Annotated in this window: 57 protein-coding genes (2 of these 57 cut by a window edge); 28 read left to right on the forward strand and 29 right to left on the reverse strand. The window is 73.2% G+C overall.

Going from position 1 to position 54,242, the window contains the following annotated elements:
* The 5 genes from ACZ6R6_RS22085 to ACZ6R6_RS22105 form a co-directional block, all read left to right on the forward strand.
* On the forward strand, positions 1 to 349 hold the 3' portion of the coding sequence (locus ACZ6R6_RS22085; RefSeq protein ID WP_470096022.1) for a hypothetical protein. Its footprint begins 212 nt before the window's first position; the window shows 349 of its 561 coding nt (coding positions 213–561); its start codon lies off the left edge, out of view; its stop codon occupies positions 347 to 349.
* Complete coding sequence (locus tag ACZ6R6_RS22090; RefSeq protein ID WP_470096024.1) at positions 346 to 1,497, forward strand: efflux RND transporter periplasmic adaptor subunit; 1,152 nt, start codon at positions 346 to 348, stop codon at positions 1,495 to 1,497. The genes ACZ6R6_RS22085 and ACZ6R6_RS22090 overlap by 4 nt, the downstream gene beginning before the upstream one ends.
* Positions 1,494 to 2,186, forward strand: a complete 693-nt coding sequence (locus tag ACZ6R6_RS22095) for an ABC transporter ATP-binding protein (protein ID WP_470096026.1) — start codon at positions 1,494 to 1,496, stop codon at positions 2,184 to 2,186. Before ACZ6R6_RS22090 ends, ACZ6R6_RS22095 begins: the two co-directional genes overlap by 4 nt.
* On the forward strand, positions 2,186 to 3,391 hold the full coding sequence (locus ACZ6R6_RS22100; protein WP_470096028.1) for an ABC transporter permease: 1,206 nt from the start codon (positions 2,186 to 2,188) through the stop codon (positions 3,389 to 3,391). Before ACZ6R6_RS22095 ends, ACZ6R6_RS22100 begins: the two co-directional genes overlap by 1 nt.
* A gap of 196 nt (positions 3,392 to 3,587) precedes the next feature.
* The gene (locus tag ACZ6R6_RS22105) at positions 3,588 to 4,046 is read left to right on the forward strand and encodes a cupin domain-containing protein (RefSeq protein ID WP_470096030.1); all 459 of its coding nucleotides are present in this window, start codon (positions 3,588 to 3,590) and stop codon (positions 4,044 to 4,046) included.
* A 130-nt stretch (positions 4,047 to 4,176) separates the two neighbouring features.
* On the opposite strand, the gene ACZ6R6_RS22110 is transcribed toward ACZ6R6_RS22105, so the two are convergent.
* Positions 4,177 to 4,698, reverse strand: a complete 522-nt coding sequence (locus ACZ6R6_RS22110) for an SRPBCC family protein (RefSeq protein WP_470096032.1) — start codon at positions 4,696 to 4,698, stop codon at positions 4,177 to 4,179.
* Positions 4,699 to 4,960: 262 nt separating this feature from the next.
* On the opposite strand from ACZ6R6_RS22110, the gene ACZ6R6_RS22115 reads away from it, so the two are divergent.
* The gene (locus ACZ6R6_RS22115; RefSeq protein WP_470096034.1) at positions 4,961 to 5,275 is read left to right on the forward strand and encodes a WD40 repeat domain-containing protein; all 315 of its coding nucleotides are present in this window, start codon (positions 4,961 to 4,963) and stop codon (positions 5,273 to 5,275) included.
* A gap of 41 nt (positions 5,276 to 5,316) precedes the next feature.
* Here the strand turns inward: ACZ6R6_RS22115 and ACZ6R6_RS22120 are convergent, their stop codons facing one another.
* The 5 genes from ACZ6R6_RS22120 to ACZ6R6_RS22140 form a co-directional block, all read right to left on the reverse strand.
* A complete protein-coding gene (locus tag ACZ6R6_RS22120) occupies positions 5,317 to 5,910 on the reverse strand; it encodes a histidine phosphatase family protein (protein WP_470096036.1) in 594 nt (197 codons plus the stop codon).
* Positions 5,911 to 5,974: 64 nt separating this feature from the next.
* Positions 5,975 to 8,329 carry a PEP/pyruvate-binding domain-containing protein gene (locus ACZ6R6_RS22125; protein ID WP_470096038.1) on the reverse strand — a complete coding sequence of 785 codons (2,355 nt, stop codon included), beginning with the start codon at positions 8,327 to 8,329 and terminating at the stop codon, positions 5,975 to 5,977.
* 24 nt (positions 8,330 to 8,353) lie between these two features.
* Positions 8,354 to 9,397: a hypothetical protein gene (locus ACZ6R6_RS22130; protein ID WP_470096040.1), complete on the reverse strand. Its 1,044-nt coding sequence runs from the start codon at positions 9,395 to 9,397 to the stop codon at positions 8,354 to 8,356.
* Positions 9,398 to 9,674: 277 nt separating this feature from the next.
* A complete protein-coding gene (locus ACZ6R6_RS22135) occupies positions 9,675 to 10,337 on the reverse strand; it encodes a response regulator (protein WP_470096042.1) in 663 nt (220 codons plus the stop codon).
* The gene (locus ACZ6R6_RS22140; protein ID WP_470096044.1) at positions 10,334 to 11,461 is read right to left on the reverse strand and encodes a sensor histidine kinase; all 1,128 of its coding nucleotides are present in this window, start codon (positions 11,459 to 11,461) and stop codon (positions 10,334 to 10,336) included. Before ACZ6R6_RS22140 ends, ACZ6R6_RS22135 begins: the two co-directional genes overlap by 4 nt.
* 176 nt (positions 11,462 to 11,637) lie before the next feature.
* On the opposite strand from ACZ6R6_RS22140, the gene ACZ6R6_RS22145 reads away from it, so the two are divergent.
* Together ACZ6R6_RS22145 and ACZ6R6_RS22150 are read left to right on the forward strand one after the other, a co-directional pair.
* Positions 11,638 to 12,036 carry a hypothetical protein gene (locus ACZ6R6_RS22145; protein WP_470096046.1) on the forward strand — a complete coding sequence of 133 codons (399 nt, stop codon included), beginning with the start codon at positions 11,638 to 11,640 and terminating at the stop codon, positions 12,034 to 12,036.
* Positions 12,033 to 13,559, forward strand: a complete 1,527-nt coding sequence (locus ACZ6R6_RS22150; protein WP_470096048.1) for a multicopper oxidase family protein — start codon at positions 12,033 to 12,035, stop codon at positions 13,557 to 13,559. The genes ACZ6R6_RS22145 and ACZ6R6_RS22150 overlap by 4 nt, the downstream gene beginning before the upstream one ends.
* A 129-nt stretch (positions 13,560 to 13,688) precedes the next feature.
* Here the strand turns inward: ACZ6R6_RS22150 and ACZ6R6_RS22155 are convergent, their stop codons facing one another.
* On the reverse strand, positions 13,689 to 15,062 hold the full coding sequence (locus ACZ6R6_RS22155) for an FAD-dependent oxidoreductase (RefSeq protein WP_470096050.1): 1,374 nt from the start codon (positions 15,060 to 15,062) through the stop codon (positions 13,689 to 13,691).
* Between the two features lie 116 nt (positions 15,063 to 15,178).
* Positions 15,179 to 16,135 (reverse strand): ornithine cyclodeaminase family protein, encoded by a 957-nt coding sequence (locus ACZ6R6_RS22160; protein ID WP_470096052.1) that lies wholly within the window; start codon positions 16,133 to 16,135, stop codon positions 15,179 to 15,181.
* 52 nt (positions 16,136 to 16,187) lie between these two features.
* On the opposite strand from ACZ6R6_RS22160, the gene ACZ6R6_RS22165 reads away from it, so the two are divergent.
* The 3 genes from ACZ6R6_RS22165 (at position 16,188) to ACZ6R6_RS22175 (ending at position 17,759) form a co-directional block, all read left to right on the forward strand.
* Complete coding sequence (locus tag ACZ6R6_RS22165; protein WP_470096054.1) at positions 16,188 to 16,682, forward strand: alpha/beta hydrolase family protein; 495 nt, start codon at positions 16,188 to 16,190, stop codon at positions 16,680 to 16,682.
* Between the two features lie 93 nt (positions 16,683 to 16,775).
* The gene (locus ACZ6R6_RS22170; RefSeq protein WP_470096056.1) at positions 16,776 to 17,474 is read left to right on the forward strand and encodes a winged helix-turn-helix transcriptional regulator; all 699 of its coding nucleotides are present in this window, start codon (positions 16,776 to 16,778) and stop codon (positions 17,472 to 17,474) included.
* A gap of 99 nt (positions 17,475 to 17,573) precedes the next feature.
* Positions 17,574 to 17,759: a LysR family transcriptional regulator gene (locus tag ACZ6R6_RS22175; RefSeq protein WP_470096058.1), complete on the forward strand. Its 186-nt coding sequence runs from the start codon at positions 17,574 to 17,576 to the stop codon at positions 17,757 to 17,759.
* Between the two features lie 41 nt (positions 17,760 to 17,800).
* On the opposite strand, the gene ACZ6R6_RS22180 is transcribed toward ACZ6R6_RS22175, so the two are convergent.
* The 6 genes from ACZ6R6_RS22180 to egtA all read right to left on the reverse strand — a co-directional run bounded on the left by ACZ6R6_RS22180 (position 17,801) and on the right by egtA (position 24,379).
* Positions 17,801 to 19,120, reverse strand: a complete 1,320-nt coding sequence (locus tag ACZ6R6_RS22180) for a sensor histidine kinase (protein WP_470096060.1) — start codon at positions 19,118 to 19,120, stop codon at positions 17,801 to 17,803.
* Complete coding sequence (locus ACZ6R6_RS22185) at positions 19,117 to 19,722, reverse strand: hypothetical protein (protein WP_470096062.1); 606 nt, start codon at positions 19,720 to 19,722, stop codon at positions 19,117 to 19,119. Before ACZ6R6_RS22185 ends, ACZ6R6_RS22180 begins: the two co-directional genes overlap by 4 nt.
* A gap of 271 nt (positions 19,723 to 19,993) precedes the next feature.
* Positions 19,994 to 20,953 carry an L-histidine N(alpha)-methyltransferase gene (egtD, locus tag ACZ6R6_RS22190; protein WP_470096064.1) on the reverse strand — a complete coding sequence of 320 codons (960 nt, stop codon included), beginning with the start codon at positions 20,951 to 20,953 and terminating at the stop codon, positions 19,994 to 19,996.
* Between the two features lie 196 nt (positions 20,954 to 21,149).
* Positions 21,150 to 21,854 (reverse strand): ergothioneine biosynthesis protein EgtC, encoded by a 705-nt coding sequence (gene egtC / locus ACZ6R6_RS22195; protein WP_470096066.1) that lies wholly within the window; start codon positions 21,852 to 21,854, stop codon positions 21,150 to 21,152.
* Positions 21,855 to 23,156: an ergothioneine biosynthesis protein EgtB gene (egtB, locus tag ACZ6R6_RS22200; RefSeq protein WP_470096068.1), complete on the reverse strand. Its 1,302-nt coding sequence runs from the start codon at positions 23,154 to 23,156 to the stop codon at positions 21,855 to 21,857.
* On the reverse strand, positions 23,153 to 24,379 hold the full coding sequence (gene egtA / locus ACZ6R6_RS22205) for an ergothioneine biosynthesis glutamate--cysteine ligase EgtA (protein ID WP_470096070.1): 1,227 nt from the start codon (positions 24,377 to 24,379) through the stop codon (positions 23,153 to 23,155). Before egtA ends, egtB begins: the two co-directional genes overlap by 4 nt.
* 123 nt (positions 24,380 to 24,502) lie before the next feature.
* Here egtA and ACZ6R6_RS22210 point away from each other — a divergent pair, with 123 nt between their 5' ends.
* Complete coding sequence (locus ACZ6R6_RS22210; protein ID WP_470096225.1) at positions 24,503 to 24,793, forward strand: zf-HC2 domain-containing protein; 291 nt, start codon at positions 24,503 to 24,505, stop codon at positions 24,791 to 24,793.
* Between the two features lie 87 nt (positions 24,794 to 24,880).
* On the opposite strand, the gene ACZ6R6_RS22215 is transcribed toward ACZ6R6_RS22210, so the two are convergent.
* The 6 genes from ACZ6R6_RS22215 to ACZ6R6_RS22240 form a co-directional block, all read right to left on the reverse strand.
* A complete protein-coding gene (locus ACZ6R6_RS22215) occupies positions 24,881 to 25,120 on the reverse strand; it encodes an anti-sigma factor family protein (protein WP_470096072.1) in 240 nt (79 codons plus the stop codon).
* A 41-nt stretch (positions 25,121 to 25,161) separates the two neighbouring features.
* The gene (locus ACZ6R6_RS22220) at positions 25,162 to 25,812 is read right to left on the reverse strand and encodes an RNA polymerase sigma factor (RefSeq protein ID WP_399961994.1); all 651 of its coding nucleotides are present in this window, start codon (positions 25,810 to 25,812) and stop codon (positions 25,162 to 25,164) included.
* A gap of 284 nt (positions 25,813 to 26,096) precedes the next feature.
* Positions 26,097 to 26,510: a YkvA family protein gene (locus tag ACZ6R6_RS22225; RefSeq protein WP_470096074.1), complete on the reverse strand. Its 414-nt coding sequence runs from the start codon at positions 26,508 to 26,510 to the stop codon at positions 26,097 to 26,099.
* Between the two features lie 72 nt (positions 26,511 to 26,582).
* The gene (locus tag ACZ6R6_RS22230) at positions 26,583 to 28,052 is read right to left on the reverse strand and encodes an MFS transporter (protein ID WP_470096076.1); all 1,470 of its coding nucleotides are present in this window, start codon (positions 28,050 to 28,052) and stop codon (positions 26,583 to 26,585) included.
* Positions 28,053 to 28,536: 484 nt separating this feature from the next.
* Positions 28,537 to 29,319: an SDR family NAD(P)-dependent oxidoreductase gene (locus ACZ6R6_RS22235; RefSeq protein WP_470096078.1), complete on the reverse strand. Its 783-nt coding sequence runs from the start codon at positions 29,317 to 29,319 to the stop codon at positions 28,537 to 28,539.
* Positions 29,320 to 29,488: 169 nt separating this feature from the next.
* Positions 29,489 to 29,896 carry a winged helix-turn-helix transcriptional regulator gene (locus ACZ6R6_RS22240; protein WP_470096080.1) on the reverse strand — a complete coding sequence of 136 codons (408 nt, stop codon included), beginning with the start codon at positions 29,894 to 29,896 and terminating at the stop codon, positions 29,489 to 29,491.
* 105 nt (positions 29,897 to 30,001) lie between these two features.
* Between ACZ6R6_RS22240 and ACZ6R6_RS22245 the strand changes: the two genes are divergently transcribed.
* Complete coding sequence (locus ACZ6R6_RS22245; RefSeq protein WP_470096082.1) at positions 30,002 to 30,934, forward strand: NADP-dependent oxidoreductase; 933 nt, start codon at positions 30,002 to 30,004, stop codon at positions 30,932 to 30,934.
* A 232-nt stretch (positions 30,935 to 31,166) separates the two neighbouring features.
* Positions 31,167 to 32,132 (forward strand): asparaginase, encoded by a 966-nt coding sequence (locus ACZ6R6_RS22250; RefSeq protein WP_470096084.1) that lies wholly within the window; start codon positions 31,167 to 31,169, stop codon positions 32,130 to 32,132.
* 72 nt (positions 32,133 to 32,204) lie between these two features.
* Here the strand turns inward: ACZ6R6_RS22250 and ACZ6R6_RS22255 are convergent, their stop codons facing one another.
* A complete protein-coding gene (locus ACZ6R6_RS22255; protein ID WP_470096086.1) occupies positions 32,205 to 33,440 on the reverse strand; it encodes an MFS transporter in 1,236 nt (411 codons plus the stop codon).
* A 70-nt stretch (positions 33,441 to 33,510) separates the two neighbouring features.
* Between ACZ6R6_RS22255 and ACZ6R6_RS22260 the strand changes: the two genes are divergently transcribed.
* Positions 33,511 to 34,554: a LysR family transcriptional regulator gene (locus tag ACZ6R6_RS22260; protein ID WP_470096088.1), complete on the forward strand. Its 1,044-nt coding sequence runs from the start codon at positions 33,511 to 33,513 to the stop codon at positions 34,552 to 34,554.
* 43 nt (positions 34,555 to 34,597) lie between these two features.
* Here ACZ6R6_RS22260 and ACZ6R6_RS22265 read toward each other — a convergent pair whose 3' ends face one another.
* Together ACZ6R6_RS22265 and ACZ6R6_RS22270 are read right to left on the reverse strand one after the other, a co-directional pair.
* On the reverse strand, positions 34,598 to 34,927 hold the full coding sequence (locus tag ACZ6R6_RS22265; RefSeq protein WP_470096090.1) for a DUF3140 domain-containing protein: 330 nt from the start codon (positions 34,925 to 34,927) through the stop codon (positions 34,598 to 34,600).
* A 217-nt stretch (positions 34,928 to 35,144) separates the two neighbouring features.
* Positions 35,145 to 36,161 (reverse strand): YihY/virulence factor BrkB family protein, encoded by a 1,017-nt coding sequence (locus ACZ6R6_RS22270; protein WP_470096092.1) that lies wholly within the window; start codon positions 36,159 to 36,161, stop codon positions 35,145 to 35,147.
* 336 nt (positions 36,162 to 36,497) lie between these two features.
* On the opposite strand from ACZ6R6_RS22270, the gene ACZ6R6_RS22275 reads away from it, so the two are divergent.
* The 3 genes from ACZ6R6_RS22275 (at position 36,498) to ACZ6R6_RS22285 (ending at position 39,005) form a co-directional block, all read left to right on the forward strand.
* A complete protein-coding gene (locus ACZ6R6_RS22275) occupies positions 36,498 to 37,400 on the forward strand; it encodes a DMT family transporter (RefSeq protein ID WP_470096094.1) in 903 nt (300 codons plus the stop codon).
* Between the two features lie 74 nt (positions 37,401 to 37,474).
* A complete protein-coding gene (locus tag ACZ6R6_RS22280) occupies positions 37,475 to 38,095 on the forward strand; it encodes a cyclodeaminase/cyclohydrolase family protein (protein ID WP_470096096.1) in 621 nt (206 codons plus the stop codon).
* 70 nt (positions 38,096 to 38,165) lie between these two features.
* Positions 38,166 to 39,005, forward strand: coding sequence for a bifunctional 5,10-methylenetetrahydrofolate dehydrogenase/5,10-methenyltetrahydrofolate cyclohydrolase (locus tag ACZ6R6_RS22285; protein WP_470096098.1), 840 nt, complete (start codon positions 38,166 to 38,168; stop codon positions 39,003 to 39,005).
* A gap of 87 nt (positions 39,006 to 39,092) precedes the next feature.
* On the opposite strand, the gene ACZ6R6_RS22290 is transcribed toward ACZ6R6_RS22285, so the two are convergent.
* Positions 39,093 to 39,602, reverse strand: a complete 510-nt coding sequence (locus ACZ6R6_RS22290) for a VOC family protein (RefSeq protein ID WP_470096100.1) — start codon at positions 39,600 to 39,602, stop codon at positions 39,093 to 39,095.
* Positions 39,603 to 39,675: 73 nt separating this feature from the next.
* Between ACZ6R6_RS22290 and ACZ6R6_RS22295 the strand changes: the two genes are divergently transcribed.
* Together ACZ6R6_RS22295 and ACZ6R6_RS22300 are read left to right on the forward strand one after the other, a co-directional pair.
* The gene (locus ACZ6R6_RS22295) at positions 39,676 to 40,125 is read left to right on the forward strand and encodes a MarR family winged helix-turn-helix transcriptional regulator (protein ID WP_470096102.1); all 450 of its coding nucleotides are present in this window, start codon (positions 39,676 to 39,678) and stop codon (positions 40,123 to 40,125) included.
* A gap of 76 nt (positions 40,126 to 40,201) precedes the next feature.
* Entirely contained in the window at positions 40,202 to 40,423 is a 222-nt protein-coding gene (locus tag ACZ6R6_RS22300) for a hypothetical protein (RefSeq protein ID WP_470096104.1), read from the forward strand.
* Positions 40,424 to 40,573: 150 nt separating this feature from the next.
* Here the strand turns inward: ACZ6R6_RS22300 and ACZ6R6_RS22305 are convergent, their stop codons facing one another.
* A complete protein-coding gene (locus ACZ6R6_RS22305; protein ID WP_470096106.1) occupies positions 40,574 to 41,743 on the reverse strand; it encodes an ROK family protein in 1,170 nt (389 codons plus the stop codon).
* 78 nt (positions 41,744 to 41,821) lie between these two features.
* Here ACZ6R6_RS22305 and xylA point away from each other — a divergent pair, with 78 nt between their 5' ends.
* The 6 genes from xylA (at position 41,822) to ACZ6R6_RS22335 (ending at position 48,412) form a co-directional block, all read left to right on the forward strand.
* Positions 41,822 to 42,973 (forward strand): xylose isomerase, encoded by a 1,152-nt coding sequence (gene xylA / locus ACZ6R6_RS22310; RefSeq protein ID WP_470096108.1) that lies wholly within the window; start codon positions 41,822 to 41,824, stop codon positions 42,971 to 42,973.
* Complete coding sequence (gene xylB, locus ACZ6R6_RS22315) at positions 42,970 to 44,349, forward strand: xylulokinase (RefSeq protein ID WP_470096110.1); 1,380 nt, start codon at positions 42,970 to 42,972, stop codon at positions 44,347 to 44,349. Before xylA ends, xylB begins: the two co-directional genes overlap by 4 nt.
* A gap of 176 nt (positions 44,350 to 44,525) precedes the next feature.
* Positions 44,526 to 45,203, forward strand: a complete 678-nt coding sequence (locus tag ACZ6R6_RS22320; protein WP_470096112.1) for a DUF998 domain-containing protein — start codon at positions 44,526 to 44,528, stop codon at positions 45,201 to 45,203.
* A 143-nt stretch (positions 45,204 to 45,346) separates the two neighbouring features.
* Complete coding sequence (locus tag ACZ6R6_RS22325) at positions 45,347 to 47,557, forward strand: sensor histidine kinase (protein ID WP_470096114.1); 2,211 nt, start codon at positions 45,347 to 45,349, stop codon at positions 47,555 to 47,557.
* Between the two features lie 97 nt (positions 47,558 to 47,654).
* The gene (locus ACZ6R6_RS22330; protein ID WP_306860927.1) at positions 47,655 to 48,044 is read left to right on the forward strand and encodes a roadblock/LC7 domain-containing protein; all 390 of its coding nucleotides are present in this window, start codon (positions 47,655 to 47,657) and stop codon (positions 48,042 to 48,044) included.
* Entirely contained in the window at positions 48,041 to 48,412 is a 372-nt protein-coding gene (locus ACZ6R6_RS22335) for a DUF742 domain-containing protein (protein WP_306860925.1), read from the forward strand. The genes ACZ6R6_RS22330 and ACZ6R6_RS22335 overlap by 4 nt, the downstream gene beginning before the upstream one ends.
* Before the next feature lie 72 nt (positions 48,413 to 48,484).
* Here the strand turns inward: ACZ6R6_RS22335 and ACZ6R6_RS22340 are convergent, their stop codons facing one another.
* From ACZ6R6_RS22340 to ACZ6R6_RS22355, 4 genes are all read right to left on the reverse strand, one after another.
* Positions 48,485 to 49,060, reverse strand: coding sequence for a GTP-binding protein (locus tag ACZ6R6_RS22340; RefSeq protein ID WP_306860924.1), 576 nt, complete (start codon positions 49,058 to 49,060; stop codon positions 48,485 to 48,487).
* Positions 49,041 to 49,388, reverse strand: coding sequence for a DUF742 domain-containing protein (locus ACZ6R6_RS22345; RefSeq protein ID WP_470096117.1), 348 nt, complete (start codon positions 49,386 to 49,388; stop codon positions 49,041 to 49,043). The genes ACZ6R6_RS22340 and ACZ6R6_RS22345 overlap by 20 nt, the downstream gene beginning before the upstream one ends.
* Before the next feature lie 64 nt (positions 49,389 to 49,452).
* Positions 49,453 to 49,860 (reverse strand): roadblock/LC7 domain-containing protein, encoded by a 408-nt coding sequence (locus ACZ6R6_RS22350; RefSeq protein ID WP_012887139.1) that lies wholly within the window; start codon positions 49,858 to 49,860, stop codon positions 49,453 to 49,455.
* The gene (locus ACZ6R6_RS22355) at positions 49,860 to 52,247 is read right to left on the reverse strand and encodes a sensor histidine kinase (RefSeq protein ID WP_470096119.1); all 2,388 of its coding nucleotides are present in this window, start codon (positions 52,245 to 52,247) and stop codon (positions 49,860 to 49,862) included. The genes ACZ6R6_RS22350 and ACZ6R6_RS22355 overlap by 1 nt, the downstream gene beginning before the upstream one ends.
* Positions 52,248 to 52,365: 118 nt before the next feature.
* Here ACZ6R6_RS22355 and ACZ6R6_RS22360 point away from each other — a divergent pair, with 118 nt between their 5' ends.
* Both ACZ6R6_RS22360 and ACZ6R6_RS22365 read left to right on the forward strand, forming a co-directional pair.
* On the forward strand, positions 52,366 to 53,187 hold the full coding sequence (locus ACZ6R6_RS22360) for an SDR family NAD(P)-dependent oxidoreductase (protein WP_470096121.1): 822 nt from the start codon (positions 52,366 to 52,368) through the stop codon (positions 53,185 to 53,187).
* A 159-nt stretch (positions 53,188 to 53,346) separates the two neighbouring features.
* Positions 53,347 to 54,242 carry the 5' portion of an acyltransferase family protein gene (locus ACZ6R6_RS22365; RefSeq protein WP_470096123.1) on the forward strand. The gene runs 133 nt beyond the window's last position, so the window shows 896 of its 1,029 coding nt (coding positions 1–896); it begins with the start codon at positions 53,347 to 53,349; its stop codon lies off the right edge, out of view.

Here is a 54,242-nt window from a genome sequence, read left to right on the forward strand (position 1 = left end):
CATGGAGGACCCGGTGCCGGGCAAGGGCATCATGCTCAAGGTGGGCAAGGACGTCGACAAGGCGACCATGGACAAGGCTATGGAGGCCTGCCGGCAGTACAGCCCGCAGGCGGACGGCTCCGCGCAGGCCGACCCCGAGATGGAGGAGAGAGGCCGCAAGTTCGCCGCGTGCATGCGCGAGAACGGCGTGGAGAAGTTCGCCGACCCGCCGGCGGGCCAGCGTGGGATCAGGATCGACAGAGAGATCGGTGAGGACCCGGACTTCCCTCAGGCCCAGAAGCAGTGCGAGAGCATCTTCAGCGGCGGCCCGGGCGGCACGGGTGGTCCGGGCGGCGGAGCGGACCAGTGACGGGTGAAGCCGCCGTGGAGAACCCGGAGGACCGGCCGGGCCGGGCGGCCGCGGGGGAGGCGCGCCCGCGCCGGCGCGGGCGCCGTGGCAGGCGGATCGCCGTCGCGGCCGTCGCGGTGGCCGCGGCGGGCGCGGCGGTCACGGCCACGCTGGGTCTCGGCGGTGGCAGCCCGGCGGGCGGCACAGTGGAGAGCGGGCTGCCGCCGAAGACCGCCGGGGTGACCCGGCAGACGCTCGTCGACACCCAGAGCGCCGACGGGGAGCTCGGCTACGGCCCGGCCACCACCGCGACCAGCCGGCTGTCCGGCACGCTCACCCGCCTGCCCGACACCGGGGACCGGATCACCCGCGGCAGGGCGCTGTACGAGGTGGACGACAGGCCGGTGACGCTGATGTACGGCGCGCTGCCCGCCTACCGCGCGCTGTCGCAGGGCGTCGAGGGGCCGGACGTCAAACAGCTGGAGAGGAACCTGAAGGCGCTCGGCTACCGCGGGTTCACGGTGGACGAGGAGTACACCTACGCCACGGCGGAGGCGGTCATGCGGTGGCAGGAGGACCGGGGGCTGGAGGAGACGGGCACCGTCGAGCTCGGGCGGGTGGTCTTCGCCCCCCACGCCGTCCGCGTGGAGAGCCTCCAGACCGGGGAGGGCGACCTGACGGCACCCGGTGGCAAGGTGCTGGCCTACACCGGCACCACCAGGGCCGTCACCGTGGAGCTCGACACCGCCGACCAGCGGCTGGCCAAGAAGGGAGCCAAGGTCACCGTCACGCTCCCCGACGACACGACGGTCAGGGGCCGCGTCGACGAGGTCACCACGGTGATCGAGCCGGGTGACGGCCAGGGCGGAGACGCGCAGACCAAGGTCGAGGTGGTCGTCGGGCTCACCGGCCGGAACGCCCGCAAGGCCGTCGGCGCCTACGCGCTGGCCTCGGTGGACGTCTCCTTCACCGCCGGCACGCGGAAGAACGTGCTCACCGTCCCGGTCGCCGCGCTGCTGGCGCTGCAGGAGGGCGGCTTCGGGGTGGAGGTCGTCAAGGGCTCCACGTCGACGTACGTCCCCGTCCGGACCGGCCTCTTCAGCGGTGGCCGGGTGGAGATATCCGGGGACGGGATCACCGAGGGCACGGCTGTGGGGATGCCGAAATGATCTCCCTGACGGACGTGACGAAGGTCTATCCCGGCGGTGTCACCGCGCTCGCCGGTGTCTCGCTGCACATCGGCGGCGGCGAGCTGGTCGCCATCGTGGGGCCGTCCGGCTCCGGCAAGTCGACCATGCTGAACGTGCTCGGCACCCTCGACCGGCCCACCTCGGGCACCGTGCGCATCGGCGGACACGACGTGGGCCGGCTCTCCGACGCCAAGCTGTCCGCGCTGCGGGCCGGCCGCATCGGCTTCGTCTTCCAGCAGTTCCACCTGGCCGCGGGCACCGCGGCGCTGGACAACGTGGCCGACGGGCTCCTGTACTCCGGGCTGCGGGCCGGTGAGCGGCGCCGTCGCGCCGCGGCGGCGCTGGAGCGGGTCGGCCTCGGTCACCGCATGGACCACGAGCCGCACGAGCTGTCCGGCGGCGAACGCCAGCGCGTCGCCGTCGCGCGGGCCGTGGCCGGCGACCCTCCGCTGCTGCTCGCCGACGAGCCGACCGGCGCTCTCGACTCCGCCTCCGGGGCCGGGGTGATGCGGCTCCTGCGGGAGCTGAACGCCGCCGGCACCACCGTCGTGATCATCACGCACGACCGGGAGATCGCCGCGTCCCTGCCCCGCCAGGTGCGGATGCGCGACGGCCGGGTGGTGGCCGACTCCGTGCGGCGCGACGCCGCCGTGTCAGGGGTGGGCTGATGGCCGCCGACGTGCTGCAGCCGGCCCGGATGCGGCCGCGCGACGTGGTCAAGGTCGGCGCGGTGGGCCTGCGCACCCGCCCGATGCGGGCCTTCCTCTCCGCGCTGGGCATCGCCATCGGCATCGCCGCGATGGTCGCCGTCGTCGGCATCTCCGCCTCCTCCCGCGCCGACCTCGACCGTGCCCTCGCGTCGCTCGGCACCAACCTGCTCACCGTCACGCCCGGTACGACCATGTCCGGCGAGCAGGCCCAGCTGCCCGTCGAGGCAGAGGCGATGGTGGGCCGGATCGGGCCGGTGGAGTCGGTCTCGGCCATCGGCCGCATCGACGACGCGAAGGTCTATCGCACGGACAGGGTCCCCACGACGGAGACCAAGGGGATCGCGGTCTACGCCGCCCGCGTCGACCTGAGCGCCGCCGTCGGCGCGCAGATCAGGAGCGGCACCTGGCTCAACCCCGCCACGGCCGCCTACCCGGCGACGGTGCTCGGCGCGACCGCCGCGGAACGGCTCGGGATCGGCCGGGCCAGGCCCGACACGCAGGTGCTGATCGGCGGAGAGTGGTTCACCGTGGTCGGCGTCCTCGCCCCGGCCCAGCTCGCCCCCGAGTTGGACACCGCGGCGCTGGTGGGCTGGCCGGCGGCCGAGTCCGTACTCGGCTTCGACGGGCATCCGACCACCGTCTACACCCGCTCCGAGGAATCCCAGGTGGAGTCGGTCCGCTCGGTGCTCGGCGCCACCGCCAACCCGGAGGCGCCCAACGAGGTCCAGGTCTCCCGTCCCTCGGACGCGCTCGCCGCCAAGCAGGCCACCGACGAGGCGTTCACCGGGCTGCTGCTCGGCCTGGGCGCGGTGGCCCTGCTCGTCGGCGGCGTCGGGGTGGCCAACACCATGGTCATCTCGGTGCTGGAACGGCGGGCGGAGATCGGCCTGCGCCGCTCGCTGGGCGCGACCCGGGGCCAGATCCGCACCCAGTTCCTCGCCGAGTCCCTTCTGCTGTCCGCTCTCGGCGGGGTCGGCGGCGCGCTGCTGGGCACCGTGGTCACCTCCGGCTACGCCGTCTATCGGAGCTGGCCGACGGTCGTCCCGCCCTGGGCGGTGCTCGGCGGCCTCGCCGCCACCCTGGCCATCGGCACCCTGGCCGGCCTCTATCCGGCGATCCGCGCCTCCCGTCTCGCCCCCACCGAGGCGCTCGCCACGACGTAGACCCGCCGGTCGGGGCCGTCCGCGGAGCCGGGCGGCCCCGACCGGATGGTGCCGGGTGGCCCCGGGGGCTGCGGCGTCGGCAGCCGCAGCAGGCCCTCGACGCCGTCACCGGTCACGGCGGTGGTTACCCCGCGGTCACGCGGTTCCGGAAAAGTGCCTTCTACCTGCGCGGAGCGTCAGAGGCCATGCTCTACGCATGACCGTCATCGATCGTCTCGACTACGTCCCGTTCCCCGAGGATCCGCACAACCACAAGCCGGGCTCCCGCCACGCCCTGGTGCTCGACCCGGTCCGCGCCGACGGCAGATACGTCAAGGACCTGGTGCTGAACTTCGAGCATCTCGCGGCGGAGGAGGTGATCCCGGTGCATGTGCACACCAACGAGGAGGTTCTCATCATCGACGAGGGCGAGGCGGAGGCGTTCTACGACGGTGAATGGGTGCCGGTGGGGCCCGGGGCGGTGATCCTGGTGCCCCCGGGCGTGCCCCACGGGTTCCGTAACCGGTCGGGCAGCAGGGTCAGGCTGCACGCGGTGTTCGCCGGGCGCGTGGTCGGCACCCGGCTGCTGGAGCGGAGCCCGGCGCCGGGCACCGAGGACGACCCGCTGCCGCCGCCGTACATCATCGACTTCCGCGAGTTCGCCGGCGGCGCCTGACGCCGGCGGGGCCGGCGGGACCAGGGCGCGGCGCCCGGCCCGTCCTTCCCCGCCGGCGCCGCGCCGGCGGTGAAGGACGGGCCGACGGCCGTCCGCGTCCGGGCCCGCACCGGTCAGGCCGGCGCCGTGATCACTGACGCGTCATCGCGCCGAGGGTCTCGGCCATGTGCTTGCGCAGCTCGCCCAGGCGCACGTCGAGAATGAGCTCGGCGATCTCGGGGTTGCTCTGGATCATCTCGCGCAGGCCGCTCTGGCCGGGGCCGTGGACGAAGCTGTGACGGACCAGGGTCCGCTCCGGGGAGTCTCCCGGCTCCAGCTCGTAGCGCCACCTCGACGACGGGCGCTCCGGGTCGCCGTCGCGGTCGAGCATCACCCACGCGAACGTGCGCGGGCGCTCCACCTCGGTGACCACGCCGGTTACCGTCCAGACCCTCCCCTCCCGGCGGTTGCGGCCCTGGAAGCGCACTCCCTCCCGCGGCTCCGGGGTGTCGTCGCCGAGCCAGGAACCCTCCTCGCACTCCGGGCTCCACTCGCCGATGCGGTGCACGGCCGTGATGAGCTCCCACAGCCGCTCGGGCGGCATGTCGACGGTGGTCTCCAGGTCCACCCGCGCTCCGGTCACGCCGTGGTCCTCCATGCCTGAGTCCTCCATGCCTGCCTCCGCACGCTCACGGCACCCACACGGTGCCCGCCGTCGCCGACCGACTCCTACGATGAACGATCAATCCGTCCGTGGACAGAGCCTTTTTCTCCGAGATTGCTCAGCTGGGACCCTCCGGCGCCGCCCGGCGGGAGAAGGCGCGGCCCTTCTCCCGCCACGGCCCGCGGTACGGCACGGCTCGCGGGCCGTACCGGGAACGATCCGGAGTTCACCGGCCAACCGGTTCTCGTTCCCGGGCGTCCTATCCGTGCCGATGACGGGCGGGCCGGACGGGAAGACCGTCGCGACCGGTGGGCAGGACCGGTCGGTGAGACTGTGGGACGTCGAGACGCACCGGCAGATCGGCAGGCCGATGAACGGTCACGGCGGCTCCGTGACGGCGATCGCCTTCGGCCCCAACGGGCAGTTGCTGGCCACCGCCGGAGCCGACGGGACGGCGCGCGTCTGGAACGTCTCCGAGGTGAGCGACGTCCTGGCCCGGACCTGCGCGGCGGCGGGCCGTCCCATCAGCGCCGAGGAGTGGCGGCGGTACGCGGGGGACCTCCCCTACCGGCGGGTCTGCCCCTGAACCGACGGGTCTGCCGCTGATCGAGCCCCGGCGGCGGGGAGTCAGCGCCACCGGTAGGTCCACACCGAGACGGAGGGCGCCGGACCGCGGGCGTCCAGGAGCGGGATGTCGAGCCGGGGGTCGCTCAGGGCGGCGGCCAGCGGCACGTCGTCGCAGATGTGGGCCATCATCACAGGGCACGCCCCCGACTGGCCGGCCAGGAGCACGGCCTGCCCGTCGTGCCTCCTGAGCCGGTCCTCGAAGAAGGAGCGCCACTGTCCCGCCACGTGCGTCCAGGACGTGCCCCCCTCGTAGGGGCCGTCGACGGCGGCGGATCTGCGGGGCGTCTCCTCCAGGGGCCTGCCCTTGTGGATTCCGTAGTCGACGTTGTTGGTCCGGGGGTCCGGGACCGGGGCGGGGATCCCGAAGAGGTCGCAGACCACTCGGGCGCTGGTCAGGTGCCTGAGCGTGGTGGGGCAGTAGACCGCGCGGTATACGGGAGCCAGGGATCTGAGGATCTGCAGGGCCGGGCCGAGCCCGTCCCTGAAGCGGCGCAGCGCCTCCGGGAGGACCTCCTGGTCACGCGACCGGAGACCGAGCCGGTTGTCCCGGGAGGGCAGATGTCCCAGAGTGGCGATGGTGACGGCGTGGACCACGGCGATCCCCTCGATTCCCGATGCCTACGAGCATGGCGCTCCCGGAGCCGGTCCGCGGCCGGCCTCAGAGCCCTGACCTGTTCCGCAGCCCCGTGCACCGCACCTGCCGGGCGGCGCAGTCGATCTCCAGTCCGGTCGCGCGCGACCATTTCCGGAAAAGCACCTCTCCCGCGCCGATCACCGCGGGCACACCCAGCTCCCCCGCGCGGATGGCCATGTGGGAGTTCGCCCCTCCGTACATCGTGACGAAAGCCTGGATCCCATGGGAGAAGATGTAGTCGTAGCCGGGGTCGGCCGCGGTGATCAGCAATATTCCGCCCCTGAAGTCCCGCGGATCGTCATCCGGTGTGACCACCCGGCCCGAGGCCCTCTTCTGTGTCACGAAATTCGGTTCGGCCCGTTCCCGGCCGAAGGCCCACACGTCGGAGGGGTGTCTGATCAGGGAGGGCAGTGTCATCGCGCGCGTCGACTCGTATGATCCGCGCCCGCGCGCGACGGCGCTCCCGATGACACGGCCGGGGTCCCCGCTCGACGCGTAGAGATCACCGATCACGGCCGCGTCGACGTAGGAGCAGTCTTCCAGCGTGTACCCGTACTTCCGGGCGAAGCCGCCGAAGATGCGGAGCATCTCGCTCAGGTTCCGGGTGAACAGGTATTTCGCCCTCTCGCGGCCGTCGATGGCGGCGCGCACGAAATCCAGCAGCTCGTAGGCCCCCAGCCGGATCCCGTGCTGCCGCAGGAGCAGGTCGAGGCGGTCGGCCCGGGCACCGGAGAGCACCGGGTCGGGGGGAGGGCGGTGGGGCCGGCCCCACTCGGCGTCCCAGTCGAAATAGTGGTCCGGCGCCTCGTCGTAACGGGGGGAGAGGATGTCGTAGGTTCCGGGGCGGAGATGCCCGTGGCGCAGCAGGAAGTCCCGCCGGTCGAGTGTCGCGAGATCGGCGTTCAGCTCCGAGGTCACGCTGGCCGCCCCCCGCATGAACGCCTCGAACTCCGCATCGTCGAGCAGCGGCGGGTCGAGCGTCCGCAGTGACCTCATCAGCTCCACGGCGATGAATCCCACCCTCGCCAGCCCGGCGAACGGGAGCGTCCCGTAGCGCCTGCAGTCTTCCATGAGCCAGTGCATCTTGCCGATGTCGGAGAGCCCGGAGCCGGTCACGGTGTGGAAGCGCCGGCCCAGCTCGGACAGGCGCGCGAGGTCCCTGGCCCAGGGGCCGTCCGGTCCGATGGCGCGGTTGGTCAACGTCCTCAGGCTGGACAGGAGCTTTCCGCACTCCTGCGCGCTGAATCCCTCCTCCCGCAGCCGCATGAGCCTGTCCGGCAGGTCCAGCGAGTAGCAGCTCAGCAGGATCTCGAACTCGATCTTGTCGTGGTTCTCGGGTTCGGTCTCGAGCCGCCGCAGGTAGTGGTTGACCAGGCGTTCGGCCAGCTCCCCCTCGACGTCCTTGGGCAGGAAGGAGTTGAGGCTCACCCGCACGTCGACGTAGGGCTGGCCGGCCAGGCTGATCAGGAGCGGGAACCCCGACAGGTCGCGGTATCCGTAGAGGTCCCGGCTGGCGCTCCAGACCGAGTCGGTCAGCAGCCGCCGGTACAGCGACAGCGCCAGCGGGCGGGGCCGTACGCCGACGACCTCCGCCGGGTTCCAGTCCGGCATCACGCCCAGCAGGGTGCGGTCACCGTACAGGTAGGGGTGCGGCCCGCTCAGCCGGCGGATCGCCGACTCCACCTCGGTGATCTCCCGGGCCAGCCGGGCCCGCCGGGGCGGGGGCAGGACGTCGCAGACCAGCCTGCGCACCTGCAGGACGAACACCTGCCCCCCGGTGTCCACCGCGAATTCGACGTCCAGCGGGACGTCGGGGCCGAGGACGCCCTCCAGGTCACCCAGTGCCTCGAACAATCCTTCGAGCTCCGGCGCGGCGGCGGCCGAGGACGCCTCCCGGTGCCGGAGATAGATCTTCGGCTCGCAGGAACGCCCCGCTGTGATCGAGTCGGTGGTCCCCGAGGCGTCGTCGTAGTTGATCACGAAATACGGGCTGCCCGTGGTGGGGTCGGCGGTGAAGGCCACACCGCTGAGCGCCACATCCCGCAGCATGGGCTGGACGAAGATCTGGTCGTCCGGGCTGCCGCCGCCGTAGGAGCAGGCCACCCGCATGATCGACCGGTGTACGGCGCTCCTGCCGAGGACGTCCAGCTCGGACAGGAACTCGCCGGCGTGGGAGACGTCCTCGCGGTCCTCCGCGAGCGAGCTGCTCCGGACGATCACGGGAGCGGCCGACCAGGGGGTCTCGAAGATGCGGTCGAGCACGCCGTGGGGGGACCTCTCCCATTCGGCCACGGTGAAGCGGACCTGCGGCAGCACCCGGGCCGTCCGCAGCGCCGAGGCCAGACATTCGAGCGTCTCCGCCTTCGATCCGAGCTCCACGGTCGGTCCCTCCCTCGCCTCCGCTCACCGGCCCGCGTATCCGTACCGGTCGAGAATGGTGGAGTATCTCTCCTGGAACTCGCCGAGGAGCTCCTGCGGGAACTCGTCCCTCCACCGGTGGGCCTGGCCCAGGACGAACGTCCTCGCCGACGGGTTGTAGGCCCGCTCCCCTATCGCGGACGGATCGCCGCAGACCCCGAGAAGGACCATCAGCCGGGCGACGGCGTTCTCGCGGAGACCGTCGTCACCGCCGCCCCTGCCGCCCACGAGCTCCTCGTAGGAGGTGGTGAAGACGTCGGGGTGGTCGAGCAGCCACGCGTTGTCGGTGAACGACCACTCCAGATACGGGCCCAGATTCCGGATCGCGTGCGACAGCCGCCGCTCGGGCGTGGGGAGGCGCTCGAATATCCTGGCGTTCATCATGTGGAACGGCAGGCGGGTGAAACTCTTCCCGGCCCCCTGCCTCAGGAGATATCGGATCAGGGAGAGCACGACGGCCCGCGGGTCCCGATAGTGGAACACGACGGGGAACTCTCTCTCGCACCACGCGTAGAAGAGGGGGCGCGGATATTGCGCCGGGCCGCCCACCGCGGGCATGGGGAGGGAATGGACGACATACGCCGAGCCCGGTCCCAGGGTCGCGAGATGGTCCTCCTCGTGCTTCTCCCAGAGCCCGTCCTCGTAGGGCGCGGGCCCCGTGCCCTCTCCTGAGACGTCGTAGCCCATGGCGCGCACGAGTTCGGCGACCAGGTTCGTCCCGCTCTTGTGCAGGGCGACCACGCCGAGGAAGGGCTCACGCCGGGCGGCGTGCAGGACGTGCGCCCGTGGATTCCGCCCGACCGCCCGCTGCAGGCGCCCGCGGTCGCAGCCCGCCAGCCCGACCACCACGTCGGCGGCCGGGCCGGATCCGGCGCCCGGAGCGGCGTGGTGGACCACGACACGGCCGGGCGGGTGCCCGGAACGGAGCGCGGCCCGCAGCGCGTCGGCCGGCGCCCTCTCACCTATGACGAGGAAATGCCGCGCGCCTTCGGCGACGAAAGCGCCGCACGCCTCCACGTAATCGCTCATGTCGCACTGTGAAGGGGTGAGTATCCTGTGCACGGCTCCCTCGGACGGTCAGCGCGCACCGGCAAGGCGTCCGCCGGCCAGCGGGACGGAGTCGGAATCCCGGCGGTGACGGAGACCGTCTTCATCGGGAGACGTCGCCGTCCTCCGCGGGTTTTCCGTGAGTTTCCGCGAGTTTAACCGCGGGGTTTCTTCCCCGCCCTGGCGGCGCGGGCCACATTGCCCTTCCCGATGCCCCGGCCCCACGGGGGACGCGGGAGCGCTCCGGCGGGATCCGGGCTCAGCGGCCTCCCGGAGTGACCAGCCCCGACTCGTAGGCGAAGACGACGAGCTGAGCCCGGTCGCGGGCGCCGAGCTTGGTCATCGTACGGCTGACGTGGGTCTTGGCGGTGGCGTGGCTGATGACCAGATGCCCGGCGATCTCCTCGTTGGACATGCCGGCCGCCACCAGAGCCAGCACCTCGCGCTCCCGCCCGGTCAGCCGTTCCAGGCCGGGGCCGGCCACCGGCCTGGGCGGCGCGGAGACGTACTCCTCGATCAGCCGCCGGGTGACCGAGGGCGACAGCAGCGCGTCGCCGCGGGCCGCCACGCGCACCGCCTGCAGCAGTTCGACAGGCTCGATGTCCTTGACCAGGAAGCCACCGGCCCCGGCCCGGAGCGCGGCGAAGACGTACTCGTCAAGGGCGTAGTTGGTCAGGATCACCACGCGCACCGCGTTCAGCTCGGGGTCCGAGCCGATCATCCGGGTGGCCTGGATCCCGTCGAGCAGGGGCATCCTGACGTCCAGCAGCGCCACGTCCGGCCGCAGCTCCCTGCAGAGCTCGACGGCCTCGCCGCCGTTCCCGGCCTCGCCGATCACCTCGATGTCGTCCTCGTAGTCGAGCAGGGCCCGGAAGCCCGCGCGGATCAACGGCTGGTCGTCGGCCAGCAGCACCCGGATCATGAGCTCACCAGCGGCAGCTCGGCCCGGACCTCGAACCCGCCCTCCGGGCGCGGTCCCGCCGTCAGGGTCCCGCCCACAGCCAGCGCGCGCTCCCGCATGCCGATGATCCCCATCCCCTGCCCCGCGGCCGTCGCGTCCGACCGCCCGTCGTCCGCCACCCGGAGCACGATCGTTCCAGGACGGTATTCGGTCGTCAACGTGATCGACGCGGGGCCGGCGTGGCGCAGCACGTTGGTGAACGCCTCCTGCGCGATGCGGTAGGCCGCCCGATCGACGTCCGGCGCGAGCGTGCCGGCCTCGCCCACCACGGTGACCCTCACCGGCAGGCCCACCGCCTCCGCCCTGGCCACCAGCCGGGGCAGCCGGGCCAGCCCCGTCCCGGAGTCCTCGGTGTCCACCTGCCGGAGCACGCCCAGTGTGGCGCGGAGCTCCCGCATGGCCTCGTGGCCGGAATCCCTGATCGCGGCCAGTGCCTCACGTGCCTGCTCCGGCCTGCGGTCCAGCAGATGCGTCGCCGCCGCGGCCTGGACGTTGATGACCGAGATGGCGTGGGTGAGCGTGTCATGCAGTTCCTGGGCGATCCACAGCCGCTCCTCGCCCGCCCGGCGCAGCGCCGCCTCGTCCCGGGTGCGCTCGGCCTCGACCGCCCGCTGCTCCACCTCGTGCAGGTAGGCGCGGCGGTTGCGGACCATCTCGCCGACCACCACCACCGCCACCAGCCAGCCGCTGAGCAGGCTGAGGCCGCCGGGCTCCGGGTCGGTGTCGGCCAGCGCGACGAGGACGCCGACACCCACGGCCAGCGCCGCGGCGAGCACGATCGCCAGGCGCCGCCGCCCAAGGGTCGCCGCCGTGTAGATCGCGACCAGGGCGGGCGCGGCGGCGAAGATCCCCGGGTATCGCATGCCGTAGTAGGCGACGCCGCACCCCACCGCGACCACCCCGGTCCACACCGGCGCGGTACGCCGGAAGGCGAGGGAGGCCGCCGGCAGCACGAGCAACGACAGGCCGAGCGCGTCCAGGGGGCGCTCGGGCATGCCCGAGGAGGACAGCCTGCCGTAGGTGCCCGCGACGCCCAACGTCAGCACGGCCACTGTGATCAGCGCATCGACCTTCCGGCTTCTCATCCCTGAAACGGTAGGACACCGGACCGGCGGGGCCGACGGGCGGGCGGATGAGGTCGTGCGTACATCCGTGGTCGTACATCCGTCTCCCGCCGGCGCGCGGTACATCCCTGGACGTACGGCGGAGCACCGCCCAGGGGGGGACGATCTTCCGGACAGGGCACGCCAGCATGGCGTTCATGAGCGTCTCATCCCCCGCCCGTCGCACCCGCGCCCCCGGCTGGACCGTCTGGTCGTTACGCGCCGGCGCCACCCTGCACCTTCTCGGTGTGCTCGGGCAGGCGGCCCTGGCCGGGCTGTTCGTCACCGGCGACGTGGACATGCTCGCCTGGCACCGCGGCAACGGCGGGTTCACCCACGCCATGCTCTACCTGCAGCTCGTGTCCGCGATCCTGCTGTGGCGGCCGGGAAGGGGCCCGCTGTGGCCGGCCGGGGCGAGCGCGGCGCTCGTGGCCGCCGAGACGCTGCAGATCATGCTGGGACAGGAGCGTGTCATCGCCGCGCACTTCCCGCTCGGCGTGGCCGTCTTCGGCGCATCCGCGGTGATGACCGCCTGGACCTGGCGGGGGACGGCGTGATCTCCCGACGGGGCTTCCTCGGCCTGCTCGGCGGCACCGGGCTCGCCGTCGCCGGCTGCGGGACGTCGACCGCCGAGACCGCCGGCCAGACGCTGACCAGCGCGCTGGCGCCGCCCACGCCGTTCACCGTGCCGCTCCCGGTCCCCAGGACCGCCGTTCCCGTAAGGCCCGGCCACTACGAGGTGGTCCAGCGGGCGGCCCGGGTGGAGATCATCCCGGGCACGACGACGGAGGTCTGGGGCTACGACGGCACCTTCCCCGGTCCCACCTTCGACCTGCGCCGCGCCGACCCCACCGTCATCCGGGTCCGCAACGAGCTGCCCGTGCCCACCTCCACGCATCTGCACGGCGGGGTCACCCCGCCCGGCTCCGACGGCTACCCCACCGACCTGGTGGTGGCCAAGGGCAGGGGGTTCCGGCCGCCGCCCGGCGCGCACGCCGGTCACGACCCGTCGCTGTGGACCTTCCACTCCGGGGCCAGGGACTACCTCTACCCGCTGGACCAGCGGGCGGCCACGCTCTGGTATCACGACCACCGGATGGACTTCACCGCCCCGCAGGTCTGGCGGGGCCTGGCCGGCTTCCTGCTGATCCGCGACGACGAGGACGACGCGCTGCCGCTGCCGAAGGGCGCGCGGGACCTGCCGCTGATGATCTGTGACCGGTCCTTCGAGGAGGACGGCGCGTTCCGCTATCCGGAGGTGGACCCGAGCCTGCTGGTCAAGGCGGGGGTGGAGGAGGACTTCATGGAAGGCGTGGAGGGCGACGTGATCCTGGTCAACGGAGCCCCCTGGCCGGTTCTGGAGGTGGACGCCGCCCGCTACCGGCTGCGGCTGCTCAACGCCTCCAACGCCCGCCGCTACCGCCTCGAACTGACGCCCGGCGGCAGGTTCGTCCAGGTCGGCAGCGACCTCGGGCTGCTGGCCGCCCCGGTGACCCATGACGCGATCACCATCGCCCCGGCGGAACGGTTCGACGTGGTCGTGGACTTCTCCGGCCACCCCGTCGGCGCCGAGGTGACGCTGGTCAACACGCTGGGCACCGGACCGACGCGGAACGTGATGCGCTTCCGCGTCGCCCGGAAGGCGAAGGACGACAGCACGGTCCCCAGGCGGCTGTCCCGGATCGAGCCCCCTGACCGGTCCGGAGCCGTGGCCACGCGGACCTTCGACTTCCGCAGGACCGGGCAGGGCGGCGGAGCGGCCTGGACGATCAACGGGCGGCCGTTCCGGCCGGGCAGCCCGCTGGCCAGACCACGGCTGAACACCACCGAGGTCTGGCGTTTCACCAGCGACTTCCACCACCCCGTACACGTGCACCTGGCCCGCTTCCAGGTGCTGTCACGCGGTGGCAGGCCGCCCGCCCCGACGGACGCGGGCTGGAAGGACACCGTCGACGTCCGGCCCTACGAGGTCGTCGACGTCCTGGTCCGCTTCGAGGGATACCGGGGCCGCTACATGCTGCACTGCCACAACCTCGAACACGAGGACATGGCGATGATGGCCGACTTCGAGGTGATCTGACCGGCCCGGGTTCTACGGGCCGGCGGGCTCCCAGGGGACGATGCGGTGGGCGGGGCCGTCCTCGGCCGAGACCGCGCGCCGCGCCGGCCGGCTCGCTCGCCCGTCGCCGGCGTGGTCCGGAGACCGGGGTCAGGCCCGGACGTCGGCCACCGGCGTCGCGTCCGCCCTGGCCGGCGCCGGACGGCCCAGCGATCCGCGCAGGACGCGGAGCACGATGGCGGGGGACAGGAGCCTGGCGGGCGGGTCGATCAGGTTGAGGACGCGCAGGAAGGCGGCGCCGAGCACGGGGTCGGTGGTCGCCGCGGCGTGCAGCCGGTTGACGTAGGCGTTGGTGAGGCGGACGGCCGCCGTCCGCCGCCCCTCCACCTCCGGGAAGCGCAGGTCGGTCCCCACCGAGATCGACCAGGGGGTGTCGATCAGCTTGGCCGCGCCGCGGAAGAACCGCCGCGCCAGCCCGTCGGTCCCCTGCGCGATCAGGCGGCGCAGCAGCAGCGCCTCCAGCGCCGCGACCGTCATGCCCTGCCCGTAGATGGGGTTGAAGCTGCACAGGGCGTCGGCCACCACGAGATAGCCGTCGGGGAAACGCCGCAGCCGCTCGTAGCGCCGCCGCAGGCTCGCGGGGAAGCGCATCTTCACCGGCGCGTCCAGCGGCACCGCCGACCGGAGGATCTCGGCGATCTGCGGTGCGGCGAGCGTGCCGGCGTACTCCGCCATGTCCTCGTCGCCGGTGGGCGGCTCCTCGCCCAGCATGCCGGACAGGGCGACGCTGATCCGGCCGTCCTCCTGGGCGGCCACGATCCCCGCGCGCGGCAGCCCGGGGACGGCGTTGGTGAGCGCCCCCAGCAGTCCGTCGAGATGGTGCGGCTCCCGCCGGTAGCTGCGGGTCACGTAGGTGACGCCGACGCGCACCTGCTCCTCGGGGGCGCGCTCGTAGCCCAGCCGCTCCAGCCAGACCGGGGTGCGGGAGGCCCGGCCGCCCGCGTCGACGACCAGGTCGGCGCCGATGGCCGACTCCACCGCACCGCCGGTGCGCGGCAGCACCCGCACGCCGGTGACCCGCCGGGAGTCGGGGGTCGCGGTGACTCCCAGCACCTCGCACGCGGGAAGGACGCTCACCCCGGGCAGCGCCGTGACGCGGGCCCGCACCACGTGTTCCAGGAGCGGCCTGCTGACACCGAAGGCCATCAGCGGGGAGGGCGCCCGGCGCATCCGGTATCCGTCGTTGTACCAGTGGACCTGGTGCTGGAGGTCGATCAGCGGCGCCCCCAGCGAGGCCAGCTCGTCCGACAGCCCGGGGAAGAGCCCTTCGAACAGCTCCCTGCCCCGCGCCAGCAGGACGTGCAGCTGCCGGTCCTGCGGGACGCCGCGCCGCCCGACCGGGTCCTCGGGCAGCAGGTCGCGGTCCACGATGGTGACCTTGGCGTACGTTTCGCTGAGTGCGCGGGCGACCAGCAGTCCGCCGATGCTGGCGCCGATGACGATCGCACTGTCGGCCTGTGCCATGCGCAGAGCGTACGTCGGCGGGGTATGGCCCTGGCATCTTCACGCGTGCTCGATCCGCACGGCCCGCACCGGTGCGTGCCCGCCGTACGGTCGCCGTGCCCGGCCGGAGCGGGAGGTCAGCCGAGAAAGTCGAACGCGAGGCCCGCGCCGCCGTCCAGGGCGCGGCGGTAGGCGACCCAGGCGAGCGCCAGATCCTGCCAGGGCAGCCCGACCGGCGCGTAGACGGTGACCTCGTCGCCGCCGCGACGGCCGGGCACCTCACCCCGCAACACCTGCGCCAGCGTGCCCGCCGCGTCGGCCGCGGTGAGCCCCGCGTTGCCCAGCGCGCCCATCGCGACCGCCAGGGACACGTCGTCGACGATGACGCGGGCGGCCCGTAGCAGGGACGCGGCGAGCTCGGACTTGCCGGGTTCGTCGGCGCCCAGGGAGGTGACATGGGCGCCCGGCCTCACGTCCGAGGCCCGGAGGAGGGGCTCACGTGACCAGGTGGCGAGCACGGAGATCTCCGCGCTCCCCGCCGCCGTGGCCGCGTCGGGGACGACCTCGCAGCCGGCGCTCCGGAAGGCGGCGGCATGGCGCCCGGCGAAGTCGGCGGCCCGCCGGGCGTCGAGATCGGCGACCGCCAGGCGGTCGAGCGGCCGCAGCGCAGCCAGGCCCCGGACGACGAGATCGGCCTGGGCGCCGGCGCCGATGACCGCGACGGTGGCGGCATCGGGGCGGGCGAGCGCGTGCGTGCCGAGCGCCGCCGCGAGACCCGTCCGCCACGCCGTCACCGTCGCCGAGTCCATCAGGGCCAGCAGCTCGCCGCTCCCGAGATCGTGCAGGCAGACGACACCGCGCAGTGCGGGCCGCGCGTCCGGGAACTTGGCGTTGACCTTGACCGTGTACGCGGGGACGCCCTCGACCAGTCCCGGGATGAGCGCGGTGGCCGTGCCCGGCCCGGGGAGGTCCGTGCGGATCCGCTGAGGCCCGACGGCCGGGGCCCCGGCGGCGAACCCCTGCTCCAGGGCGCTGAGGCAGTCCTCCACATCCAGCAGGCGTTCCAGATCGGACCGGGACAGAAGTAGCGTCACAGGACGATCATGACACCCCATCCGGACCGCGCCGGACTCCGAGCTGCCGGGCTTGGCACTCGGCCGGGTGGGCGTCTTCGGCCTGTCGGGCGGCGGATTCGCCACCGTCCGCGCCATGGCCGACCACCCCGACGTCTACAAGGTCGGCGTCTCCGAGGCCGGAAACCACGACAACCGCTTCTACCACGCCTGGTGGGCCGAGACCTACGACGGCCCGGCCACCGAGGAGGACTACGCCCGCTCGGCCAACGTCGAGGTCGCCGACAGGATCCAGGGCAAGCTCCTGCTGATCCACGGCGGCAGCGACGACAACGTCCACCCGCATCTCACGCTGCGCCTGGCCGACCGGCTCGTCGCCGCCGACAAGGACTTCGACCTGCTCATCATCCCGGGAGCCGAGCACGCCTTCTTCGGGTACGAGCACTACGTCAGCCGACGCAGGTGGGACTACCTGGTCCGCCATCTCATGGGGGTCGAGCCGCCGGAGGGCTACCGCCTCACTCCGGCGCCGCTCGACATGGAACTGATCGCGGACCTGTTCGGCTGATCCCCCGACGGGGGACGGGCGGACCATGGCGGCCGGGTCGGCTCCCCGGTTCCTTCTTGTAAGTGAAGGCGCCATGCGACACCATGGACGGCGATGGAAGAAAGCACTCCGAAGTCGCCGGCTCACTGCTCCGACGTCGAGGACGACTACGACGCCCGACAGTGGGACACCAGGGAGGACTGCGAGGTCCGCCAGATCCTCGACCGCGTGGCGGACAAGTGGTCGCTGCTGGTGATCGCCCTGCTGGACCGGCGGGTCCTGCGCTTCACCGAGCTGAGCCGTAAGATCGACGGCATCAGCCAGCGCATGCTCACCGTGACCCTGCGCCAGCTCGAACGCGATGGCCTGGTGCGCCGCACCGTCCATCCCGTCGTGCCTCCCCGGGTGGACTACGAGCTCACGCCGCTGGGCGTGACCCTGCACGACACCATCCAGTCACTCGTCATGTGGACGGAGAAGCACCAGAGCGAGATCGCCTCCGCCCGCGCCGACTACGACGCCCGTGCCGACGTCACGCCGACCGTGACGGAACCCAGGAGACCGGCGGCCGACCGTAACGTAACCCGGGGCGGCGGACGCGACGGAACCCGGACGGCGGCCGCGGTCCGCGACGGAGGCCGGGCCGTGGTCACGGTCCGCGACGGGAGCCGGACCGGGGCGAGCGGGGGGCGGTGCGAGACGTGCGGCGCTCCCCTCCACTCCGCCCGCACGGGCCGGCCCGCCCGGTTCTGCGGTACGGCATGCCGCCAGAAGGCACACCGTCGACGCGCCCGCGCCCGCGAACTGAGCTGATCCGGACCCGGGCGGCCCGTGCCGGAGGCTGAGCTGAAAGGAGCTCATCATCCGGGCGCGATCGAGGTTGAAGACTCCGGGCATCACCTGCCCCTCGACGTGCGCCACGGTGTCCCCGGTGAACAGCACGCCCGGCCCGGGCAGGTGGACATCGAGGGCATGCGGGCGTTCGTCGTCACCGCCGAGGAGCTCCATTCCGGCCGGGCGAGCGCGCGTCTGTTCCTCACCCAGCAGGCGCTGTCCAAGCGCATCCGCCGGTCCGCCGCGCCGCCGGGCCGCCGGTGATCACCGGACCGGCGGCGGCGGCCGCCGGGCTGCCGCGCGTGTCAGGCGGCCGTGGCGGGCAGCGGCAGCCGTACCGACACCTGGAAGCCGGGTCCGTCGGCGCGGCGGCCCGCGGTCGCGGTGCCACCACAGGCGGTGGCGCGCTCCTGGATGCCGATCAGGCTGTTGCCGCCCGAGGGGAGGCAACGGCCCGAGCCGGGGCCGTCGTCGGTGACGTCGATCGTCAGAGCGTCGTCGTCCCAGCGGAGCCGGATGTCGGCGCGGGAGGCGCCGGCGTGTTTGACGATGTTGGTGAGCGCCTCCTGGGTGATCCGGTAGGCGGCGACCTCGACGTCGGGAGGGAGCGGCCGGGGCTCGCCCGAGGTGCTGTAGGCCACGTCGAGCCCGGTGCCGGTGACCTGGCCCGCCAGCGTGGGCAGGTCACCGATGGTGGGCTGCGGCGCGCGGGACCCCTCTCCCTCCTTGAGCACGCCCAGCATCCGCCGGAGCTGGACCATCGCGTCGCGCCCGGCGGCGGCGATCGCGTCGAAGGCCGCCTCGGCCCTGGCCGGATCGCTCCTGACCACCACGGGCCCCGCCTCGGCCTGGACCACCATGAGGCTCACCGCGTGGGCCAGGATGTCGTGCATGTCGCGCGCGATCCTGGCCCGTTCCCGTTCGGCGGCCCGCTCCGCCTCGACCTGGCGCTCGTGCTCCAGGCGGGCGGCCCGCTCCTCCAGGGCCGCCGCGTAGGCGCGGGAGACGGCGGCGGCCCTGCCGATCGCGTACGCGGCGACGAACAGCACGATGCCGCGCAGCGCGGTGTCGGAGGATCCGACCAGCAGCACCCCGCCGCAGGTCGCCAGGACGATCATGACCAGGCGGGCCCAGCGGGAGGACCGCATGGCGACGGTGTACATCGCGACCAGCCCGCCGTACCAGATCGGCTGGGACGGCAGGTCCTCGGCGAGGTCGTATAGGGAGGTCGCCAGGAGGGTGAGGATCAGCACGGGCACCGGCATCCGGCGCCGCCAGGCCAGCGGTGTCACGGCCGCGACCACGACCACGTATCCCCACCAGTGCCAGGGGACGTCGTAGGGGTTGTCGCGGCCCACGAACGGCCACAGCTGCACCACCATCACCAGGGCGGTGAGCGCCACGTCCACCCACTGGGAGGGAAGGGTCCGTATCCGGCGGCGTAACCGGGCGATGAACGGCAGGTCGGGCACGGTGTCCCATCCTGCTTCCTCCCCCGGCGCGCCGGTGCGGCGGGGTGACCACGGCCGGGGCCGTAGCCGGGACCACCGCCGGGACCACGACCGCGCGCGGCCGACCGGCGGCCGGGACGCGGCCTGCCGGTCGGCCCGTTCCGGGCTGCTCACGCGTGGGTGGTGGCGCGCCGGGCGGCGTGGACGGCGGGCCTGGCCGCGGGGGCCAGTTCGCGGGCGAGGGGGACGAAGGAGACGAGCAGGAAGATCGCGCCCACCGGGATGAGGTCGCGGTCGACGATCGGGAGGACGAGGTCGATCAGGACCAGCAGCGGCGTCCAGACCTTGACGCGGCCGATGACGGCGAGCTGGACGACGAGGGCGAGCTGGCCGAGGTAGAAGAGGTAGGGGCCGCCGTCGTAGATCGCGATGGAGACGCCGGGGACGGCCTGGATCCGGTCGAACAGGACGCCCATCGCCGCATGGTCGGCCGAGAGGAACCCGACCACGATGTCGATGACGAACTGCGTGGCGGCGGCCAGGATGCCGACGGTCCCGAGCCCGGCGCTCACCGTGGCCACGACACCGCGGCCCGCCATCCGGCGCATCTCCCAGAAGATCGGGACGAACAGGGCCAGGGCGGCGAGGAAGGCGAGGTGGCCGGTGGTCCAGGCGAGGCCGGGGCCTCTGCTGCCGTCCAGCCCGTCGAGGATCCGGATGATCCCGTAGGCGAGGACGAGCAGGGGGGTGGCGATGAATGCGAAGCGGGGGTTCATGTCAGTGCTCCAGGCGGTCGGCGGATGAGGCAATCCTGGTTTTCCGCCGCCTGAAAGTGATCGCCGGTGGGAGCGATCCTCGGTCTCACCGGTGCGGGGGAACGGATATCCCCCGCACCGGCGATGTCAGCGGCCCGGCGGGCACGGGACCATGGCACCTCTCACGGAACCTCCGCCCGCCACCGGCCGTCCGCCGCGGACCCCGGCCCCCGGTCTCCGATCTCCGGGCCCGGTCGCCGGCGGCCAGTGGCCGGCCGCCGGCTCCCGGTGGTCACACGCGGGCCAGGACGAGGCTGAAGTCACCGGTCGGATCGGTGTAGTGGCGGCTCACCGCGAACCCGGCCGCGGCGAGCTCCGCCCGCAGTCCCTCGGGGCGGAACTTGGCGCTGATCTCGGTGCGCATCTCCTCCCCGGCCGTGAAGGAGACGGTCAGGCCGAGGTCGCCGACCCGCACGCGCATGGCCCGGCTCGCCCGCAGCCGCATCTCGATCCAGTCGTGCTGCATGTCATAGAGCGCGACGTGCTCGAACGCGTCCGGTTCGAAGTCGGCGTCCAGCTCCCGGTTGACCACACGCAGGACGTTGCGGTTGAAGGCGGCGGTCACCCCGGCCGCGTCGTCGTAGGCGGCGACCAGCCGCCCGGTGTCCTTGACCAGGTCGGCTCCGAGCAGGAAGGTGTCGCCGGGCCGGAGGGTGGTGCGCAGCTCCTTGAGGAACACCTCACGTGCCGCCGGGTCGAGGTTGCCGATGGTGCCGCCGAGGAAGGCCACCATCCGCCGTCCCTCGCGCGGCAGCAGCGCCAGATGGTGCTCGAAGTCGGCGCAGACGGCCTGTACGGCCAGGCCGGGGTAGCGGGTGGTGAGGCGCCGCGCGGCGTCGCCGAGGGTGACCGCGTCGACGTCCACCGGCGTGTAGGTGCGCAGCGTCCCGGCCGCCGACAGGGCGTCGAGCAGCAGGACGGTCTTCTCGCTGGTCCCCGAGCCGAGCTCGACCAGGGTGTCCGCGCCGCTGCGCGCGGCGATGTCGACGGACTGCCGGCGCAGGATGGCCAGCTCGCGACGGGTGGGGTAATACTCCGGCAGCCGGGTGATCTGGGAGAACAGATCGCTGCCGGCCGCGTCGTAGAACCACTTGGGCGGCAGCCATTTGGGCGTCGACGACAGCCCGGTGCGGACGTCGTGTTCGAGTGCCTGACGCAGGTAGTCGTCACCGAGATGGTTGACCAGATTCATGGATGACTGGCTGACGGACACGGGGCCTCCTGGGTCGATGGGTCAGGGGCGTCCTCGCCTGGCGGCCGGTCGGCCCGTGACCGGGGTGCTGTGGTTACCGGTGATCTCGATCCGCTCGGTCACGTCCCTCCTCGCCCGGCGGTCCGCCGGCCCGTGACCGAGATGCCATGTCTCGCGGTGATCTCGCTCCGTCCGCTCACAGCGGCTGGATGCACACGCCGTCGGGAGAGGCGAGGACCAGTTTCCGGTCCGGTACGGCCTGCCAGCCGGACCGGTCGTCCAGCGGCTCGCTCGCCACGAGCACGCCGTCGTCGAGGTGGAGGTGGAGGGTGTCGCCCCAGACGGTCGCGGCGATCGACGCGCCGTCGCAGGCGAGCAGGTTCAGGCGGGCGCCGGGGTCCTCCGCCCCGGCACGGGTGACGACCTCCGCCAGCGCGTCGCCGAGCGGCAGCCCGGCGCGTCGCCGGGTGAAGACCGCGGCGGCGACCCACGCGGAGTCGCAGGTGCTCTCCGCGTCGCGGGCGAGCTCGCGGACCGCCTCCCGCGCGACCCTGCCGTTGTGGCTGAGCAGCCACGGCCCGTCGGCGAAGGGCGCGGTCGCGCTCTCCTCGATCGGCATGCCGACGGTCGCCGACCGGATGGCGGCCAGCAGGCAGCCCGAGCGGCCGACCTGGGCGAGGGCGGGCAAGTTGGCGTCCGTCCAGATGGGGACGGAGCGGCGGTAGCGGACCGGCTCCGGGCGGGCGGCGTCGTACCAGCCCATGCCGAAACCGTCGGCGTTGACCGCGCCGTGGCGCTGTAGGCGCGGGGCGTAGGACTGCCGGAGCAGGCCGTACTCGGGTCCGTGGATCAGCGAGGCGAGGGTCCGGGGAGCGCCCAGCCAGGCGGCGTGGCGGCACATCTACGCCTGCTCCGGGGAGGCGGACCGGGCGCAGCGGAAGCCGGAGAAGATCTGCCTGCGGATCGGATGGTCCCAGTTCCGGAACGTCGTGCGGACCGCGGCCGGGTCGGCCGCCCAGGATCCGCCGCGCAGCACCCGGTAGTCCTTGCCGAAGAAGACCTCGCTGTACTCGCGGTAGGGGAAGCTGCGGAAGCCGGGGTAGGGCAGGAACCGGGAGGCGGTCCACTCCCACACGTCTCCGACCATCTGCTCGGCGCCGTAGGCGCTCGCCCCGGCGGGGAAGGCACCCAGCGGCGCGGGCCGCGCCGCCCGGTGCCCGAGGTTGGCCCGGCCGGGTCCGGGGGCGTCGTCACCCCACGGGTAGGTCCGCGACCGCTCCGCCGCGGGATCCCAGCCGCAGGCCTTCTCCCACTCGGCCTCGGTGGGCAGCCGCTTGCCGGCCCAGCGGGCGTAGGCGTCGGCCTCGTACCAGCAGACGTGCTGGACGGGCTCGTCCATGGGCACGGGCTCGGGCCGGCCGAAACGGGTGCGCCACCAGATGCCGCCGTCCCTGGTCCAGAACAGCGGGGCATGGGCGCGGGTCTTCTGGCGCCAGCCCCAGCCCTCCGGCGTCCACCAGCGGGGGTCGTCGTAGCCGCCGTCCTCGATGAAGGCGGTGTAGGCGCGGTTGCCGACGGGGAGCCGGTCGATCCAATAGGCGGCCAGGTCGACCCGGTGGGCGGGGCGTTCGTTGTCGTAGGCCCAGGGTTGGGTGTCGGTGCCCATCAGGAAGGGGCCGGCGGGGACGAGCACCTCCTCGGCGCCCGCGGGCCCGCCGGACGGCAGGCCGCCGTCGCGGACCAGGCCCGGCTCCTCCGACAGTTGCAGGGTGGCGAGCATGGTCTCGTCGTGCTGGTGCTCGTGCTGGATCACCAGGCCGAAGACGAAGGCGTCCCGGTGCAGGGGGTCGGGGCCCTCCAGGTCGATCGCGTCGAGGACGTCCAGCACCCGGCCGCGCACGCCCTCGATGTAGTGGCGCGCCTCGCCCGGCCCCAGGATGGGCAGGCTCGGGCGGTCCTTGCGCGGGTGCTTGAACGCGTCGTACAGGTCGTCGATCTCGGGGCGGAGCGGGGTGATCCCGCCGGCCTCCCGCAGCACCCACAGCTCCTCGTAGTTGCCCACGTGCGCCAGATCCCACACCAGCGGCGACATCAACGGAGAGTGCTGCCTGACCAGCAGGTCGTCCTCGGTGTCGGTATAGGCCAGCGACCGGTTCCGCACCGCGACCAACTCGGCGGCGATCCGTTCCTTGAAGTCGTTCATGCCTGTCCTTCCTCGGTCAGCCAGGCCGACAGGCTCCGCGCCGGCCCTTTCACCAGATCCAGCAGGTCCGCGGCCGGTGGGCGGCCGGTCGTCACGTGGCGGTCGGCGAACGCGGCCACCTCGCGGACCAGGTCCGGGGGCGCGCCCAGGCGGGGCAGCGCCGCGAGGGCGGCCTCGAAACAGGCCTCGGCGGCGCTCCTCAGCCGTGGCTCCGCCAGGCCGTGGCGCGCCGCCCCCGGCCACATCCCCGCGTACGGCTCGGCGGCGGCCAGCGCCGTGTCGGCCGCGCGGTCGTCCATCACGAGGGCGTGGGTCACCGCCACGCACACCGGCCAGCTCGCCGGGTGCTGGGCGTCGAGGTAGCGGATCTCCAGCCAGCCGCGCGGCCGCACCGGAGGGAAGATCGTCGTGGCGTGATAGGCCAGGTCCGCCAGGGTCGGCGGACGGGTGGGGGCCGACAGCCAGTCGCGGAAGGTCGAGCCGTCGCGGACCGCGCGGCACCGCTCACCGTCCTCGCGCACGAGCATGAGCCGGGCGTCGAGCAGGTATTCCGCCCAGGCCGAGGCCGGGTCGCCGGTCGTGGGGACGGGGGCCGTCCGGGTCCGGTCCAGGTTCTCCCACACCGCCTGGCGCCCCGACATCCACCCGCACGGCCGGCCCGCGCTGAGCGGTGAGTTGGCGAAGGCCGCCGTCAGGACGGGCCCCAGCAGGTGCGTGCGCTCCCACCGGACCGCGGGCCTGCCGCCCAGGTCCAGGTTGACCTGGATCGACGCCGTCGAGCACATCATCAGGGATCCGTACGGCGTGCCGAGGAACTCGGCCATCGCCTCGTAGCGGGGCAGCCGTAACTGCCGCCGGGCCGGCCGTACCGGGTCGAGACCCACCCCGGCCAGCGCCAGGCCCGCCTCCCGCAGGGCCGCGCGCGCGGCGTTCACGTCGGCGGTGAGGTGGGCGATCGCCTCCGGCAGCGGGCCCGCCGGGCCGGAGAGTTCGAGCTGGCCGCCCGGTTCGAAGGTCACCCGGCTCCCGCCGGGCAGCGGGGGCAGCGCGTCGGCGATCCTGGCCAGCGGGACCTGGCGGGCGGGGGCGGCGCGGTCGAAGACCAGGAATTCCAGCTCGATCCCCACCTGGTCCCCGGTGGAGCCGTGGAAGCAGCCTCGCGCGAAGTCCGCCACATCCGAAGCGTCCCGGACCAGCGCGCCCTCGGCGGCCAGATCGATCATCGTGCCCCCTTTGCCCGATGTGTACGGGTCTATAGACCCGCGAGGCGCGCAAGCGTTACAGCGGGCCGGGGTGTAACGGATCGACCGCGAGCGGCACTACGGTCACATGGGGCACAGGTGAGAATGATGCGAGCCGGATCCCGGTCCCGGCGCCCGGTCGGCTGCCGTGAGGCCGTCGGGCTCGTCACCGACTACCTCGACGGGGCGCTCCCCGCCGGGCGGCGGCGGCGCATGGAGGCCCATCTGACCGGGTGCGCCGGGTGCTCGGTCCATCTGGAGCAGATCCGGGCGACGGTCGAGGCCCTCGGCTGTCTCAGGGGCGACGGCGTCACGGGCGGGGTGCTCAGGAGGTTACGCGTGGCCTTCTCCGGCCCCGGCTCAGGGCCGCCCCCGGTCGCGGGAGGCAGGCGGTAGCCGGGTCGGGGCCGTCTCGGGCCGCGGGAGGCAGGCGGTAGCCGGGTCGGGGCCGTCTCGGGCCGCGGGAGGCAGGCGGTAGCCGGGTCAGGGCCGTCCCCGGTCGCGGAAGGCGGCCAGCAGCCGCTCGCGCGCTCCGCCGGGCAGGGCCGTGGGCGGCAGCTCGCCGAGGGCGCCGATGGTGGCGCGGAACTGGCCGAGGTAGCGCTCGCAGCCCTCACAGCCGCCGAGATGTTCCTCGAACCGGCCTCCCCTGGGAGCGTCGAGCTCACCCTCCAGGTAGACGGTCACGAGTTCCACCACCTCGTCGCAGCTGAACCGCTTCACGACGCTGACCGCCTTACCGTCTCGATGCTGAACCGATTCCACTACGCCGACCGCCTCGCCGTCTCGAAATACTCCTCCAGCCGCCCCCGCACCGCAGCGCGGGCGCGGTGCAGCAGGACACGCTGGTTGGCCGCGGAGATCTCCAGGATCTCGCAGACCTCCTCCGATGTGCACCCCTCGACGTCGCGGAGTGTGATGACCGCCCGCTGCCTGGGGGGCAGCTCGGCCAGGGCCGCCGCGATCCGGCCGCGCACCTCAGAGGCGAGCACCTCGCCCTCCGGGGTCGGCCAGGCGGTGGGCAGTTCCTTCCAGTGTCCGGGGAAGGGGTCGTCCACGCCCTGGAAACGTGAGCGGTCGACAGTCGGCCGCTCCTGCTCGAAGACGCTGCTCCAGGGGACCGTGCGGTTCTCGCGCACGCCCCGCTTCTTGGCCGTGTTGACCAGGATCCGGTAGACCCACGTCTTGACGGACGAGCGGCCCTCGAAGCCCTCGATGCCCCTGATCACCGCCAGCCAGGTGTCCTGCACGATCTCCTCGGCGGAGTCGTTGGTGGACACGTGCGAGCGGGCCAGCCACAGCATCCCCCGCGACCAGGTGTCCAGCAGCGCCGCGAACATCGTCTCGTCCCCGGCGCGCAGGGCCGCGACGACGACATCGTCCGGGGGGAGCCTACCGCCCGTGAAGGGCTCCACGATTGTCTCCTCCTGATCGGGCATCTGGGACATTCATGACGTCGTGGTGCGTCCTCTCCGCTGAAGCGCTCCGGAGCGCGACCAGTCCCGGAGATAGAAGATTCCCGTCCTGAGCTGGGACGACACTTTCTCCTCCCCGGCTTGACCGCTGGATGTCCGCAGTCTTCTCCCTGCACAGTCCCATGACCGTCCCGTTCGTTACGCGGTCCGGGCCCGCCGGATTCGAGTCCGTCGGATTCGGGGCAGTGAGGTCCGGGGTGCAACGAGGTCCGGGGTGAGGAGGTTCAGGGCGGCGGCGGGCGCAGGCCCGTGAGACGGCACAGTACGGCGAAGCCGTCGGCGGTCCCCGGCCAGTGACGCTCCACCGCCTCCAGCCCCGCCCTGCGGACCACGCTCCGCAGGACGGCGGTGACGATGATGGCGTCGTCGGCGTAGCCCAGCACCGGGACGAAGTCGGGGATCAGGTCGATCGGCAGGGCCAGGTAGGCGAGCAGCAGGCCGAGCAGTACGCGGATGCCACGGGGGAGGGCCGGGTCGGCGGCCAGGCGCCGCAGGAGACGCAGGAGGTCGGGCAGGAGCCGGAGGGCCTCGGTCAGCAGCACCCCCTGGGGCCGCATGATCACCAACGCGGCGGCCAGGGCCAGCCAGACGGCGGCCAGGCCGGCCGCGACGCCCCAGACGACGTTCCACCACGACACGTGAGCGAACCTACTCCAGGCGGGGCGGGGCGGGGCGGGCAGGGCGGCGTCGGCCCTGGTGACCGCCCCGGACTACCGGGACGTCCCGGCCGCCTCAAGGGTCTCGCGGGAGGGCTCGGCGGCTGTCGCGGTGCGCCTGCACAGACCGGCCGCGGTGACGGCCGCGGCGAGGACGACCCCGACGAGCGGCACGATCAGGGCCGCGCGGAAGCCGTCGAGCCCGGCCTGGGGCGAGCCGCCGGTCCCGGCGAAGGCGGCGCTGACGGCGGTCACCGCCGACAGGCCGAGCGCCGAGCCGAACTGGAAGGAGGTGTACAGCAGGCCGCCGGCGAGCCCCTGCTCCTCCTCCGCGATGCCGTCCGTGGCGGCGATGGTGAGCGGTCCGTAGGTCAGGGCGAAGGCGAGGCCAAGGATGATCATGGTGGGGAACATGGCCGCGTAGGTCCAGTCGAGGCCGATCGGCAGGAACAGCGCGTAGGCCACGGCGGCGAGGACCAGGCCGCCGAAGATCACCCGGACGTTGCCGAAACGGTTCACCAGCCGTGGCGTGACGGTCGGCGCGAGCACGGCGTCGATGCCGACGGCCAGGAGGGCGAGACTCGTCTCCAGCGTCGACCAGCCGCGCAGTTCCTGCAGGTAGAAGACGGCGACGAACTGGAAGCCGAAGAAGGACCCGGCGAACAGCAGCGCGCCGAGGTTGGCGCGGACCAGCGGGCCCGAGCGCAGGATGCCCAGGCGGACCAGCGGGGAGGCCGAGCGCCGCTCGATCGCCACGAAGGCGGCCAGCAGCGCCAGACCGCCGGCGAACGCGCCGGCCGTCCAGCCCCATCCGGCGCCGGGCTCCTCCAGGCTGACCACCGTGAAGACGAGCAGGAGCATCGCTCCCGTCACGCTGACCGCCCCGGCCAGGTCGAAGCCGTGGGGAGAACGCTCCGGACGCTCCTCGCGCGGGATGAGGAGGACGGCGGCCAGGAGGATCAGGGACGCCAGGATGACCGGGGCGAAGAACACCCACCGCCAGTTGACCGCGGTCAGCAGACCCCCGACGACGAGCCCGAGGGAGAAGCCGGCCGCCGCCGTCCCCGCGTAGACCAGCAGGGCCTTGTCGCGCCGGCGGCCCTCGGCGAAGCTCGTCGTGATGATGGCCAGACCCGCGGGCGCCATGAACGCGGCGGCCGCGCCCGTCACGAACCGGGCGACGATCAGGATCCACCCCTCGGTCGCGATCCCGCCCAAGCCGGAGAAGGCCAGGAAGACCACGAGCCAGAACAGGAACATCCGCCGCCGGCCCAGCAGGTCCGCGGTCCGCCCGCCCAGCAGCATGAAACCGCCGTAGCCGAGCACGTAGGCGCTCATCACCCAGCTCACCGAGCCGGTGGACATGCCCAGGTCGGACCGGATCGACGGCAGGGCCACGTTCAGCATCGCCACGTCGATCCCCTCCAGGAAGATGGCGCCGCACAGCACGAACAGCACGCCCCAGGCGCGCCCGTTCATGCGGCCGGTGCCGGTGCCGGGTGGTGGGGACTGCGGTGTGGACACGGGATCACTCCTCGGGACGCGGGGGAGGAGGGGCCGGGCCGGCCGTTTTCGGTTTCCTCGGAGCCGGTCAGTTCCCTCTTGTAAGTATTCGCATCATGCGGCACCGGGAAAGGGGGGCGGAAGACGGCACTTTGGAGTTACCGAGTCATCGTGCGGATACCGGGGCGGCCGGGCCGGCGGGCGGCGGGCGGCCCGCCGGACCCCCGCTACCGCTCCGGACGGGCGGCCGTTTCCGGTCGGCACCCCGCCGGACTGGCGTATCCCCTGGCACATCGGGCCGGGTCGGGCGGGGCCGTACGGCCGCGCGGCATCACGCAGCCGCAGTGACCGTAACGGATCCGGGGCCGCGTCCGTAACCGGGCGGAGGCCGTAACGGATCCCGGGCCGCGCCCGTGAGACGTAACGGAACCCGCGCCGCTGTCACGCGTAACGGAACTCCGGCCGCCGGCCGTGACGGAACCCGTCCGCGGCTCCGGAGGGGGCGTCAGTGCGCGGTCCAGCCGCCGTCGACGGGCAGGACGGCGCCGGTGATGTAGGAGGCGCCGGGGCCGGCCAGCAGGAGCGCGGCGGCGGTGAGCTCGGTGGGGTCGGCCCAGCGGCGGGCGGGCACCTGGTGGTCGAGGAACTCGCGCACGTGTGGGTCGTCGTCGACGCCTTCGTTGAGCGGCGTGCGGAACGGCCCGGGGGCCAGGGCGTTGACGCAGACGCCGGTGCCGGCGAGCTCGACCGCCAGGCTCCGGGTGAGCTGGATCACCGCGCCCTTGCTGGCGGCGTATCCGGCGCGGCCCGCGGCGCCCACCACGCCGAGGGCGCTGGCGAGGGTCACGATGCGGCCGTATCCGGCGGCGCGCATCACCGGCACCGCCGCCTGGCAGGCCAGGAAGGTGCCGACGACGTTGACCTCGAGGCAGTGTCGCAGGGTGGCGGCGTCGAGGTCGGCCAGCTCGCCCCGGGCCTGGACGCCGGCGCTGGTCACCAGGACGTCCAGGCGGCCGTGCCGGGCGACGACCTCGTCGACGACTCCGTGCACGGAGTCCTCGTCGCCGACGTCGCAGGCGATGCCCGAGGCGTGCCGGCCGGTGGCGGCGGTGATCTGCGCGGCGGCCCGCAGGCAGGCATCCTGCCGCCGGCTGGAGACCACGACGGTGCAGCCGGCCTGGGCGAGCGCCAGCGCGATGGCCTGGCCGAGCCCGGCGGAGCCGCCGGTGACCAGCGCGACCTGTCCCGTGAGGTCCGTGCCGCCGGTGGTGGGGAGTCTCTCGGTCACAGGGCCCGTGAGGTCCGCGCTACCGGTGGTGGGGAGTCTCTCGGTCACAGGGCCCGTGAGGTCCGCGCTACCGGTGGTGGGGAGTCTCTCGGTCACGGGGCCAGCATGCCAGCGCCCCCGGCGCGACCGGACGGCGGCATCCTGGATCAGGCGTCGCCGGCGGCCGGCGTCAGTCCACCGGGACGGGCCGGGGGTCCTCGGCCGCGCGGAGGTCGTAACGGTCGCGGGCGGCCATGATCTCGGGCATGTGGTCCTCCGACCAGCGCCTGATCCCCTCCATCAGCCCGACCACGCTCTGCCCCAGCTCGCTGAGCGAATACTCCACCCGGGGCGGGATCGTCGGATAGACGGTGCGGACCACCACGCCGTCACGCTCCATGGTCCGCAGTGTCTGGGTGAGGCTCTTCTGGGTGATCCCGTCGAGGCGGCGGCGCAGCTCGCCGAACCGGACCGGGCCATCCTGCAGGGCGTCCACCAGCAGGCAGGTCCACTTGTTGGCGATGGCCGCCAGGACGGTCCGTGAGGCGCACTCCCTCAGGTAGGCGTCGACCGCGCCGAACTCCCTCAGGTGGGACATGGTATCCATAAGGTACCTATATATCGCAAAGGTGCCTTCTTTCCTAGTTATACCGCCGTCCACCACGATTGATCTCCACAGGGTTCCCCTACCAAGGAGATCGAAATGCGTGCCGTCACCCAGTCCGCCTTCGGCGGTCCCTCCGTTCTCCAGCTCGTCGAGGTCGACCGGCCCGTGCCGGACCACGGGCAGGTCCTGATCAAGGTCGAGGCCGCCGGGGTCAACCCGGTCGACGGGGCTGTCCGGTCCGGGGTCTACCCGCTGCTCGGCACGCCGCCGTTCAGCCTCGGCTGGGACGTCGCGGGGGTGATCGAGGCCACCGGGCCCGGCGTGTCCGCGTTCGCCCCCGGCGATGAGGTGCTGGGCCTGCTCGCCTTCCCGGGCGCGGGCAACGCCTATGCCGACTACGTTCTGGCCTCGCCCAACGAGATCATCCACAGGCCCGCCGGGCTGACCGCGCAGGAGGCGGGCGGGCTGCCGCTGGCCGGTCTGACCGCCTGGCAGGCGCTGGTCGGCATCGCGCGCGTCGGCGAGGGGCAGCGGGTGCTCGTCCACGCCGCCGCCGGCGGGGTCGGCCACCTGGCCGTCCAGATCGCCAAGGCGCACGGGGCGCACGTCGTCGGCACCGCCCGGGCCGCCAAACACGCCTTCCTCCGCGGTCTCGGCGCGGACACGCTCATCGACTACGCCACCGAGGACTTCGCCACGGCGACCGAGCCCGTGGACGTGGTGTTCGACCTGGTGGGCGGTGAGTACGGGGAGCGCTCGGCGGCCGCCCTGAAGCCCGGCGGCCTGCTCGTCGGCGCGCTCGGCGGCAACCTCGGCATCACCCCTGAGCGCGCGGCCGAGCGGGGGATACGGCTCGCCGTGGTGAACGTGCGTCCCTCGGCGGCCGATCTGACCCGCCTCGCCGCCCTGGTGGAGTCCGGGCGGCTCAGGGTGCACGTAGACCAGGTGCTGCCGCTGGCCGAGGTCGCCAAGGCGCACGAGCTGCTCTCGGCCCGCCGTGCCACCGGGAAGATCGTCCTGGTCCCGTGACACCCGGCGGCGCGTGCGGCTCCGGCCGACCGACGCCGGCCGGGACCCCCGGGTCGGCGGTCCCCGTGGCCGGGCCCCCTGGAAGTCCTGCGGACGCATGCGATTCCCCTAAATAACCCTATTGGGGGTATGTGTGGGTTATAAATAGGGGTAGCCGGTCCGGGGAGGGTGTTCCGCCGGGTCGTGGGACGCCCGGGACCGGCCCCGTCGTGGCCATCGAAGGGATCATGTGGTGAAGCGTGTGCTGCTGCTGGCGACCGGTGACACCATCGCCTACTCCAGCCGTCCCGCGGGTGTCGCGTCCGGGGCCGAGCTCCTGGCGGCGATCCCTCCGGCCGAGCTCGCGGCGGAGGTGGTGGTGGAGGACGTGATGGCGGAGCCGAGCTGGGACATGTCGCCCTCGACCATGTTCGGGCTGGCCCGCCGGGCCCGTTCGGCGATCCTCGACCAGGGATTCGACGGGGTCGTGATCACTCACGGCACCGACACCCTGGAGGAGAGCGCCTTCCTCGCCGACCTGCTCGCGGGCCGGGCGGCCGAGCGCGGCGCGATCGTGCTGACCGGCGCCGTGCGCCCCCTGGACGAGCTGTCCGCCGACGGCCCGCGCAACCTGGCCTCCGCCGTCGCGGCCGCCGCCGACGGCGCGCTGCGCGGCGCCGGGGCCGTCGTGTGCCTCAACGACGAGCTGCACGCCGCCCGCTGGGCGAGCATGACCGACGCCACGAGCGTGGCGGCCTTCTCCTCGGCGCCCTTCCCCGCGCTGGGCCGGGTGGCCGGCGGACGGGTCGAGACGCTGGCCGCGCCGCCGCCCCGGCCTCCGCTGGTGGCCGGAGAGCCGGAGGCGGACGTCGCCCTGATCAAGACCTATCCCGGGATGGACTCCGTGCTGCTCACCGCGGTCGTGGACGCCGGCGCCCGGGGGGTGGTGCTGGAGGGCACCGGCATGTCCAACGTGCCGGTCGGCCTCTTCGCGACGATCGGCGAGCTGACGGAGTGGGGCATCCCGGTGGTCGTCGCCTCCCGCTGCCGCACCCGCGGGGTCCCGCTCGACGACCTGCCTCTCGGTGTGGGGCTCGCCGCCAAGGTGGGCGCGATCGGAGCCCGTGACCTCGCGCCCTCGAAGGCGCGCTGCGCGCTGATGGTGGCCCTCGGAACGGGTGGGCCGCGGGCCGTACGCGACTGGTTCGACAGGCTCTGACGCCCCGCGCCGCCGCCGGCACCGCCTCCCCGCGGGCCCGCGAGGCGGATGGCGCGGCCGGCGGCGCCGCCGTCAGCCGAGCGGATCGGCGCAGTCGACCGGCCCGTAAGGGCCGTGAAAGGCGTCTCCGCCGCGGTTTCGGCCGGAGAGCCAGACCGCCGCCGCGGCGAGGGCCGCGAGCGTCCCGCCGGCCCAGGTGACGCCGGAGGCGCCCAGGGAGTCCACCGTCACCCCGCCGAGCAGGGCGCCCAGCGAGATGGCCGCGTTGAACGAGGAGACGAACAGCGCCGCCCCCGCCTCCGGGGCCTGGGGCACCGCGCGCAGCATCCAGGTCTGGAGGCTGACCGAGACGCCGCCGTAGGCGAGCCCCCAGACGGCGAGCAGGGCGATCATCCCGGCCCGCACGGCGCCGGCGCCGGGCAGCAGCAGCACCACCGCGGCGAGCGTCCCGGCGATGAGCAGGACGGTGCCGCGCACGTTCCGGACCGCGGCCGGGCCCGCCGCGAAGTTCCCCGCGACCCCCGCCACGCCGTACACCAGCAGGAGCGCGCTGAGCAGGCCGGCGCCGGCGCCGGACACCTGCCCGACGACCGGGCCGAGATAGGTGAAGGCCGCGAAGTGGCCGGTGACCAGGAGAAGCGTGACGGTCAGACCGGCGCGCACCTCCCTGTCCCGGAGCAGGCGGGGGACCTGCCCGAACCGGATCGCCCGCGTCGCGGTCAGCGGCGGCAGCAGCAGGGCCAGCGCGGCCGTGACCGCCGCGCACAGGATCGCCAGCGCGGCGAACGCGGCCCGCCAGCCGGCCAGCTCGCCGACGAGGGTCCCGGCCGGGACCCCGAGTACGGAGGCGATCGAGACGCCTCCGAAGATCATTGATGTCGCGGCGCCGGTGGACCGCTCCGGCACCAGCCGTACGGCCAGGCCCGCGGCGATCGACCAGAACCCACCGATGCCCAGGCCCACCAGGGCCCGGGAGGCGATCAGCAGCGGCGCGTCCGGGGCCAGGGCGGACAGCAGGTTGGCCACGGTCAGCAGGGCCATCAGCGCGCACAGCACCAGCCGCCGGTCGGCCCGGCCCGCGGCCACGGTGAGGACCGGGGCGGCGAGCGCGGCGACGATGCCCGGCAGCGTCACCGCCAGCCCCGCCACGCCGGCGGAGACCTTCAGATCGGATCCGACGGACGTCAGCAGGCCGACGGGTGACATCTCGGTGGTCACCACGGAGAAGGTGCCCAGGGACACCGCGACGACCGCGGGCCAGTACGCCCGCGGCGGCCGGACCCCGGCGGGGGAAGCGCTGGTTGACATGCCTGACAGCCTTCAGCCGCGCCCCCGGCGGAACAACGCCGAAGGTCTCATCCTTGGATGAGGTGGGCTAATGGATGGGCGGAGCGGCAGGCGCGTGGAGGTGGCCGTGGGCGGAGTGGAGATCCGGGAGCTGGAGTGCTTCCTCGTGCTGAGTGAGGAGCTGCATTTCGGCCGGGCCGCCGAGCGGCTGTACGTCTCCCAGAGCCGCGTCAGCCAGCTCGTGCGCTCGCTGGAGGAGCGGGTCGGGGCCCGGATGTTCGAGCGCACCAGCCGGCGGGTCCGGCTCACCCCGCTCGGCGAGCGCTTCGCCGAGGAGCTGCGCCCCGCCTACGCCTCCCTCCGGCACGCCGTCGAACGGGCCAGGTCCGCGGCCCGCGGCGTCGCCGGCGTCCTGCGGGTCGGGTTCCTCGGGACCTCCGACCAGGAGGTCATGGAGATCGTCGGGGCCTTCCAGGAGAGGCACCCGGACAGCGAGGTCGTCACCGTCGAGATGCCGATATCCGACCCCTTCGGCCCGTTGCGGCGCGGCGAGGTCGACGCGGCGTTCGTCTGCGGGCCGGTGGAGGAGCCGGGGCTGGTCCTCGGCCCGCGGGTCAACAGCGAGCCGCAGACGCTCGCGGTCTCCACCCGGCATCCGTTCGCGCGCCGTGCCTCGATAGCCGCCGAGGAGCTCGCCGGCTGCCCGGTCATCCGGATCGCCGGCCCCGCGCCCCGATACTGGCGGGAGCTGCTGTCCCCGTCCGCCACGCCGGCGGGCCGGCCGGTGCCGGACGGGCCGGCGGCCTCCACGATGCAGGAGGCGCTGTCGATGATCGCGGCCAACCGCGGCGGGATGCTGTTCTGCGCGCTGACCGAGGACTACCACCACCGCCCCGACATCGTCTTCGTCCCCGTCGAGGGGCTGCCCGACTCCGCCCTCTCCCTCATCTGGCACCACGACAACGAGACCGCCCGCCTGGCGGCCTTCCGGCAGGTCACCGCCGACCACCTGCGAGGCCGTCCGGCGGGGCGCGCCCCGGAGCCCCCGCCGGCACCCGCCGTGGCGTTCTCGGCGGGCCGCCGCGCCGCGGGCGCGCTCGCCGGCCACGTGGCCGCCTCCGGCCGGGGGGCGTGAGCCCGGCACGTTCCTGGGGCGTCGGCCGGGGCCGGGCGGGCGCCTACTTGAGCGGGTCGTGTCCCCAGTTCATCAGGGAGTGTCTCCACCGGGTGTCCTCGACGTCCCCGGAGGGGCGCTGCGCGAGGTGCCGGCGGACGTAGCCGGTCACCTGCCGCATGTGGGCGTAGTCGTCGTCGGAGAGATCGTCCTTGCGCTTGCGGAGGATCTCCAGGATGTGGCGGCCCGACTGGTGGCCTATCGACTCGCCGCCACCGGTCTTGTCCCCGCTCCCCTTGGACTCCTGGGTCTCCAGCCAGTGCTCCAGCTCTCCGGCCGTCATGTTGATCGCATGGTGGAAATCCGTGGCGATGTCCTGCCTGTCCTCGGCCATGTCAGTCCTTCCTCCGCGGTGCCGACGACCTGTGCGCGGTGCTTGCGTCGCTCCGGCACTCGCCCGTACGCCTGGCCTCCCCGTCAGTGGACCAGCCATCCGGGGGCGTATCTCCCCGACGCCCCGGTCTTTCCCGGTGATTTCCCGGAAAAGGGGGCGCCTGTGGCGTGAACCGGGCGTCACGTCACAGGCGGGCCGCGGAAGGTTCATCACTCCCCTACTCCAGGCCCTTCACGTGCTCGGTGTCCTCCTCGTCGAATTTGCGGGTGTCGCGGGGCTCGGCGTAGGGCTCCTCGTCGGCCGGCCGGCCCGCCTCGATGGCGCGTTCCCGGGCGAGTTCGGCGTCGAACTCCACCCCGAGCAGCACGGCGATGTTGGAGATCCACAGCCAGATCAGGAAGACGACGACCCCGGCCAGAGCGGCGTAGGTCTTGCTGTAGGAGCCGAAGTTGGCCACGTAGAACCCGAACGCGGCGGACGCGGCGATCCACACCACGACGGCGATCATGCTGCCGGGCGTGATCCAGCGGAACCCCGGATGCTCGACGTTGGGCGCGGCCCAGTACAGCAGGGCCAGGACCAGCGCGACGATGACCACCAGGATCGGCCACTTGGCGATCCCCCAGATCGTCAGCGCGGTCTCGCCGATCCCGAGGACCTTCCCGGCCTGCGCGGCGAGCTCTCCGGTGAACACGACGGAGACCGCGCCGACCGCCATCAGGATCACCAGGACCGTGGTGATGCCCAGGCGTAGCGGCAGGGTCTTCCAGATGGGCCGGCCCTCGGGCATCTCGTACATGACGTTGGCGGCCCGCATGAAGGCTCCCACGTAACCCGACGCGGACCAGAGCGCGATGGCGATACCCATGATCGCGGCGATCCCCGCGGCGCGCTGGCTGCTCTGCAGGGCCTGGAGCACGGTGTCGATGGTCTGCCGGGCGGGGCCGGGGGCCAGGGCTCCCAGGTTGTCGGTGAGCGACCGGGTGGCCGACTGGCCGAACAGGCCGAGGACGGATATCACCGCCAGCAGCGCGGGGAAGATCGACAGCACCGCGTAGTAGGTGAGCGCGGCGGCCCAGTCGGTGAGGTTGTCCTCCTGGAACTCCTTGACGGTGCGTTTGAGCACGTCCCACCACGACCTCTTGGGCAGCTCGGCCGGGCTCTCGGGCGCCCGCTCGCTCTCCGGTCCCCGGTCGGGGGCGGTTGCCGCGTGCCGGGTGTCGTTATGTGACATGGTGCACCATCTCCAGGTCCAGCCGCCGTCCCGCCCGCGTCGGGGCGGCGGCGGCGCTTGTAGCGGCCGGAGCCGCCGGCGGCAGGGCCCGGACCGGGCTCCGTCAGGTGCCGGGCGCGCCCTGCCCCGTCCGGGGATCCGTCCGCCGGCGCCTCCGAGGGGTGTGCGTTCTCGCTCGGAGTCGGCGCTACCCCGCCTGGCGCGCGGCATTCACCGGAACGGCCGGGAGGGGTCCGGAGGCTTCACGCCGGAGGGTGGGACCGGGCCCGGAGGGGGCCGGAACCGGCGGTGAAAGGTTCGGTGTGGGGCGAAGTGTCCTATCCATAATCTTCACTTATGGAGCAAACAATTACCGCGGAGCCTCGCGTCGACCGCCGGGCGCTCGCGGCGGTGGGCGTCACCGTGCTGCTGTGGGCCTCGGCCTTCGTCGCCATCCGCAGCGCCGCGCAGCACTTCGCCCCCGGCGCCCTGGCCCTGGGCCGGCTGCTGGCGGGCTCGGTGGTGCTGGGCGTGATCTGGCTGGCGCGGCGCGAGGGGCTGCCGCCGCGCGCCGCGTGGCCCGGCATCCTGGGCTCGGGGATCCTGTGGTTCGGCCTCTACATGGTCGCCCTGAACTGGGGCGAGCAGGAGGTGGACGCGGGGACCGCGGCGATGGTCGTCAACGTCGGCCCGGTCCTGATCGCGCTCCTCGGCGGCTGGCTGCTCAAGGAGGGGTTCCCGCCCCGGCTGCTGGCGGGGATGGCGGTGTCGTTCGCCGGCGCCGTCGTGGTGGGGGTCTCGATGTCCGACGGCGGTCGCGCGTCGATCGTCGGTGTCCTGCTCTGCCTGCTCGCGGCCGTGACGTACGCCGCCGGCGTGGTCTGCCAGAAGCCCGCGCTGAAGCACGCCTCGGCGCTGCAGGTCACCACCTTCGGCTGCTTCGTCGGCACGGCGGCCTGCCTGCCGTTCGCGGGCCGGCTGGTGTCGCAGGTCGCCGCCGCCCCGCTGCCCGCGACGCTGAACGTCGTGTATCTCGGGGTCTTCCCGACGGCTCTGGCGTTCACCACCTGGGCCTACGCGCTCGCCCGCACCACCGCGGGGAAGATGGGCGCCACCACCTATGTCGTCCCGGCGCTGGTGGTCCTGATGGCCTGGCTCATCCTCGACGAGGTGCCCGGCTGGCTGACCCTCGCCGGCGGCCTGCTCTGCCTGGCGGGCGTGGCGGTGTCCCGGGGAAGGGGCCGGGCGCGGGCCCGGTAACGTGGCAGTCCACTACGTGATCAACGGGTGGTCGCGGTCCGCCTCGACCTCCTGAGCGACTCGGGGAGGCGCGGATGCGCGACCAGACGATCGGCGACTTCCTGGAGCGGTTGGCCGACCGGGTGCCCGCGCCGGGCGGGGGAGCGTCGGCCGCCCTGCACGGCGCCCAGGCCGCCGCGCTGCTGGGCATGGTGGCCCGCTACAGCGACGGCCCGAAGCACGCCGAGCACGGGCAGGTGATCAACCGGATCCTCGCCGAGGCGGACGCCCTCCGTGACCACGCCCTCCAGCTCGCCGAGGACGACGCGGCGGCGTTCACCGCCGTGACCGACTCCTACCGGCTGCCCAAGGCCACCGACGAGGAGAAGTCCGCCCGTTCGGCGGCGATCGCCGGGGCACTGGCCGCCGCGGCCGGACCTCCGGCCGGGACCGTCGCCGTGGCGCGGCGGCTGGTCGAACTCGCCGAGGAGCTGCTGCCCATCGGCAACCGCAACGTCATCACCGATGTCGCCGCCGCCGCGGAGGCCGCGCGGGCCGCGGCCGCCACCGCCCGGGTCAACATCGAGATCAACCTCGCCGGCATCAAGGACCCGGAGGTCCGCGCCGGCCTGGCCGCCCGGGCGGCCGGGGTGGACGAGATCGCGGCCAGGGCCGAGAGAGTCACCGCCGCCGTGCGCGAGGAGATCAGCGGGTGACCTCCTCCGCACGGCCGGAGCCCGGGACCCCCACACTGGCCGGGACCCCACACTGGAAGGACTCACCCAGATGAGCGCACGACCCCTGTCCGGGAAAGAGCTGGCCGCCGCCATCCGGGCGGACGCCGCCGGACGGGCCGCCGAGCTCGCCGCCGCCGGCCGCCCTCCGAAACTCGCCGTGGTCACGGCCACCGCGGACGAGTCCAGCGCCTGGTACGTGCGCTCCATCGTGAACGCGGCGGGCAAGGCGGGCATCGCGTGCGAGGTCGTGGACCTGGGCCCGGAGGCGCCGGTGGCGGCGGTCCGGGAACGTCTGGAGTCGCTGAGCGCCGACGGCCGGGTGAGCGGGATCATCCTGCAGACCCCCCTCCCCGGGGGCGCGAAGCTTGAGGACCTCGCCTCCTCCATCGCCCCCGGCAAGGACGTCGACGGGGCCAACCCGCTCTCGCTCGGCCGCCTGGCCGCCGGGCTGCCCGCCTTCGCGCCGGCGACCGCCGAGGCGGTGGTGCGGATCCTGGAGCACCACGGGGTGGAGATCGCCGGCCGCCACGCGGTCGTGGTCGGCCGTTCCACGGTCGTCGGCAAGCCCGCGGCGCACCTGCTGCTGGACCGCCACGCCACCGTGACGGTCTGCCACTCGCGTACCGCCGACCTGGCCGCCGTGGCCGCCACGGGCGACATCCTGGTCGCGGCCGTCGGCCGGGCGGGGCTCATCACCTCCGAGCACGTCAAGCCGGGGGCCGTGGTGGTGGACGTGGGCACGAACCCCACGCGGGACGGCGGTCTCGTCGGCGACGTCGACCCGGCCGCGGCGGAGCGGGCCGGCGCGCTGACCCCGGTGCCCGGCGGGGTGGGCCCGGTGACCACGGCCCTCCTGCTGAGCCACACCGTGCGGGCCGCCCGGGGGTAGCCGGAACCGGGCGGGGGACGGGCGGCGGCTCGGGACCGTCACCGCCGGGTGGAGGCCGCGGGGTCGACCTCACCGGGGCCGACGCGGTCAGGCGGGGATCGAGACCCCGAGGCCGCCCCGGGTGTGCGCGCCGTAGCGCTCCTTCTCCCCGGCGAGGTCGAGCGGCTTGATGCCGCTGCGCCCCTTGAGCAGCTCCTCGGTGAGCAGGTCGGCCGGGACCAGCCAGGACACCTCGAACTCCAGGCCGTCGGGGTCCTTGGCGTACAGGGCCTTGGTGGTGGAGTGGTCCGAGGCGCCGACCAGCGCGTTCAGCTCGCCGAGCTTGAGCGCGATCCGCTCCAGCTCCTCCAGGGTGTCGACCTCCCAGGCCAGGTGGTAGAGGCCGACGGTGGAGCGCCCGGCACCGGAGGGGCCCGCCTGGGCGCCGATCTCGAACAGGCCGAGGTCGTGGTCGTTACTGGAGCCGGAGGCCTGCAGGAACGCGGCGCCCGGCATGCCCATGACCACCCTGAAGCCGAGGGCCTCCGCGTAGAAGGCCACGCTGCGCTCGACGTCGCGCACGAACAGGACCGCGTGGTTGAGCCGCTGGACCGGCATGATTCCTCCCCTGAAACTTGAACTCTCAAGTACGCTACCCCCATATCCTTGAGAGTTCAAGTAAAGTGGGACCGTGACGCGATGGCTGGACGATGAAGAGCAGCGCGCCTGGCGCGCGTTCCTGGGGGCCTCGCAGCTCGTCCAGGAGGAGCTGGACCGGCAGCTGCAGAGAGACTCCGGCATGCCGCACGCCTACTACGCGGTGCTGGTGAAACTGTCGGAGGCGCCGGAGCGCATGCTGCGGATGAGCGAGCTCGCGGCGGAGGTCAACGCCTCGCAGAGCCGGCTGTCCCACGCGGTGGCCCGGCTGGAGGAGCGCGGCTGGGTGCGGCGCGAGCCGTGCGCCGCCGACCGGCGGGTGAGCTGGGCGGTGCTCACCGACGAGGGGTTCGCGGTGCTCGCCGCGGCCGCGCCCGGTCACGTCGAGGCGGTACGGCGGAGCTTCTTCGACCTGCTCGACCCCGAGCAGGTCCGCCGACTCGCCGAGATCTGCACGGCGGTGCTGCGGAAGGAGACTCCCTGAGCGGGCCTCGCGCCGGCCGCGGCTCTTCCGTCGTACGGTTGCTCCCGACCGTTCGACTCGACAGGGGGATGCGCACATGGCGGAGGCTTCTCTGATCCGGACACACGCCGATCGCGACGCGGAGCGCGCGCTTTTCCGGACCGTCCACGAGGTCGCGGTGGGTTACGCCGGAGCGGAGGTGTCCCAGGTGTTCGCCGTGCTCCGCCGCCGGCTGGTCGGCGTGCCGGGCCTGGACGACCACGGGCTCCGGCGGATCGCCGAGGAGATCAGCGTGGGCCGGGACCCGTCCGGGCTGTAGCCGCCGGTCCCGGAGGCCCGCGAGGCCCTCGGGTCCGGACGGCCGCCGGTCCCGGAGGCCCGCGAGGTCCCCGGGGCCGGACGGCCGCCGGTCCGGAGAGGCCGCGGCGTCCCCCGTGGGCTCCGCGGGCCCTGTGCGGAGCCCGGAGGGTCAGTGCGGGCCGGGGGCCGTCCGGGTGGCGGCCAGGTGGGCTCCGGGGTCGGCGACGATCCGGTGGATGACCTGCCCGGCGGCGCCGAGGGACGCGGCGTCGCCGCCGAGCCGGGAGACCGTGAGCTCGGGCACGGCGTGGCGCATTCCGGCCAGCCGGGCGGTCATCGTGTCGTGGGCCGGGCCGTGGATCCACGGGAACAGCGGGGCGAAGACGCCACCCAGCACGACCGTCCCGGGATCCATCAGGTGGACGGCGGAGGTGAGGGCCACGCCGAGCGCCTGTCCGGCGCGCTCGCAGGCGCGCAGCGCGCCGCTCTCGCCCGCCTGGAGGGCCGCCACGAGCTCGGGCACCCCGCGCAGGCCGGCCGCCCGCAGGAGGGCCTCCTGGCCGGCGTACTGCTCCAGGCAGCCCCGGCCGCCGCAGCGGCAGGCGGGGCCGTCGGGGGAGACGATCACATGGCCCAGCTCCCCCGCGAGGCCGCGGGCGCCGCGGAACAGGGCGCCCCCGACCACCAGGCCGGCGCCGATGCCGATCTCCCCGGACACGTGGAGGAAGTCGCCGGGGCCCGAGCCGAACCAGAGCTCGCCCAGCGCGGCGAGGTTGGCCTCGTTCTCCACGGCTACCGGGAAGTCCAGCAGGTCGCCCACGCGGACGTCGTGCCAGCCGAGGTTGGGGGCGGTGTGGAGCAGCCCGCCGTCCACGGGGCCGGGGACGGCGAGGGCGGATCCGGCGATGACGAGGCCCTCAGCACGGGCTTCATCCACAATCATGTGGGCAAGTTCTTGCAGGTGAGACATGGTTTCCACAGGCGAGCCGACCTGGTTGTCCACAGCCTGTGTACGGCGCAGCCGTACCGCGAGGGTGAGGTCCACGACGCACGCGGACAGGTAGTCGACGTTGATCTCCAGGCCGAGGGCCCCGACCCGGTGCCCGCTGAGGCTGACCGCCGTGCCCGGCCGGCCGCGCTCGCCGTCCCGCAGCGCGCCCGACTCGGTGACCATGCCCGCGTCGAGCAGGTCGCCGACCATCTTGGACACCGTGGTCTTGGTCAGCCCGGTGATCTCGGCCAGGGCCGCACGGGTGATCGGCCCGCTCCTGCGGACCTCGGCCAGGACCACGCCGAGGTTGCGGGCGCGCATGGAGTCATGGCGTACGGCCTGCGTCATGGAACACCCACCCCTTGACGATCCCATCTCCTCGCCCCATATTAAGTCCATTAAGTGGATTAAATCGGAGGACCGCACATGAGCGACTACACACCCAAGCCCGAGGACCGCTTCACCTTCGGGCTGTGGACCGTCGGCTGGCAGGCCCGCGACCAGTTCGGGGACGCGAGCCGGGCCCCGCTCGACCCGGTCGAGAGCGTCCACCGCCTCGCCGAGCTCGGTGCGTACGGTGTCACCTTCCACGACGACGACCTGCTGGCCGTCGAGCCGGACCGGGACAAGGCCGTCGAGCGCTTCAGGAAGGCGCTGGCGGAGACCGGTCTGAAGGTCCCGATGGCCACCACGAACCTGTTCACCCACCCGGTCTTCAAGGACGGCGGGTTCACCAGCAACGACCGTGACGTGCGCCGCTACGCCCTGCGGAAGGTGATGCGCAACGTCGACCTGGCCGCCGAGCTCGGCGCGACCACCTACGTCTGCTGGGGCGGCCGCGAGGGCGCCGAGTCCGGGGCCGCCAAGGACATCAGGGCCGCGCTCAGCCGTTACAAGGAGAGCATGGACCTGCTGACCTCCTATGTGATCGACAAGGGCTACGACATCAGGTTCGCCATCGAGCCCAAGCCGAACGAGCCGCGCGGCGACATCCTGCTGCCGACCGTCGGTCACGCGCTGGCGTTCATCAACGAGCTGGAGCACTCCGAACTGGTCGGCCTCAACCCCGAGGTCGGCCACGAGGAGATGGCCGGGCTCAACTTCGCGCACGGCATCGCGCAGGCGCTCTGGCACGGCAAGCTCTTCCACATCGACCTCAACGGCCAGCACGGCCCCCGGTTCGACCAGGACCTGGTCTTCGGCCACGGCGACGTGAAGAACTCCTTCTTCCTGGTGGACCTGCTGGAGAACGGCGGCTACGACGGCCCGCGGCACTTCGACTACAAGCCGCTGCGGACCGAGGACGCCGAGGACGTCTGGGTCTCGGCCGCGGCCAACATGCGCACCTACCTGATCCTGAAGGAGAAGGCGAGGGCCTTCCGCGCCGACCCCGAGGTCGCCGAGGCGCTCGCCGCCAGCCGGGTCGCCGAGCTGTCCGAGCCCACCCTGGCCCCCGGCGAGACGCTGGAGGACCTGCAGCGCGACGACTTCGACCTCGACCGGGCCGCCGCGCGCGGCTTCCACTTCTCCCGCCTGAACCAGCTCGCCCTGGAGCACCTCCTCGGGGTCCGCGGATGACCCTCGTGGCCGGGGTCGACTCATCGACCCAGAGCTGCAAGGTGGTGATCAGGGACGCCGAGACGGGCGCCCTGGTCCGGCAGGGGCGCGCCGATCATCCGGGCGGGACCGAGGTCGACCCGGAGGCCTGGTGGACGGCGCTGCAGGAGGCGATCGCGCGGGCGGGCGGGCTGGACAGCGTCGCGGCCCTGAGCGTCGGCGCCCAGCAGCACGGCATGGTCTGCCTGGACGAGTCCGGCGCCGTCGTGCGCGACGCGCTGCTGTGGAACGACACCCGCTCCGCCGGGGCCGCCCGGGACCTGGTGGAGGAGCTGGGCGGGCCGCTGAGGTGGGCCGAGGCGGTCGGCAGCGTGCCGGTCGCGTCGTTCACCGTGACCAAGCTCCGCTGGCTGGCCGAGCACGAGCCCGCCAGTGCCCGCCGCACGGCGAGCGTGTGCCTGCCGCACGACTGGCTCACGTGGCGGCTGGGCGGGGAGTTCGTCACCGACCGGGGCGACGCCTCCGGGACCGGATACTGGTCGCCCGCGACCGGCTCCTACCGGACCGACCTCCTCCGGGCCGCCTTCGGCGCCGTCCCCGAGCTGCCGCGCGTGCTGGGGCCCCGTGACCCGGCGGGCGAGCTGCGCGCCCCCGGCGGTGACCGGGGGCCGGTCCGGCTGGCCCCCGGGACCGGCGACAACATGGCCGCGGCCCTCGGGGTCGGGGCCGCGCCGGGGGACGTGGTCGTGTCGATCGGGACCTCCGGGACGGCGTTCGCGGTCGCCGGGAGCCCGAGCGCCGACCCCGAGGGCGCCGTCGCCGGGTTCGCCGACGCCACCGGGCGGTTCCTGCCGCTGGTGTGCACGCTCAACGCGGCCCGGGTGCTCGACGCCGCCGCCCGGATGCTCGGGGTCGGCCTCGACCGGCTCGGGCAGCTCGCCCTGGAGGCCCCCGCAGGGGCGGACGGCCTGGTCTGCGTGCCGTACCTGGAGGGCGAACGGACCCCGAACCTCCCCGAGGCCACCGGGTCGCTGCACGGCCTGACCCTGGGCACCTCGACCCCCGCGCACCTGGCCAGGGCCGCGGTGGAGGGCCTGCTCTGCCACCTGGCCGACGCCTTCGACGCCCTGGGACTGGACCCGGCCCGGGTGCTGCTCATCGGGGGCGGCGCCAGGTCGGAGGCCGTACGGCGGATCGCCCCGGCGGTCTTCGGACGGCCCGTGATCGTCCCCGAGCCGGGGGAGTACGTCGCGGACGGGGCGGCCAGGCAGGCGGCCTGGCTGCTCGGCGGCGGTGACGAGCCCCCGGCCTGGCAGGCGGGCGGGGCCGGGCGTTACGAGGCCGACGCCACGCCCGCGGTGCGGGCCCGCTACGCCGAAGTCCGCGCCGGGCGCTGACGGCCCGCCACGCCGGAGCCCACGGTGGGCGCCGTCGCCCTGCCCGGCCGGCGTCCGCGGCGGGCGCCGGCCGCCTGTCCCGCCCACCGCCGCCGCGCCTTCTCAGGGGTGGGTCAGGGTCGGATCAGGGGCGTCGCCGGATGTGTCGAAGGGGCTCCACGGGACAGTCTTGGCGCATGCTCGCGTTGAAGAGGCTCTACCCGCTGATCGCCTGCGCCGGGATCGTGATGGCCACGGGGGCCACGGTCATCGGTCAGATCGATCCGGATCCGTATCTGGACCCGCTCAATCTGACGATCAGCGAGTACGCCGCCCTGGACCGCGGGGGAGCGACCGAGTTCGCCATGGCGGTCCTGGGGATCGCCTCCTTCGCGCTGGTCGCGGGGTTGCGGGCGGCCAGGGCGCCGGTCGGCGCGGTGGCGGAGCGGCTGATGCTGGTGTGGAGCGCCGCATTGGTGGTGATCGCGATCGTGCCGGCCACCGCCCCGGGGCTGGCGCTGGACCTGACCGCGCAGGTGCACCGGTACGTGTCGATCGCCGCGTTCGTCGCCATGCCCGTGGCCGGCGCGCTGATGGTGGCGCGGTTCAGGGAGGACGAGCGGTGGCGGGCGGTGTCCGGGCCGGTGGAGTGGCTGGCGCTGGTCGGCGGCTTCGGGGTGCTGGCGATCACCTACGTGGCGCTCCCCGGCGACCGGGTGCTGATCGGCCTCGTCGAACGGGTGCTGCTGGGCACCGAGGTCGCGCTGGCCGGCGTGCTGGCCGTGCAGCTGGCGCGGCTCACCTGGAGGCGGAGCGGCGCCCGCGCCCCGGAGGCCCCGCGCGCGGCCCACGCCTCACGCACGGCTCTCGGCTGACTTGTCAGTTCTCATGACTGTTCATGACAGGTCACAAATAGGATACGAATACTGCTACCAGTCAGTGCTATCCTCGTCGGCGATCTAGAGATCGTCCGGAGGTCTCCCGCCCCGGCGCTCCGAGACCGAACCGTAGAGGTGACATGGCATCGAGCAGGTCCATCCGGTTCAAGATCTCGGTACTGGTGGCCATCCCGCTGACCTCGCTGGTCGCGCTGTGGGGCTTCGCGGCGACCGTCACAGTCGGCGAATCGATGAGTCTGCTCACCGTCACCACGCTGTACGACTCCTTCGGCAGTCCCGGTGACGACCTGACCAGTGCCCTCCAGCGCGAGCACCTGCTGTCGGCCGAATACCTGGCCGGCCGCTCGGCCGCCGACCGCGCCACCCTCGCCGGGCAGCGCACCGTGACCGACCAGGCCCGCGAGCGCTTCCGCGAGGCGACGGTCGCCGACTCGGCGCAGTCGGCCATGACCGAGGAGATCAGGGCCCGCTTCGACGAGCTGATGAGCCGGGTGAACGCGCTCGACACGGTCCGGGCCAAGGTCGACAACGGCAGGATCGGGCCGATCGCGCTCTCCAAGGACTTCGCGCTGGTGCCCGACGCCCTGCACCGGCTCTTCACCACCATGAGCCTCAACAACGACCTGCCGCTCTACCGGCAGTCGCGGGGCCTGGCTCTGATCATCTACTCCAAGGACTTCCTCAGCCGCCAGCGGGCGCTGGCGGCCGGGGCGCTGGCGCTCGGCCGCGCGCTGACCCCCGGTGAGCTGCGCCTGTTCACGCAGCTGTCGACCAAGCGGATCTTCCTCATGGAGCAGGGGCTGCCCGAGCTGGAGCCGGGACTGCGCCAGCCCTTCGCCGAGCTGACCGTCTCGCGGCTGTACGCCAGATTCGCCGACCTGGAGGAGCGGCTGCTGGCCGGGGCCGCGGTGTCGCCCACCGAGTGGCGGGCCGCCAGCGACGAACTGGAGGCCGCCTACCAGCGGTCTGTGACGACGACCGCCACCGTCCTGTCCGAACGGGCGATGCCGTCGGCCGTCGAGACCTTCGCCCGGGCCGGGATCGCCGGGGTGCTCGGCCTCGTCGCGGTCGTCGCGTCGCTGCTGGTCTCCTACCGGGTGGGCAGCGGGCTCACCCGGGAGCTCGCCGACCTGCGGCGGGCCGCGACGGATCTCGCGGAGATACGGCTGCCGCGGGTCATGGAGAAGCTGCGCCGGGGCGAGAGGGTGGACGTGGAGGCCGAGGCACCCTCGCTGAAGCCGCCGGGCAGCACCTCCGAGATCCACGACGTCGCCGCCGCCTTCGACAGCGTCCAGCACCGCGCCGTCGACTCCGCCGTGGAGCAGGCCCGGCTGCGCGACGGCGTCGCCCAGTCCTTCCGCAACCTCGCCCGGCGCAGCCAGTCCCTCCTGCAGCGCCAGCTCAAGCTGCTCGACGGGATGCAGAAGCAGGCGGAGGAGCCCGAGGCGCTGGAGAACCTGTTCCGGCTCGACCACCTCACCACCCGCATGCGCCGCCACGCCGAGGGCCTGGTGATCCTCTCCGGCGGGGCCGCGGGCCGCAAGTGGCGCTCGTCGGTCCTGATGGAGGACGTGCTGCGCGGCGCCACCGCCCAGGTGGAGGACTACGCCCGGGTGCGGATCTACCCGATGCCCGGCACCACGCTGGTCGGCAGCGCGGTGGCGGACATGATGCACCTGTTCGCCGAGATCATCGAGAACGCCACGGTCTTCTCCCCACCCGGCGGTGAGGTGTCGGTCCGGGGCGAGCTGGTGGGCCGGGGCTTCACGATCGAGATCGAGGACAGGGGGCTGGGCCTGACCGCGGACAAGCGGGCCGCGATCAACGAGCGCCTGGCCAGCCCGCCGGAGCTCGACCCCGCCGAGACCGACCGCCTGGGTTTCGCGGTGGTCGGCCTGCTGGCCGCGCGCTACGGGGTCGGCGTGACGCTGCGGACCTCGCCGTACGGCGGGACCGGGGTGGTCATCCTGCTGCCGGAGTCCCTGCTGGGCGACCCGGAGCCGGCCGAGTCGCCGGAGCCGGTGCTGCGGGAGATCACCGGGCCCGCGGAGCCGACGGAGCCCGCCGGGCCGGCGGAGCCCGCCAAGCCCGTGGTCCCGGTCCCGGCCGACCTGTGGAAGGCGCCGGTCCGGCGTGGCAACGGCGGGTTGCCCCGCCGGGTGCGCCAGGCGAACGTCTCACCGCGGCTCCGGCAGGAGCCCGCCCCGGTGGCCCAGGTCGAGGAGCGGTCGCCGGAGGAGGCACGGGCCCTGCTGAGCTCGCTCCAGGCGGGGTGGCGGCGCGGGCGGGCGGACAGCGAGGGCGACGACGACAGCGGTATGGAGCGGTGAGCGGGTCCGGGATCGGGAGCGCGGCCGCCATCACGGGCCGCACGGCCGACCAGGGCCCAGAACGAGCGTGACATCAGAGGGGAAGGGGTTTTACCACGTGCCGGGTGAGCTTTATTGGCTGCTGGATGACTTCGTCACGAGCGTGGCGGATGTCTCGCACGCGTTGATCCTGTCCAACGACGGGCTGATGATGGCCTCGTCCCGGGGGCTGAGCAAGGAGGACGCCGACCATCTGTCAGCGGTGGCCTCCGGCTTCCAGAGCCTGGCCAAGGGGACCAGCCTGCAGTTCGGAGGCGGGGCCGTACGCCAGACGATGGTGGAGATGGACTCCGCGTTCCTCTTCGTCACCTCCGCGGGCCAGGGAAGCTGCCTGTCGGTCATGACCACCGGGGCCGCCGACGTGGGACTGATCGCCTACGAGATGGCCCGGCTGGTCACCCGTGTCGGCCAGCATCTGGCCACCGGCCCGCGGGTGGCCGGCCAATGAGCGACGACATCGAATGGGTCGACGAGGAGGCGGGACCGGTCGTCCGCCCCTACGCGCTGACCGGGGGGCGGACCAGGTCCTCCTCCACCGCGTTCGACCTGTTGTCGATGGTGGTGGCGACCGGGTCGGCGGTCTCCGCCAGCTCGCACCTGGGCTCGGAGCACCGGCGGCTGCTCGGCCTGATGCGGCGGACCCGGCCGATCGTGGAGGTCGCCTCGGACGTCGGGCTGCCGATCGGGGTGATCAGAGTGCTGCTGGGGGACCTGCTGGACCAGGGTCTGATCCTGGTGCGGTCGCCGCTGCCGGCGGCCACGGCGCCCGCCGAGAGCCTCCTGCGGGAAGTGATCAGCGGCCTCCGGGCGCTGTGACCCCCGGAGACCGCTGGGAAGGCGGTGACGGGCCGGTGGTCCGCGGCCTGGGCCGCGGGCTGCCGGGCCAGGTCAGCGCTGACTGGCCGTGAGCACCTTGAGGGAGTGCTCCACGAGCGTCACCAGCACGGTCTTGGCCGACGCGCGGCGCCGCACGTCGCACAGCAGCACCGGCACGTCCGGATCCAGGTCGAGGGCGACCCGCACATCCTCGGCCTCGTAGCGGTCCGCGCCGTCGAAGCAGTTGACCGCCACGATGAACGGCGTCCCGCGCTGCTCGAAGTAGTCGATCGAGGGGAAGCAGTCGGTCAGCCGCCGGGTGTCGGCCAGCACGACCGCGCCCAGCGCGCCGTAGGACAGCTCGTCCCACATGAACCAGAACCGCTCCTGTCCGGGGGTGCCGAACAGGTACACGACCAGGCCCTCCCGGATCGTGATGCGGCCGAAGTCCATCGCGACAGTGGTGGTCGTCTTGCCCTCCACGCCCTCGACGTCGTCGATGCCGATGCCGCGGTCGGAGAGCACCTCCTCGGTGCGGAGCGGACGGATCTCGCTGATCGCGCCGACGAGCGTGGTCTTGCCCACCCCGAAGCCGCCCGCGATGAGAATCTTGAGCGCGACGGGTTCGTCAGAGGGCCCGAAGTCCATTGATCACTTCCTTGAGAATGCGCTCGCTCGCCGAAGCGCGCCCGATCGAGATGAGCTGGTGATCCTGCAGGTCGCCGAGGAGGACGCGGACCACGCCGAGCGGCAGGTCGAGCTCCGAGGCGACGTCGGCCACCGACGTCGCGGTGGCGACCAGGGAGAGGATGCGTTCCTGTTCCGGCCCTGGCACGAACCCGCCGGACGCGACCGCGCCGGTCGCGGTGACCATCGCGATCAGGTCCAGCTCGTCACCGGAGGAGCGGGTGCGGCCTCCGATGAGCGCGTAGGGCCGGACGACCGGTCCGGCCTCCTCGTCCATCCACTGTGTCATCCGGTCCCCGCGCCTTCGGCTGGGGGAAGGGACGGCGCGTGTGCTCCGTGCGCGCCCGCCTCCCTCACGAGAGGCCTTGGCGCGGAAGGGTGGAGATGTGCTGGCCGACCCGCTTGACCAGCATGGCCATCTCGTAGGCGATGTGGCCGACGTCGGCGTCGGAACTGCTCAGCACGGCCAGGCAGGTCCCCTGCCCGGCGGCCGTGACGAACAGGAACGCCGATTCCATCTCCACGATGGTCTGGCGCACCTCGCCGCCGCCGAAGTGGCGTCCGGCTCCGCGCGCCAGGCTCTGGAACCCGGCCGCGACCGCCGACAGGTGTTCGGCGTCCTCCCGGCTGAGACCCTTGGAGAAACCGACGGCGAGTCCGTCGGTGGACAGGATCACCGCCTGGCGTACCGCGCCCACCCTGGTGGTCAGGTCGTCGAGGAGCCAGTTCAGCTCGCCGGTGTTAGTCACTTTTCCGGTCATCAGTCCCCCTTGTCGCCTGTCGTCTGGTGTGCGAAGTCATTTCCGTGTTCCTCGCGTCCGCGCCGCGCACCCGCCTGGAAGGCGGAGAACAGCGCCCGGACCTCGTCCGGTGAGCGCTCCGGCTGCTCCGGATCCTCAGGGGGCTCTGCCGCCCGCTCAGGCTCGACAGGCGCCTGAGCCTCCTGACGGAGCTGCGGTGCCAGGTTCGCCTGCCGTACCCGGCGGGGCAGGCTCCCCGGCCCGGTGGTCTCACGGGCCGGCTCGCCGGCCCCTCCGCGGGCGGGCCCGCCGGACGCCTCGCGCCCGGCTCCGAGTTCCGGCAGGTCGGTCACCACGGCGAGAGTCGGGGCGGCGAGAGGCGGCACGGGGGGCCTCGCGCCGGAGGGGACCGTCCTCGTCCGGCGGGGCAGTCCCGAATCGGAGCGGGCCGGAGGCAGCGCGGCGGGCTGCGCGGGCTGGGGGAGGTCCGCCGGCCGCTCGGTGAGCCGCTCGGCGGTCAGGGTGAGCGGCGAGGGGGTCTCGGCGAGCACCGCGCGCGGGATGAGCACGATGGCCGTGGTGCCGCCGAACGCCGAGCCGCGCAGGAGGACCTGGATGCCGTGCCGGGCGGCGAGCTGGCCCACCACGAACAGGCCGAGCCGGTCGCTGTCGGCCAGGTCGAACTCCGGCGGGCTGGCCAGCCGTTCGTTGATCGCCGCGTACTCCATCGCGCTCAGGCCCAGGCCCCGGTCCTCCACCTCGACGGCGAACCCGTTGGCCACCACGTCGCCGCGGACGGTCACCGTGGTCTGCGGCGGCGAGTAGATCGTCGCGTTCTCGATCAGCTCGGCTATCAGGTGGGTGATGTCGGCGACCGCGGCCCCGTCGAGCGAGGCGTCGGGCATCGGCGGCACGTTGACCCGCTTGTAGTCCTCGACCTCGGCGATCGCGGCCCTGACGATGTCGACCACGGCCACCGGCCTGCGCCAGGCCCGGCCGGGCGCGGCGCCGGACAGGATGATCAGGCTCTCCGCGTGCCGCCGCATGCGGGTGGTCAGGTGGTCCAGCCGGAACAGGTCCTCAAGGCTGTCGGGGTCGGTCGCCCGGCGCTGCATGCTGTCGAGCAGGGTGAGCTGGCGGTGGAGCAGGCCCTGCTTGCGCCGGGCCAGGTTCACGAAGACCTGGCTGACGCCGCGGCGCAGGTTGGCCTGGCCGACGGCGGCCTCGACGGCGGTGTGCTGCACCGAGTCGAACGCGTGGGCCACGTCGCGGATCTCGACCGAGCCGTCGGCGGCGATCGGCGGGGCCTCGGCCTGCACGTCCACCTCCTCGCCGCGCCGCAGCCGCTCCACGACGCGCGGGAGCCGTACGTCGGCCAGGTCCAGCGCCGTCGAGCGGAGCCCGGCCAGCTCGGCGGCCAGGCGGCGGCCGAAGCGGACCGAGATGATGATCGAGGCGATCACCGCGATCAGGCCGATCCCGCCGGCGATCCCGATCCGGACCATGATGCCGGTGGCCACCGACTGGGCCCGGTCGGCCAGCATGTTGGAGGAGGCGATGTTGAGCTGGTCGAGCCAGGTCGCGACCCCGTTCGTGGTCGTCTTCCAGTCGCGGGCCTCGGGCGGCAGCTGCCCGCCCGAAGCTCCCGCGACGGCCCGCTCCAGCGCGACGAACTTCTCGAAGGCGGTGGAGTCGAAGGTGGCCCTGTAGGGGTCGCCCAGCTCGGAGTCCAGGGCGGACAGTCCGCGCGCGTGCAGGAAGCGCCGGGTGGCGGCGTACTCGCCGAAGGCGGTGCGCTCCCCCGGGGTCATCCGGTAGTCGATCAGGGCCCCGCTGATCAGCGCGTTCTCCCTGGCGATCATCTCGCGGGCGTTGCCCATCGACTGCATGGCCGCGGCCTGTTGGAAGATCGACAGGTCGGGGACCGCGGCGAGCTGGTCGTAGAGCAGGAAGACCGAGTCGAGGATCCGGTTGTAGTTCGACAGCACCTCCAGCCGGATGTCGCGGCCGCTGTCGATGCCGGCGCGGATGGCCGGGAGCCGGTCGAGCTGGCGGATCAGGGCGTCCAGCGAGGAGCGCAGCTCCGGACCGTGGGAGTCGTCGGCGAGGGCGGCCTCGCGGAACTTCTCGACCGACCGGTCGGTGCGGCCGCGCTGCTCGCCGATCTCGCTGGTGAGGACCCGGGAGGTGATCGCCACCGAGGACTGCGCACGCTCGGCCTGGAGCTGGAGTCCCAGCTCGGTGGAGGAGACGCCGATGGTCTGGTACACGCTGTTGGCCCGGAGCAGGGCGGCCCCGTCGCCGACGGTCAGGTTGAGGACGAAGCCCCACAGCGCGCTCAGTGACAGCAGGGGTAAGAGCAGCAGCAAGAAGATCTTGAACCGAATCGACCGGTTTCCAGAGCCCATGCCCACTCGTCCCAACCTCTGAGTGTGTGGAGGCCCGTGCTGCTTTGGGATTAATTCGCCTCCGGAAGATCGCACAGGAGACTAGCACCGATAAGGTTTTTCCGCAGTGGAGGATCTGATGATTAGTGTGATTACCGGGGCTAGTGCCGGAATCGGCGAGGCCGCCGCGGTGGAGCTCGCCGGGCGCGGGCAGCAGGTCGTCCTGGTCGGCCGCGACCCCGCCAAGACGGCCCGGGTGGCCGAGCGGGTGAGGGCGGTCTCGGGGACCGCCCCGGCCACCTTCACCTGCGACTACACCTCGCTCGACGACGTGCGCCGGCTCGGCGCGGAGCTGCTGGCCCGCTACGACCGGATCGACGTCCTGGTCAACAACGCGGGCGTCATGTCCACCGCGCGCACGCTCACCGGCGACGGTCACGAGACGATGATCCAGGTGAACCATCTCGCGCCTTTCCTGCTGACGAATCTGCTGCTGGAGCGGGTGACCGGCCGGGTGATCACCACCTCGTCCCGGGCCGGCAAGACCGGGCGCCTCGATCCGGCCGACCTGAACCGCGACCGGCGGCGGTGGAGCGGCTGGCTGCAGTACGGCGACTCCAAGCAGGCCAACGCGCTGTTCACGGTGGAGCTGGCCCGGCGGCTGTCCGGGACGGGGGTGAGCGCCACCTGCTTCCATCCGGGTGTGATCAAGACGGAGTTCGCCGCGAAGACGCTCATGATGTGGATGGTGAAGAACGTCCCCGGGATGGGCCAGACCGTCGAGCAGGGCGCGAGCACCATGGTCCACCTCGCCACCCACCCGGACGGTGCCGCCCACCCGGGCCGCTACTTCGCCAGGAGCGCCCCCGCGGCCGTCCCCCGGGGGATGACCGACCCCGCCCTGGCCCGGGCCCTCTGGGACGCCAGCTCCGCCGCCGTCGCCCTGCGCCCCGGGACGTAGCCGGGCCGCCCGGCGGCCCGCCGGGGCGTGGCCGGGAGACGTCGGCGCCGCGGGTACGGCGTGGGCGGCACGGGCCGCCCGGTGGGCCCGGGGAAGTTCCCCGGGCGGCCACCGGCGGTTCGCCGGGCGTTGGGCGGGCCCGGTTAGGGTCCCGGGCCTGTGAGTGTCACGACCCCGCTGCGGGTGTCCGCGCGCCCCCCGGCCGGCCGCGACCCGTTCTTCGACAACGCCAAGTTCCTGGCCATCACCCTGGTGGTCTCCGGGCACCTGGTCGAGGACCTGCGAGAGGTGCCCGCCGTGCACGCGGCGTACTTCTACGTCTACCTGTTCCACATGCCGCTGTTCATCGTGCTCAGCGGCTACCTGTCGCGGAACTTCACCTTCTCGTCGGGGAAGGCGCGCAGGCTGATCAGCGCGCTCGCGGTGCCGTACGTGATCTTCGAGCTGGTCTACGCGCTGCCCCGCCTCGTCCTGTACGGCAAGCTGGACATCAGCCTGCTCGACCCGTACTACCTGACCTGGTTCCTGATGTCGCTGTTCCTGTGGCGGCTGTCCACCCCGGTCTGGCAGCAGCTCAGATGGCCGCTGGCGGTCGCCGTCGCGCTGTCGCTGCTGTCGGGGACGGGCAGGCTGCCCGACGAGCTGTCGATGAACCGCACGTTCGGGCTGCTGCCGTTCTACGTGCTCGGGCTCATGCTCCGGCCGGAGCACTTCGAGTGGCTCGGACGGCGACGGGTCCGGATCGCGGGGGCGGTCACGCTGGCCGCCGGGGCGGCCGTGGCGCTGGCCGTGCACGCCCGGGTCAAGACCGAGTGGATCCGCTGGCGGCACGCCAACGACGCGATCGGGGTGGACGACCTCACCGGCAGCCTGGTCCGGCTGGCCCTGCTCGCCTCGGGGGCGCTGCTGGTCGCCGCGTTCCTGGCGGTCACGCCGTCCCGGCGCACCTGGTACTCGGGGCTGGGCATGGCGACCATGTACGCCTACCTGCTCCACGGCCTGGTGGTGAAGGTCGCCGAGCGGTTCTACGGGGACTGGGCCGCGACCCTGCCGGG

This window comes from Streptosporangium sp. NPDC048886 (assembly GCF_055586905.1).

Excerpts from the sequence above, each read along its gene's own strand:
- ACZ6R6_RS22240 (WP_470096080.1), bottom strand. The coding sequence starts at position 29,896 with ATGTCCCACCTGAGGGAGTTCGGCGCGGTCGACGCCTACCTGAGGGAG.
- ACZ6R6_RS22265 (WP_470096090.1), bottom strand. The coding sequence starts at position 34,927 with ATGGCCGAGGACAGGCAGGACATCGCCACGGATTTCCACCATGCGATC.
- ACZ6R6_RS22300 (WP_470096104.1), top strand. The coding sequence starts at position 40,202 with ATGGCGGAGGCTTCTCTGATCCGGACACACGCCGATCGCGACGCGGAG.
- ACZ6R6_RS22140 (WP_470096044.1), bottom strand. The coding sequence starts at position 11,461 with ATGAGAAGCCGGAAGGTCGATGCGCTGATCACAGTGGCCGTGCTGACG.
- ACZ6R6_RS22320 (WP_470096112.1), top strand. The coding sequence starts at position 44,526 with ATGCTCGCGTTGAAGAGGCTCTACCCGCTGATCGCCTGCGCCGGGATC.
- ACZ6R6_RS22105 (WP_470096030.1), top strand. The coding sequence starts at position 3,588 with ATGACCGTCATCGATCGTCTCGACTACGTCCCGTTCCCCGAGGATCCG.
- xylB (WP_470096110.1), top strand. The coding sequence starts at position 42,970 with ATGACCCTCGTGGCCGGGGTCGACTCATCGACCCAGAGCTGCAAGGTG.
- ACZ6R6_RS22135 (WP_470096042.1), bottom strand. The coding sequence starts at position 10,337 with ATGATCCGGGTGCTGCTGGCCGACGACCAGCCGTTGATCCGCGCGGGC.
- ACZ6R6_RS22095 (WP_470096026.1), top strand. The coding sequence starts at position 1,494 with ATGATCTCCCTGACGGACGTGACGAAGGTCTATCCCGGCGGTGTCACC.
- ACZ6R6_RS22100 (WP_470096028.1), top strand. The coding sequence starts at position 2,186 with ATGGCCGCCGACGTGCTGCAGCCGGCCCGGATGCGGCCGCGCGACGTG.
- ACZ6R6_RS22110 (WP_470096032.1), bottom strand. The coding sequence starts at position 4,698 with ATGGAGGACTCAGGCATGGAGGACCACGGCGTGACCGGAGCGCGGGTG.
- ACZ6R6_RS22335 (WP_306860925.1), top strand. The coding sequence starts at position 48,041 with ATGAGCGACGACATCGAATGGGTCGACGAGGAGGCGGGACCGGTCGTC.
- ACZ6R6_RS22360 (WP_470096121.1), top strand. The coding sequence starts at position 52,366 with ATGATTAGTGTGATTACCGGGGCTAGTGCCGGAATCGGCGAGGCCGCC.
- xylA (WP_470096108.1), top strand. The coding sequence starts at position 41,822 with ATGAGCGACTACACACCCAAGCCCGAGGACCGCTTCACCTTCGGGCTG.
- ACZ6R6_RS22155 (WP_470096050.1), bottom strand. The coding sequence starts at position 15,062 with ATGGCACAGGCCGACAGTGCGATCGTCATCGGCGCCAGCATCGGCGGA.
- ACZ6R6_RS22285 (WP_470096098.1), top strand. The coding sequence starts at position 38,166 with ATGAGCGCACGACCCCTGTCCGGGAAAGAGCTGGCCGCCGCCATCCGG.
- ACZ6R6_RS22145 (WP_470096046.1), top strand. The coding sequence starts at position 11,638 with ATGAGCGTCTCATCCCCCGCCCGTCGCACCCGCGCCCCCGGCTGGACC.
- ACZ6R6_RS22290 (WP_470096100.1), bottom strand. The coding sequence starts at position 39,602 with ATGCCGGTCCAGCGGCTCAACCACGCGGTCCTGTTCGTGCGCGACGTC.
- egtB (WP_470096068.1), bottom strand. The coding sequence starts at position 23,156 with ATGAACGACTTCAAGGAACGGATCGCCGCCGAGTTGGTCGCGGTGCGG.
- ACZ6R6_RS22260 (WP_470096088.1), top strand. The coding sequence starts at position 33,511 with ATGGATGGGCGGAGCGGCAGGCGCGTGGAGGTGGCCGTGGGCGGAGTG.
- ACZ6R6_RS22350 (WP_012887139.1), bottom strand. The coding sequence starts at position 49,860 with ATGACCGGAAAAGTGACTAACACCGGCGAGCTGAACTGGCTCCTCGAC.
- egtA (WP_470096070.1), bottom strand. The coding sequence starts at position 24,379 with ATGATCGATCTGGCCGCCGAGGGCGCGCTGGTCCGGGACGCTTCGGAT.
- ACZ6R6_RS22355 (WP_470096119.1), bottom strand. The coding sequence starts at position 52,247 with ATGGGCTCTGGAAACCGGTCGATTCGGTTCAAGATCTTCTTGCTGCTG.
- egtC (WP_470096066.1), bottom strand. The coding sequence starts at position 21,854 with ATGTGCCGCCACGCCGCCTGGCTGGGCGCTCCCCGGACCCTCGCCTCG.
- ACZ6R6_RS22325 (WP_470096114.1), top strand. The coding sequence starts at position 45,347 with ATGGCATCGAGCAGGTCCATCCGGTTCAAGATCTCGGTACTGGTGGCC.
- ACZ6R6_RS22255 (WP_470096086.1), bottom strand. The coding sequence starts at position 33,440 with ATGTCAACCAGCGCTTCCCCCGCCGGGGTCCGGCCGCCGCGGGCGTAC.
- ACZ6R6_RS22345 (WP_470096117.1), bottom strand. The coding sequence starts at position 49,388 with ATGACACAGTGGATGGACGAGGAGGCCGGACCGGTCGTCCGGCCCTAC.
- ACZ6R6_RS22130 (WP_470096040.1), bottom strand. The coding sequence starts at position 9,397 with ATGAGCGATTACGTGGAGGCGTGCGGCGCTTTCGTCGCCGAAGGCGCG.
- ACZ6R6_RS22210 (WP_470096225.1), top strand. The coding sequence starts at position 24,503 with ATGATGCGAGCCGGATCCCGGTCCCGGCGCCCGGTCGGCTGCCGTGAG.
- ACZ6R6_RS22340 (WP_306860924.1), bottom strand. The coding sequence starts at position 49,060 with ATGGACTTCGGGCCCTCTGACGAACCCGTCGCGCTCAAGATTCTCATC.
- ACZ6R6_RS22115 (WP_470096034.1), top strand. The coding sequence starts at position 4,961 with ATGACGGGCGGGCCGGACGGGAAGACCGTCGCGACCGGTGGGCAGGAC.
- ACZ6R6_RS22270 (WP_470096092.1), bottom strand. The coding sequence starts at position 36,161 with ATGTCACATAACGACACCCGGCACGCGGCAACCGCCCCCGACCGGGGA.
- ACZ6R6_RS22280 (WP_470096096.1), top strand. The coding sequence starts at position 37,475 with ATGCGCGACCAGACGATCGGCGACTTCCTGGAGCGGTTGGCCGACCGG.
- ACZ6R6_RS22305 (WP_470096106.1), bottom strand. The coding sequence starts at position 41,743 with ATGACGCAGGCCGTACGCCATGACTCCATGCGCGCCCGCAACCTCGGC.
- ACZ6R6_RS22245 (WP_470096082.1), top strand. The coding sequence starts at position 30,002 with ATGCGTGCCGTCACCCAGTCCGCCTTCGGCGGTCCCTCCGTTCTCCAG.
- ACZ6R6_RS22170 (WP_470096056.1), top strand. The coding sequence starts at position 16,776 with ATGGAAGAAAGCACTCCGAAGTCGCCGGCTCACTGCTCCGACGTCGAG.
- ACZ6R6_RS22275 (WP_470096094.1), top strand. The coding sequence starts at position 36,498 with ATGGAGCAAACAATTACCGCGGAGCCTCGCGTCGACCGCCGGGCGCTC.
- ACZ6R6_RS22185 (WP_470096062.1), bottom strand. The coding sequence starts at position 19,722 with ATGAACCCCCGCTTCGCATTCATCGCCACCCCCCTGCTCGTCCTCGCC.
- egtD (WP_470096064.1), bottom strand. The coding sequence starts at position 20,953 with ATGAATCTGGTCAACCATCTCGGTGACGACTACCTGCGTCAGGCACTC.